Genomic DNA, 57,671 nt, shown 5'->3' with positions numbered 1-57,671 from the left:
ATCATGCAAATAAAACATGAACGAAAATACATAAAAAAGCGCGTGGACTAAGAATCCTTAAATCACGACAATTCTTCTTTTTGTGTCATTGTAATCGGCATAAAACACGAATCAAATGAAGACAATTACGAGGAGGTATCATGATGCTGGCATTAGATCATATCGTTATTGGTGCAAAGAATCCCGAACAAGCAGCAAAGGATTTTTCTAGCAAATATCATGTAGAAATCGTTCCAGGAGGAGAGCATAAAAATTGGGGGACACATAATTACTTAGCTTATTTTGCCAATGATTGCTACATAGAATGGCTTGGCGTTTTTGATAAAAAATTAGCTGAAAAAGCGAATAACCCGTTAATCGTACAACTTGTCCATGAGCTAGAACAAGATAAAGAAGGAGTGGTCCAAATCGCATTCAGAACGAATGACATGGAAGATTTCCACGCCTATTTTCAACAAGCATCTATTCCTGCAATTGGGCCTATACCAGGAAAGCGAGAGAAACCGGATGGCACACCTTTAGCTTGGAAAATGTTATTCCCTCAAGCAGATGATCCAATGCCCTTTCTTATTGAATGGGAAAAAGGATATGAGAAATCACATCCTACTTCTTTTATAAACGAACAAACTATTGAACAGGTAAACATAAATTTAACGAATCAGCTTCTTTCTATGTACTATAAACTTCCCGCCAAATCGAAATTATCATTAGCCAATACAACATTATATATAGAAGAATCGCACAGCACGTGGTCTTTTACGTTACATTAACTCGTATTGCACGGGCTTGAGAGGGTATCATAAAACGGTTTGTATGAAAAAGCTTCTCTGCAACTACTTTCCCCTGCTAAGGTCGGATTCTTTCACGTAGAAAAGAGGCTTATCGCCTGTAGCAATAGCCTCTTTTTCTATTGTATGGGAAATTATATAATTAGAATAGCCACGTCTAGCTTCAGCGCACAGAACTAGGACACCTCACCTCATTGCCCTAAGCGAAGTCATCTTCGGTTCATGACTAAGGGAAGGCTGTCTAAGAACGGGCTTGCTTCTCATCGTCGGCATATCCATGTATCGTAGCAGGGCTCCTTACCTTTCGTTGCTACTTTCCATTCGCTACGTTGCTAAATCGGTGCCTACGCCTTTGGTATTAGCCTAATTGTTGCTCAAGAAATTCTCTAACTGATTCCGGCGTTTTCGTATAGGCGCTATGCTGATGAGCCTTTTTCTCGCCATTTTGAAAAATAAGGATGCTTGGAATGCCCATCACATCGTATTTTTGTGCAATACCTTCCACTTCATCACTGTTTATTTCATACCATGCATATTGATTAAATTCGTCCATAATATCACCAATAAACATGTCCAATCGTTTACAGTCTGGACACCAATCGGCATAAAATTTAATAATGACCGGCTTGTCACTTTTAATTGTTTCTTGAAAAGCTGCTTCCGTTGTTAAACGTTCCATTCTTTTATCCCCCTTCCGTAACTAATGTTCATTGTAGCGACTCTTCGGTTATTTGTCTTATAATCTGCTTATCTGCTTACACATACTCGACTCTTCCTAATACATAAGCGGCAGTAAGACCTGCTGCAAAAGCAACAATACTAAGCAAACCTAAATTTATTGATGCAGGCCAACCTGGAAATACGACAAAAATGGAACCAATTACCATACCAATGATAATAGCATATGTAGCGATCGTATATCTTTTGAAAAAGTAATTGACCATTTTACTCATAAAAACTAGTCCTATTAAAATCCCAATACCAGTAACAGCCAACACGTCGAGTTTAATTTCCACAATCGCATTATTAATAGTCGGATACACACCAATAATCAACAGTATAAACGAGCCACTAATACCGGGCAAAATCATAGCAGCGCTAGCAATAAATCCAGATCCAAAAAGCAATAAATAAGTGGACATATTCATGTTGGTAATCTCTTCTAGCTCCCCTTCATTTAAAAACATCATCGAACCTACGAGCACTAAACCAATTATTAGCAACAAGATATGGTTTCCTTTAAATGTTTCTTTAGCATTTGCTTTATAAAACAAGTAAGGCAGTATACCAATAATTAGCCCTAAAAAGAAGAACTGTGTCGGTCCGGCGTAATGTTTAAACAACCAATTAATCGCATGGCTTAATGTCAATATTGAAATGGCAACACCCATTCCTAGTGGAACTAAAAACCCTAATTGTTGTTTCCAATTCTTACTTAAAAATCCATTAATTGCTGCAATGAGTCGATCATAAATACCTAATAAAACAGCAATGGTCCCCCCACTTACGCCTGGGATGACATCACTGGCTCCCATTATCATACCTCGGTAAATATTCTTCCATTCCATACTGTTAATCACCTTTCCATAGTTCAACAATTTTTTCTACTAAACTCGCAAGTGCAAGCAAAAAGTATATATAAACCTTTTCGTATTACAATCTACTTCCCATTTATCCAGTAAAAATTTATTCGTTTTGCCTATTGCATTACTAGTTTATTTTTTTAATTACTTATTCATGCAAACACGGATAAAATAATCATATCAAATAACGGTTGTATTTTATAGATAAAGTTTGTAAAATATTTGTATAAGCTACTTTGTATAACAAGGTAGCTTATCTATAAAACAGCTAGCATGTTATACAAGGTAGGTTGAGATTTATGTCTTTGCGTAGTCAAATGTTAAAAGGAATATTAGAAGGTTGTATTTTATCAATTATTCACCAACAGCCTACATATGGGTATGAAATTTCCGTTATATTACAAGAATATGGTCTGGAAAACATTAGTGAAGGTTCTATTTATCCTATTCTGTTGCGATTACAAAAGGAAAAATTAATTATCGGAGAAATGAGGAAATCAGAATCTGGGCCAAAAAGAAAATATTACCAATTAACTGAAGACGGAAACGAAGCGCTAAAGGAATTTTATTTACAATGGGAGGCAATCAAAAATCCCGTTGACAACATTGTCCACCAAGGAGGTTAAGACGTATGAATGCAAAAGAACTAATTGAATTAAATAACGAAAAACGTACGCATTTAAATGAAGCAAATTTGGCTTATTATGAAAACATGCTCATTTATATCCGTTCAGCTAGTAGCAAAGAGCAAAATGATTCCGTAAGGGCTCATTGCAAGAACATACGGCTACGATGTAGACCAACAGTCATAGACCTAGAAGGTGTTCCAGATCAGGAAGGCTAGAAAGCATACGACCGTTTAACTAGGAAACGAACAGTTTATACACCTGGTATCCAGCCGTCGAAAAGGCACTTGGAATGAGTAATTCCTAGCTGAAAAGTCCGAACACCAAAGTCATTCGCTTGCCAATCGAAATGGCTCAGTTATCCGTTTGGAGTATTCAGAAATGTCTCAAGCAGATAAAAACCGGTTCACCCAGTTCATCTTTGACCATTTTGGACAGGAAGATGACAAAACATACTTCATCAAGACCGGTACATTCTAGTCAAAATTTCATTTTACAAATGCCAAGTGCAGCGAGCCCCGCGAGATGGGCGAATACTTTCAAGTGATTAATAATTTCGCCATGCTAGTCGGTGGTGCGTAAATACATTGAAGACACAGAAGGAAATCCGACAATTTATAACCGCATGCCATTGCGGGCGAAATTCCGTACGTTTGTGAATAGCGATACAAATGAGCTTATCGGTGTTGTCCCCTACTGACTTCGATTGTGATGAAACGTGCGTGGAAATTCGAACTATGAGATTCGATTCGAACAATTAATATTCGTTATCTTCATTATCTCTTCGATAGACCACGTTTCTTGGTACGAAGCTAACATTATCGCTGCAGACTTTAGATTAAGTTTGATTCGACGTTGTTGACCATTAAATCTACAGTCATTTCAAGTTTTATTGAGTTAATTATTTTTTAGGGTTCTTGAAAGCCAAATAAACCAATTAGACTTAATAAACCAAAGTATATTAACAGTAAGGAATTCAATAAGATTAAAATCTTCCGTGTAGTTCCTTTTAAACTTAAACAAGCGCTTATTACTCCTAACAAGCTCATTAAAAGGGGTGTAAACATATTTATTTCATATAAGCGCTCAAAAAAAGCTAACTTCCAATCTAAAAAAAGATAGATTGTCATAAAGAATGAAAATGCAAAAAGGGTGATTGATAGACCAGTGAACATCTTTTTCAATTTGTCAACACCACTATTTCAGTTGAGTTTTTTTGATTTGATAAAAATCAATATACTAATTACAGTATATGTCACTAGCGTTGCATAAAAATAATTCTCGAAGTTAGGAAGGGAAATATCCCATAGATTCTTTACAATAGACATAACCATTTTTCTTATAATAATTAATAGATTCATCATTTGGCCACACAATAACAAACTCATAGTTATTTTCTTTCGTCCAATTATTTATTGTTTTGAGCATTTTACTTCCAACACCCTTATTTCGATAATCTGGAATTGTAAATACATTCGTCATATAAGCAAACGGATGGGTTACTCGACCTGGACGTGGTACTTTTTGTATTAATTCTACGTAAATATGTGAAATAACTTTTTCATTCTCCTCAGCAACCCAAATAAACCATTGACTACTATTCATTGCATTTTCTAAAAAAATTTGACACTCCTTTTCAAAGCTATAATACGATGCGTTCCTCTTACTTTCATCGTATTCGATTGTAAAATCCCACCTCATTTTTATTAGTTGCTTTATATCTTTTTTTTCAGCAAATCTTATATCCACCCTTCCATCCTCTCCTTCATCCTCTTGTGTTTATAATTCTAATTATTATAACATCAGTTTATCATAAAGATATTTTTGTTTAATAAAAAATAATTTTTTTAACCCTGTTTATCATGCTATAGCACCATTCGATCAAACTTTCGAGTAATTATTTTCATTCACGCGAGGGGTTTTTTCCTAAATCGGAAGGTAATTAAAAAAGAGCTCTCACAACAACTGTGAGAACCCCTGACTTTAAAAGTTTTTCGCAGTGATTCACTTGCTGTAGTATCATTACATCCTGCAAGTAAACTAAACGCAATTAGAAAAATAGATATAAAAATAATGCCTTCTCGTTTCATTTTATATGCTCCTTTGCATGCTCTAGTTGTTTTATTTTTCTACCATTTCATCATTTTTGTATGAGCACATTATCCTACCACATTATAACGCAAATTTCTTTTCTATGTTTGATTTTTTGTAATTAGGGAATGGTTAATCTATGAGTGATAATAGCAAACCAACTATTTTACTCAAAAAATCCATAAGATACATTTATAGAAAGGATTTTTACATGCGAAAAACGCAATATCAACCAACTAAAAATAAGCAGCTAACAGATGCGCAAGAAATTCATTACAGCAAAGACTTCAAACAAGCTGATATCGCTGGTGGGTATCGTCAGACGCGCGTAAAAGAAGCAAAGTACAATAATCCCGAACTAAAAGATTAAGCTTTTTATCACGTTCCCCAGTTTGTTCAAAAATTATTTGAACAAACTGGGGATTTTTTGAAACAAATTTGTCACTTCTATCGTACGTACTATTAACTAAATAAATTGGAGGTTACATAATGTCTTCAGCTGCAATGGAATTAGTCAATTTAAAAAAGACAATTGGCAAAAAAGAAATTATTAAAGGCTTATCCTTTTCCATTCCAAAAGGGGAAGTATTTGGCTTCATCGGGCCAAATGGAGCTGGTAAAACGACCACAATCCGCATGATGGTTGGATTAATGAGTATTACAGAGGGCGACGTCCTCATCCAAGGAAACAGCATAAAATCCAATTTTAAAGATGCCGTACGAGAAGTCGGTGCCATCGTTGAAAATCCGGAAATGTACCCGTTTTTAACTGGTTGGCAAAACTTAAAACACTATGCTCGGATGATGCCAGGCGTAACAAAAGAACGGATACATGAAGTAGTCAAATTCATCGGTCTTGAAAAAGCAATTAATGAAAAGGTCGGTAGATATTCTTTAGGAATGCGCCAACGACTGGGAATAGCGCAAGCGCTTTTACATAATCCGTCCGTACTCATTTTGGATGAGCCAACAAACGGATTAGATCCAGCCGGCATCAGAGAAATACGAGATCATATACGTAAACTTGCCCAAGAAGAGAACGTGGCAATTATTATCTCTAGTCACTTGCTTTCTGAGATTGAACAAATGTGTGATCGTATCGGTGTCATTAAAAACGGAGAAATCATCAAAATTCAAAACGTCGGTGAGGAAACAGACAATGAAGAAGTCATTCATCATATTGAGGTTACACCAATGGATAAGGCGATGAAAATTTTAAATGAAAATTTCCAACTGGAATCCATCGAGCTTGATGGTAATTTATCTTTCCGCTGTAAAAAAGAGCAAGTTCCAGAAGTTGTTAAAAGCTTAGTAGAAAATGATTGTGACATTTATCAAGTCAATGTTGCAAAAGGCACGCTAGAAGATCAATTCTTTGAACTGATTGGAGAGAATACGATTGAGTAGAATGTTAAAACTAATTCAAAATGAACAAGGGAAAATTTTTATTCGTAAATCAACTTGGATCATGTATATTATTTTAGCCGTTCTTATATTAGGTTCAGCTCTATTAACCAATAGTTTAGATGGGCTAAAAAGCGAGTATGACGAAGACAATTGGCGTGAAGAGTTAAAGCAAGAAAATGCACAATTACAGAAAGAAACGGAAGAATATGAAGATTTTGAGGAATACAATAATTCTGTCATTGCTAAAAATAATTATTACTTAGAAAATGATATCCAGCCCGCCCCATATACAGCTTGGACATTTGTTGATGAAAATATATCCTTGCTATCGATTGTCAGTTTATTAACGATTATCATTGCCGCAGGGATTGTTGCTAACGAATTTCGTTGGGGCACGATTAAATTATTATTAATTCGTCCAATTAGCAGAAGTGGTATCCTATTATCCAAATATATTACCGTCTTACTATTCGCCCTTTATACAGCCCTATTCGCACTCGTACTCATGTGGATTTTTGGAGCAATCTTCTTTGGAATTGGCGACTGGAACCCTTCTATTGTGGTGGAAGGAGAAGATGGTTTTAAAACCATATCACTAATAGCTAATATATTTACTAGCTTTGGTTTCAAACTTGTGAACTTGGTTATGATGGCTACGTTTGCGTTTATGATCTCTGCTGTCTTCCGTAATAGTTCATTGGCAATAGGTGTTGCTATCTTCCTTATGATGGGGGCAAGCTCCATTGTCTCTTTCTTTGCTGATAAAGAATGGGCAAAATATATTTTGTTCGCGCACACGGACTTAAGCCAATATATGGATGGAAACTTCCTCATGCTTGAAGATAATACAATGGGCTTCTCTATAGCAGTATTAGTCGTATACTATGCCATTTTCATGTTACTGTCATGGATTGTTTTCACAAAGCGCGACGTTGCTGGTCAATAACTCCTATTAGAATGTATGTAGATGTTTGAATCAAGTGGATGATCCCATATCAACAAGATATGGGGTCATTTTTAGGAAATACTGCTTACTATCTCTGCTTCCATAGTTAAAGCGTTCCTCTTACAGCACCTTATATCTTACTAGGCTTTTCGTTTTGATGACGATGACACGCCGTCGTTTTGCTTATACGATAACCCTAAAAACGATATACTTCCCATAGTACGAAATAAACGCATCCACTTTAAATGGAAATTGGACACGCTTCTGCATGATATATTAGGTTCATTTTTCAATTTCACATGCTACAATGTACATATAAAGTGAATCTTCAATCAGGAATGATTTTCTTTCATCCCCCACTGATTGTTTATAAATTTGATTTAGCGTCAAATGGTTATGGAAAAGCTGCCATCTTACCTATTCCATGAAGATTAGAAATTTATACTTTTCCATAGGATAAGGTAGGTTGAAGTTTGTAATTGAGGTGTTGTTCGTGAAACGTTACTTAACAGTTTTTTTTGTTGGTTTAAGTGCAGTTATCTTAGTAGTTGGATTAAGAATAAATACCCAATGGAGTGGTGTTGTTTCCTGGGGGCTTACTTTTGTCTTCCTTATTTGTGCTGCTTATTTTACTAAATACATTCCTGACGATGATGAAGAAAGTAACGAATAAATTCTATTGCTTACTGACAAACCTTTTTAGATAATCGAAAAGCAGACATTTTTAACCAAGATGTCTGCTTCTTTTACAGGTTTATCGTTTAAAAACCATCAAGCATCGCCCTTCAAGTCACCGTCTTCTATGAAACATACAAAAGTATAAAGTAAGGTGCTTGTGAGACTAACGAAATAACTGAAGACTTACGTCCGGCACCATCCCTTAGCAACTAAGTGTCTTCACTTCATTGCTCTACGATAAGTCATCATCGGTTTATTACCTCCCCATAATTCCTTTATCTCTAAGTTAATTCGTGCATTCGCTATACTACTAAACGGATGCTCTGCGTCTTTCATCTAAAATAAGTAGCACAACTTTTTTGCAGCCTTAAAAAGAATATTTTTCCTTTATTGCTTCTGGTGCCATTTTGACCATCCATTGCAATAAAAATATAGCAATGGACACATCATCAATAATTCCGAATGCTAGGATAAAGTCAGGGATGATATCAAATGGAAAAATAAAATATCCTAAGATCAGCAATACAAAGAAAATTTTTTTAGTCAAACTTACCTCTTTCGACGCAAAAAAATCCTTAAAGAAAGGAATGGACCGGTGAAATGTAAATAAAAAACGAACGCGCTTCCATAATTTTTGCATGTTCTTAATCTCCTCGTCTCCTATTTAAGCATTACAACTTCAGCTGATTCGTCGTTGTTATGGAGAATAAAATAGGTAGCTGAAGTTACAAAAGAATAATGTAAATGCGATAAATATTTCATTACTCATGATAACATACACTTTTTTTAACATACCTTAAAATATCAAATCTCCTACGACCAGCTTTACATGGTTCTATAGTGTAAAAAAAACACCGAAAAATCCTCCTTTTTCGGTGTTTTTGCAGTATTACATATATCTGTTTCACAAAACAGTCGTGTTCAAACATTTATTTATTTTCTTCTTGCTGCTTTTTCACGTTCATTTTTATTAAGAATCTTTTTCCGTAGTCGAATGGATTCAGGCGTTACTTCACAATACTCATCTTCATTTAAATATTGCAAGGCTTCTTCCAATGACATATTACGTGATTTACGAATCGTCGCAGTTTGATCTTTCGTCGCAGAACGGACATTGGTTAAATGCTTTTCTTTTGTAATATTTACAGTTAAATCATTGTCACGATTGTGTTCCCCTACAATCATACCTGCATATACTTCTGTTCCAGGTGTGACGAAAATAACACCCCGATCTTCTAACTGCATAATCCCATAAGTGGAGGCTTTTCCATTTTCTAAAGCAACAAGAACACCTTCTCTTCTTCCACCTACTTGCCCTTTAATAACAGGCTCATAACCTTCAAACGTATGGTTCAAAATACCATAACCACGTGTTTGTGACATAAACTCCGTCGCATAGCCCAACAGTCCACGAGAAGGCACTTTAAATTCCAAGCGCACTTGTCCATTTCCTTGGTTTGCCATATCAAGCATTTCGCCTTTTCTAGAACCAAGTGACTCCATAATTGGACCTGTATATTCTTCAGGCACATCCACTTGTACACGTTCAACCGGTTCACATTGCACGCCATCTACTTCTTTAATAATTACTTTTGGTTTAGATAGCTGCAGTTCAAAACCTTCACGGCGCATATTCTCGATTAAAATAGACAAATGCAGTTCCCCACGTCCCGATACAGTCCATGCATCTGGGGTATCCGTTGGATCAACACGCAGACTTACATCCGTTTCTAATTGTTTTAACAAGCGTTCTTCGATTTTTCTTGCAGTAACGTATTTCCCTTCTTTGCCAGCAAATGGACTATTGTTTACAAGAAACGTCATTTGCAAGGTTGGTTCGTCAATGCGCAACCATGGCAAACTTTCTGGATGATCTTGCGGGCAAACCGTTTCTCCTACATTAATATCTTCTAGCCCAGCAACTGCTACAACGTCTCCGGATAAGGCTTCTTGAATCTCAATCCGTTTTAAGCCGATAAATCCAAACAATTTCGTAATTCGAAACGATTTTTGCGTGCCATCTTTTTTCAGAATTACAACTTGTTGACCAACTTTTATCGTTCCTCGTACAACTCTACCAATTCCTATTCTACCTACATAGTCATTGTAATCAAGCAATGTAATTTGGAATTGTAATGGCTCATCACGATTATCAATTGGTGCGGGAATATGGTCGAGTATCGTTTCAAAAACCGGATCCATTGTTTCTTCCTGCTCATCAGCTTCATACCCTGAGGTACCATTTAACGCGGAAGCATAGACAACCGGGAACTCAAGCTGCTCATCATCTGCTCCTAATTCAATGAATAAATCTAATACTTCGTCTACTACTTCCGTTGGTCTCGCATTTGGACGGTCAATTTTATTTAACACAACCATCGGGGTCAACTTCTGTTCCAGTGCTTTCTTTAGTACAAAGCGTGTTTGTGGCATCGTTCCTTCATAAGCATCAACCACTAATGCTACCCCGTCCACCATTTTCATAATCCGTTCTACTTCACCACCAAAATCAGCGTGACCTGGCGTATCCAAAATATTAATTGCCGTATCTTTATATTTAATGGCTGTATTTTTAGCCAGTATCGTTATTCCTCGTTCTCGTTCAATGTCTCCAGAATCCATCGCTCGTTCATCCACATGCTCATTATCTCGGAAAGTACCAGAATACTTTAATAACTGGTCTACTAACGTCGTTTTACCATGATCCACATGAGCTATGATCGCTATGTTACGAATATCTTCTCTTAATTGCATACGTACGCTCCTCTATTTTGTAGGAATAATTAATGCTTTTGTCATAGTGTAACACTCAAAAAGTAAGAAAAGAAGAATATGAGGATTCATATTGTATTAGAAAAGCTTGGCTATCGCCAAGTCTTTCTAGCGATAAACGCCATCGTTTTGCTTATACTAGAAAGCCGAACATGTTTTGTTTATGCTTTAAGCGGCAATAAGAACAACTTGCATTTGTAATATTTTCCCGAAACTTTTTGAGCTTTCACTTACCATATGACGGCGCCTTTCTTCATGCATATATTCTTGAATCATACTATATTTCGCACATATCAGAAAAACTATTCAATTATATCATAAATTCTTATGTAAAGTAAAATTCGAGGTATGTGTAGAGTTTGAAGAAAAATAATTTTACGCGTGGAATGACTCTATTAATACATTTTAAAATCATACATTTATGAATAACGAAAATGAAAAAGAAAATTGTATAAAAACCTTAAGTGCTTAGCAATTAGGAACAGAAATTCAGAAGCATTGCCTAATTACGGCGCCATGAATTATTATCCCACCCCCTGAACGTAAAATACAAATACACCTAGGATTTTTAAACTACCTAGGTGATTTGCATTTGATCTCTTAAGTTGACAAATCGAAATTCTCAAAAGGAAAGCTGAACATTTCCTCCTTGTATAGATACCGCCTGCGTTGCGGCAATATTTCCCCATATACAAGCGGTTTTAACATCTCTCCCATCCAACAAAGCTGCCAAAAAGGCTCCTGTATGGGCGTCACCTGCGCCAATTGTATCCACCATATTTGTTTTTATACCTGCAACTTTAATAATAGAGGAACCATCGTAATAAGCTGCTCCTTTAGCACCAAGAGTTACGATAATATCATTTTGAGTTTGCTCATATAGCTTTTCTAAAGCATGCATTCTATTAGAAGATCCCATTAAAGCTGACAGTTCATGATTATTACAATGAATAATGGGTCCTAATTTGAAAAGCTCACTTAAATCATAGGATGAAATAGCAGTAATCCTTGGTGATGGATCAAACAAGATAGTAGTTGAATTACCGTGCATCTTTAAAAAATTAATAATCGCTTTTTCTTTATCCTGCTCCAATGAGTAGCCTGACAAGTAAATATAATCATATTGTTTACAAGACGTGTGTGTAAACCATTCTTCCTTCCAATTATCTTCGAGCCCACTAAAAGTAATAAACGTTCGCTCTCCGTTTTCTTCCACTAATGATAAGTTCCAGCCATTATCCATACTGTTATCTGAAATCAATATCTGGTGACCCTTTTGTATAAACTCTTTTTTTATGATATCAGCATTTTTTCCGTTTCCAACTGGGGCAAGTAGATCGTATTTTGCATTTAATTGGCTTAATACATTCGCAACATTATAAGCGCATCCGCCAACGGTACTTTCCATTATTTCTCCAGCAATGTCTTCTCCAGATATTGGTAATGTTTTAATTTTGGCAACTACATCTATAACGGCGCTACCAATAATCAATGCGCGCTTGTTGGAGTTGATTTTCTTCATTTTATAAGCTGCTTCCATTTCCTCCACCTCGTTGAACTGATTTTATTGTAGGATACATAAAAATTATATATATTACTCCACTAACAATAATTGTAATTGGAAGATAGTTACTAGCATCTAAATAATTCATTAATACTAACGCAGTTGTTACACCAAGTATCCAACTTATTACGCCACCTTTATTTATCGGATTTCGTTTTGCATCTTCTAATAGATCTCTACTATAACCAATACGTCTTCGGATTAATGTATAATCAATTAATAGTATAGATATCCAAGCTGCCAATCCAATCCCTAAAAAACTTAAAAAAAGCTGAAAATTCCCCATGAAGTCCCTTGAGATTAATAAAACATATAAAGGAATAATAGTAATTAGGAAGGCATGAATCGTAATTGCAGTTGAATCTTTAACTTGTAAATTAAATGAAGCTAAGATTAATCTAGAAGACTTTAATCCAATGAAGCACATCGGCGTCAAACCACCAAGTGCAGCCACTAAATAAATTAATGTCATCCATTCAGGTAAAACGCTTCCAATTAGCGTAATCGGATTTTCTGCAGCAGCAAGCCCTTCTACTTCTGTTGCTAGTAATATACCTGTACTAATGATTAAAAATAAGGGGATAAAAGCACCTGCTGTTACATGAAATATAATTGAAAGAGAGGAGTTTTCTTTACTTTGATAACGGCTATAATCAGAGGACGCTTTCGTCCAAGTTAAGCCTGTACCAATAATAACAAACATTAAAGCTGGTAAAAAACCAGTTAACCAAGATCCTGATTCCATTGCAAATAATTTGTCCCAATTCGTATTTGGTATAAGAAAAGCTAATACAAAAATTGTTAATCCTCCAAATACGTACGTAAAGAAAGCTTGAGCTTTTACTAATGTTTCCTGTGAGAAAGAAACAGAAAAAAGAACAAGCGTTGCAAATAAAAGCCAACTGATAAATATTAAAAAACGATTAGAAGAAAAGCCTAATTCATTAAAAATAGATAAAAGTACTAATGTACCCGTAGTTACATTAACAGATAACCAACCAATTTGACCAAACCAACCTACCAAGGCTGGAATGAAATTTCCTTTAAAACCAAAAGCTGTTCTTGATAAGACAAATGTTGGTGCACCACTATCTCGCCCAGCTAAACTTGCATATCCAACTAACGCAAATGAAAGAGGTCCAAGTATCGCCACTAACAGAGATTGCAGAAAGCTTAACTGGTAACCAACAATTATCGCTCCATACACAATACCTAATATTCCAATATTGGAAGCAAACCAAATAAAAAATAAATCTTTCGGTTTCGCAGTTTTCTCACTTTGAGATAGGATAATGGATTTTTCTTTTGATTGCTCCATGGGTTTACTCTCCTTTTGCATAGAATTTGTTTGCACGTAATAGTTTTGCATAATAAGTAAGGTTTATATCATTCTCACTGTTAATCATTTCAACCCAATGGCGGTTTATTTTTTCAAACCCTTCTTTGGCTCCACAAATAGCAGTAGCCATCGCCCCAATTGTATCTGTATCGCCACCTATATTTGCACATAGTAAAGCACAATCTTTAACATTTCTTGCATAATAAGCTATTGCTATAGCTGCCGGAACAGATTCACTTGTCGTTGTTCCACAGCCTATTACATCGTATATTCTTTGGCAAAATGCTTCTTGATTACCTTTATGCGAATCGGCAAAATGAACTGCTAATCTTAAACGTTCTGGCATAGAAGCAGTAAATGTTTCAGCTCCTCGCTGTTTCGCTACATGATAAATATCAATAGAACCGTTAATAATCTCATCCCATGGTTTATCAAATATTGCCGCACTCACTGCATAAGCAATCATAGCTGCACCACCTACAGCCACATCACTAGAATGTGTCACCTTACTTACATGATACACATACTCGGCTAAATCTTGTTTTTGTTTGGGGTGAAATAGCGCACCAATAGGAGCTATACGCATAGATGCACCATTGGTTAATGCTTTATCTGTTATTAATTTTTTATTTTCACCTGATTTTATCGCAAATAATGCAGCTTTGGAACTTGGCCCTAAAATATTATTATCAAATGCTTTTGTTCGATTAGCCCACTCAAGCAATTTATTAGCAATAATTTCTTCTTTTGGGACAAATTTTGTTTCTTTTAAGGCATCTAAAATTAGTAATGCTTGAGAAGTATCATCTGTAAATTGCCCTTTCGTAAAATTACAAGCGACATCATTTTCTTTAGGGCCATCCAAAAATTCTGTTATTTCTCCAAAATAATCTTTCACCTTACGCCTGCTCCAGAGTTCTGAAGGCATTCCCAGCGCGTCTCCAATAGCCATACCATATAACATACCTAAAATTTTCAAATTATCTCCTCCATTCTAAAAACAACTCGTACGGTCGTACGTACAAGTTAATGTAATTTCATTTTATAATGCGCTTTCAATATTGTCAAGTTACCTTTCAATAATAGAAAAATTTGGCTGCCGCTAAGTTTTTCTATTACTATATATCTTTATACTTTCCTAGACCAGAACAAAGGCTCGGGGCACCCGGTTAGCAACGTAGCTAGTGAAACAAATCCACGAAAGTTTTAGGAATCATGCTTCTGCAACAGGAGTATGGCGGCGCCCTACGACAAGCCCGTCTTTAGTCGGCCTTCCTATTTAAGACGAACCGATGATGACTTATCGTAGAGCGATTCGTGAAGTTGCCTAGTTCCTAGGCCTGGAGCCGGATCCGGACGTGGCTAAATAACTTAGTGAATTTATCCACATATATAAAATTTTATGATTTCCTAGATTACGAAAAATGACTTGGTATTAAACCAAGTCTTGGTGCTAGAATATAACTCTCTTTATATAAAATAAAACTAAAAGTTATTCTTTACTATACTTCTCCTTATTATATATATTGATTCAACTTAAATTGAAATTTTGGACCATAAATGATATTTATATCTTCTATTTTCGTTCCATTTTCTGTATAAACAGACCCTTTTGACTGAAGTAAAGGATCATAATTATTTAATTGTAATTGCTTATGTGTCCAATGATCACAAGTTATTGGCACTATTTCTATATCGACATGATGAGGATATAACTTGTATTGTTGCCGAAACAACTCATATAATGAGTTTTCTTCAAAGTCGTACTGCTCGAGACCAGGGAATAGAGAGAGAGGAATAATGGAAGTATCAATAGTTAACCAACTAATTGTCCTGTTCGTTTTCACCCCTCGTAAGCGCGTAAGGTGAAGCATTCTATTATTACTTTCTTTTATTACCTTTTGTTCCAACACTTTTGTAATCGGATATTGACTCTTCCCGAAAGCATATTCTGTGAAACTTTGAAAATTCCACACCGTGTGTCGTGTTTGACGCAATCGGACAAAAACACCTTTCCCATGAACTCTTTCTACAAGTCCTTCTTGAACTAATTCATCTATAGCACGCCTAATTGTCGTTCTAGTAATACTATAATTTTTCATAAGTTGACTTTCAGATGGTAATGCATCATTGTCTTTTAATTTACCACTCATAATTTCACCACGTAAAACATCCTTTAATTGAACATAAAGCGGTATAACATCATTTTTGTTTAACATATTAATCCATTCCTTTACTTTAAATAAAATTATAATTTTATTTAAAGTATATCTATAATTTACAAATTTTGTCCAGACGAAGATTAAATATGAAGAAAAAGTGTTTCATAACAACCCCCTCATGACACAAGCTCGCATTTTCCCCAAAAAAGAAAATACAGTGTAATAAGACCTTATTTTACAAAGCATATACTAGAAAAATCACACTTTTTTCCCAATACAAATTATTACAAATTACTAGTATAATAGGAGTTAATATAAGCCATATCTAGGAGGTGACTATCTATTTGTTAGACATAGGTTCTATTATTAAATTGCAGCGAACGAAACGTAATATGACACAAGAAGAATTATCAGCAGGTATTGTTTCTTTATCCTATTTATCAAAAATAGAAAATCAAAAAGCAAAAGCCAACCCAGAAATCATTCAATCGCTCTGTAATCGCCTAGACATTGAACTTGTAGAAACGCCAGATATACAATTAGAAGAAAAATGTAAGCAATGGTATGACATCCTCTATGACCGTTTTGATAAAGAAGAAATGATAGCTAAATTTGAAGAATTGCAAGAAGTAATGAATCGAAGTATTAACGACCAAACTATCATGTTTGAAATTCATCAAATTCGTTATTATGTAGTCTTACGCGACTTAAAACGTGCTTTACATAAGATGAATGAACTGCACGAAATGGCCGACGCATTTAATGCTACGCATAAATATTACTGGAATAAATTTAAAGGAAATTACTACTCCTTTAAAGAAAAATTTCAACAATCTTTACATTGCTATCAACAAGCAGAGAAAGCGATTCAATTAGCTGATATTAACGAAAGTGAAGTTGCTGATTTGCATTATGCGATATCTATTGAATATTGCGAATTATCCAATGGATTAGAAACGATTAATTATGCTAACAAAGCTATGGTCGTGTTTCAACAAGAGTACAATTTTGTACGCTGTGCGCAATGTCATATCTTGCTAGGGATTTCATACCAACGAATTAAAATGAATGAACTTGCATTAACAAATTATAATCAGGCGTTGTATCTAGGTAAGTTAAGCAACAATAAAGAAGTGATCCAGTTAGCCTATCTTAATCTAGGTATGTTTTATTTTAGCATTGGAGATTCAAAACAATCTATTGAAAACTATTTAATCGCCCTAAACACTACAGATACAGATTATAAAATTAAATTAGAAGTGATTACCAGTTTAATAAAAAACTTCTACCAAAATAAGGAATACGAACAAACGAAAAAATATTTGCAACTTGGGAGAGAAGCGCTACATCTAGCTCAAGACGAAGAATACTATAAATTTTATCATTACACCCTTCAAGTATATACACACTTGCTAAATGGAGAGTTGAACAAACTTACCATAGTATTAGAAGATGTATTTTTACCATATTTAAAGCAAAAAAAATTCTATCAATACTTAATATTTTATGCAACATTAGTAGCATCGCATTTTGAAAAAATAGGGAAGTATAAAAAATCTACACAGTATTATAAGTTAGCTAATAGTGTTATGATCAATTATTAAAATTGTAAGGAGGAATATATATGAAAAAATTAATTGTCTCATTTACTTGTGGAGCACTTCTAATTGGTGGAATCTTGTTTACTAGCTATGGTGGAAACGAGAACAAACTAGCAGGGTATGGAAATGTCCCTATAGCTACATCCATCGATAATACAAGTGATTTTTAGACACTACTATAGCCTGTAGTATTTACTATATTGTAAGGAGGAATAATATGAAAAAATTAATTGTCTCATTTACTTGTGGAGCACTTCTAATTGGTGGCATTTTGTTTACTAATAATGTGCAAAAGGACGACAAACTAGCAGGGTTTGGAAATGTCCCTATAGCTACATCCATCGATAATACAAGTGAGATCTAGAAAATTTAGCCTGTAGTCACTTTTATACATGTTGAGCAAAAAGAGCTATCCAACAACATCTGGATAGCTCTTCTTCTATTTTATACATAACCCCAAATCATTGCTAATAGCGTACCTAAAACAGTGAGGATAGCTATAACAATTCCATATATGACACTAATATAAATCGATCTTTTATCAGATGATTCGCCAGCGTGCATAAAGACGACTAACTGCAACGTTGCTTGGGCAAATGCGGTAATGACAAGGATAGTCATACCTACAGCAAATGACATATCCATGAAATAAACAAGTAAGGCGACACCTGTAAGAATGAGCGAGAACACAAAACCCGATACGTGTTTAGCTGGAAATAATTCCTTCATTTTACATCATTCCTTTCAAGTAGATGAAGCTGAAGATGAAAATCCAAACGACATCTAAAAAGTGCCAATAAAGGGAGAAAATGAATGATTTATTCGCTGTTGCTGGTGTTAGCCCACGTTTCATCACTTGCATGACGATCATAGTACCCCAGAACAATCCAAAGGTTACGTGTAGTCCATGTGTTCCTAGTGTCGTTAATAAAATAGACGTAAACGCACTCGTTTGTAAACCTGCTCCAACATGTACGTAATGCACAAATTCATAAATCTCGACACCTAGAAAAGCAAGACCTAATACTAACGTGATGATAAAAAAGGTTAGCATTGCCTTTGTACGACCTAATCGCATTGCATGCACGCCAAGACCGATTGTAAAACTACTTGTCAATAAAAGTAACGTCTCGATTAAAACAGGGGTTAGTTCAAAAATTTCCGATCCTGAAGGACCACTTCCAGTTCGATCCACTAATGTAAAGTAAGAGGCAAACAGGGTAGCAAATAACATCACTTCAGCACCAATAAATATCCAAAATCCTAAAATATTTAAACGTCCTTGCTCTGTGCTATACTCTAGTGGTTTTGTTTTATCTATTTGCATTATTTAGCACCTCGCAATTCCGACTCTGCTTTCTTTAGTTCTTCAGCAGTAATATGATAACCATCATCCTTTTCAAAGGATCGGTATGTCATACAAGCTAAAATAGCAATTAATGAAACGATAACCGTAATCCACATACTAAAGATAAACGCAAAACCGAAGATGAAGAAAAACACACTCATAATAAATGGAATTCCACTATTGTTTGGCATATGAATATCTTTGTAACCAGCTTTAAATAGTTTATGTCCACGTTTTTTCGCATCCCAGAAAGCCTCACTAGAGTTCACTTGCGGTGTAATCGCAAAGTTATATTCAGGTACTGGATTATGTGTTGCCCATTCTAAAGAACGCGCATTCCACGGATCGTCTCCAATGTCTCTAGACGCATATCTCGTACTATAGTAGATATTGTATACAAGCAGCGCAAAACCGATCGCTAAACCGATGGCGCCGACAAAGGAAAGCATATTCCAAATTCCAAAGCCTGTTCCTTCTGAGTAGGTATACATACGACGTGCTTGCCCATCTAAACCAGAGATAAACATTGGGAAGAATGCTAGAACTGTACCTCCAGCAATAAACCAGAAGCCCCATTTACCAATTCGTTCATTTAGCATAAAGCCAAACATTTTCGGCCACCAGTACGTTAAACCAGCGATCATAGCAAATACGACACCTGGAATAATAACTAAGTGGAAGTGGGCTACTAAGAACATCGTATTATGATATTGATAATCCGCAGAAGCCATACCTAGCATAACTCCTGTCACGCCTCCAATCGTAAAGATTGGAATAAACCCTAACGAATACAGCATCGGAACAGTAAACTGGATCTTCCCTTTCCACATCGTAAACAGCCAGTTAAATATTTTTATTCCTGTCGGTACGGCAATCGCCATTGTTGTAATAGAGAAGATACTATTTACAAGCGCACCTTGCCCCATCGTAAAAAAGTGGTGTACCCAAACGACAAAGGACAATAAAGATATAACGACCATGGAAACAACCATCGTTGTGTAGCCATATAAATTCCTGCGAGCGAACGTTGGAATAATTTCACTGTATATACCAAATGCAGGAAGTATTAAGATGTATACTTCTGGATGGCCCCAAACCCAAAACAGGTTGGCCCAAAGCATATCCATACCACCGTCTGTCGTAGTGAAGAAATTAGTTGCAAATAAACGGTCCATCGTACCCATTGCTAAAGCAACCGTTAATACTGGGAACGCAAATACGATAATAACGTTTGTAATTAAACCAGCCCATGTAAACATTGGCATTTTCATTAATGTCATACCTGGAGCACGCATTTTTAAAATCGTTACGATAAAATTAATCCCCGTTATTAGCGTACCTAATCCCGATATTTGCAGTGCAAGCATGTAATAATTCGTTCCTACAGATGGACTGAGTTCATTTCCTGCAAGCGGAAAATACGATGTCCAACCAGAACTTGGTGACCCACCAATAACGAATGATATATTAAGGAGCATTGCCCCCATAAAATAAAGCCAAAAACTAAGTGCATTTAAGCGTGGAAATGCTACATCACGTGCACCAATTTGCAACGGAATGACAAAGTTCATTAATGCAATAATAAACGCCATCGCCATGAAAATAATCATCACGACACCATGTGTTGTAAAAATTTCATTATAGTGCTGTGCATCAAGTAATGTATTCTCAGGTACAGCCGTTTGTGCGCGCATCATTAACGCATCTGCTCCACCCCGAAATAGCATTAATAATGCAGAAATCATATACATAATACCTATTTTTTTATGGTCCACCGTTGTCAACCACTCGCGCCATAAATAACCCCATTTTTTAAAATAGGTTAACCCTACAACGACCGCAATGGTCGTTAGAGCGATAGCAACCATAGATGCATATATGGCAGGACTGGGATGCGGTATGGCAAATCGTTCAAAAAACTCCATTCTCTCTTCTCCCTTCTGGAAAATCCTGTTGTAAACCGACGGAATGCTTACTCGTTGTGACTTGCCGCTTCATCTGATTCATGATTATGCTCATTGTTATTGTTATCATGTTCGGAATGCTCTGAGCTTTCACTTTCATGCGAAGAATGCTCGCTATGGTCCTCTCCACCTGCCCCATGACCCTCATGGTGTCCTTTTGGTGGAGGCATAAAGCCCAAATGAGTTCCCGTAAATGTTAATTGTCCTAAATGACCAGGTTCCAGTAACTCATCAAATTTTTCTTCTGTTAATGGTTTAGCCGTTTGCTTTACTTCTTTTACCCAATCATCAAACTCTTGCTGTGGCATTGCCGTTACATTAAACGTGTTCTCAGCAAACCCTTCCCCACTAAAATTGGAGTTACGTCCCATAAATTCACCTGGAACATCAGCTGCTAAATGTAATGTCGTAATCATATCTGACATCGCATATTTTTGCCCGCCTAGCTGTGGAATCCAAAAACTTGTTATTGGTCCATAAGAATATAACTTAAATTCTAGCGGTCTATCTGTTGGCACATAAAGATAGTTGACTGTTTCAATATCTTGTTCTGGGTAGCTGAAATGCCATTTCCAGTCAGAAGAAGACGCATAAACAACCAATGGTTCTTTATCTCCATATCCTTCTGGCTTAGCCTCTACATCATACGTGCTTTGTACAGAAATAATAGAAAGCACAGCCACAATAATAATTGGTATTCCTACTACAATACTTTCTACTATTTTATTTCCTTCAATATGTGGAGGCTCATAGGAATCGGCTTGTTTCGAACCTCGATATTTGATAAGTATATATACTAGCATTACAAATACAGTAATAACGATAAATGCCATAATCGCAATAGAGATCCAAATCACATCTGCTTGCGTTTGTGCTTGTGGACCTTTTGGATCAAGCACCGTTAACGGTTCACAGCCAGTTAGTACTGCTGTTAATGTGAATAGAGCTCCTAATATGGCCCATTTCAATTTCATAAGGATACCCCTCCCCCTAGATTCATGTTGTTGTAATATATTTTAGAATTAGTATTTTGCTTTTAAACAAATTACCGTTTAATTATCATAATCCCACATATTTTTGAGCACAACCCCATACTTAAACTGTCAATAAATGTTCACGAAATGTGTTACAAATTAACGAAAATTTAATGTACAATTTTCGTATATTAATAGAAATTATCATTAACTGTGTCATTTAAGGAATATAATGGTTTATTTTGATCATAAATTCACAAATGTACATGGATTGTTGAAAGCCAATTTTAAACATAAAACGATTAACTAGTCACAAGATTAGATAATAACTATTAAAAATAAGCCTAGAATGATCTAGACTTAGAAAGTTACATGAATGCTATCCTTCACTACTATTTAATTTTCCTTCGTTTCATGAAACTTAAAATTAACGGGAAAAAAGTGAATGTAATAAGAAGTGGTAACATCCAAGCACCTAAACCTTCCCACCAGTTCATTGCTATAAAAATACTTTCCAATGTAATTATTGAAAAAATAATCAGACAAATGTTCTTTAATTGATTCATCATTTTTCTACTATGCAAATAAAAAGCTTTGGCATTTGTTTCATTAAAGCGCTTTGGATAATTATGTAATTCAGGGTACCTTTCCATCACCCCCATAAATGTCGCAGTAAAAATGCCGGGTATAAGTATGATAAGCAATTCCCATTTTGAACCCCAACGCGTGATTTCACCGGCACTATTAAAATGAGCCGGCACTTCATTTGGTACATATTTCCATACCCGCATAACAAAAATGATTGTTCCTAAAAAAATCGTATAACCAATAGCATTCCAAATTCGCTCTCCCCATGTCTTAGGAATCTTCATTTGTGGTCGCTTGGAAGATTTTTTCATCACTTCTCCCTCCTTTCCGCATTTCTTATAACAGTTTCACTTATATGTTAGAACAACTTACTCGACGCCAATTCTTATGGCAAAAGCCTTTATTTTTCTTCTACTATAAACCTTTATACTCTTAATAAGTACCTAAAAGATAGTAAAGAAAATTTGCATACGCCCCATTAGTACAGGTTGGTTCACCATCAAAAATGACACATAAGGATTTTAAGAATCGTTGCATTATTTAATAACAGTGTGCTATATTAATAGTACAATTCTTAAATTTCAAATCAAAGGAGTGAAGGTTATCTATGTTATTATCTGCTGTGCTTCAAATTGCTTGTGCTTAACGACGGGAGAAGTATGCCCTTTTTTCAAAACAAGCCTTGCAAGGTACAAGCAGCGGATAATTACCTGAACTCATTATATAATATGATGAAAGATACGTATATACTCATTTCATCAGTTTTGAGCAGGGCCGTGCGCTCTGCTTTTTTATATGCTATAAATAGCATAAGCACGTGCTCTAATGGAGCTTCTTATCATCCATTTCGTTCGCGTAGTATCTCCTTGTACTTGCAAGCAATTTATTTGATAACTATTAGCAAAAAGGAGAATTGATGATCATGAGTTTATTAGACGTGCAAAACTTAACCCATAGTTATGGTGATAAAACCGTATTAAAAGATATATCTTTTCGATTACTAAAGGGAGAGCATATTGGGCTTGTTGGACCTAACGGAGCTGGGAAATCAACCCTGTTTCACATTCTTACTACACATATAATCCCAGATGAAGGAACTGTACAATGGCACCCTAAAGCCCATGTTGGAAGCTTAGAACAGCATATTCACCTAAATAGCGGTCAATCAATCAGACAGTTTTTACAAACAGCTTTTCAAGATTTATTTTTAGCCGAAGAAGAAATGCTAGCTATTACAGGGAAGATGGCTTCTGCCAAACCAGAAAACCTAGATGAATTATTGCATCACTATAGCAAACTTCAAGCAAAATTAGATCAACATGACTTCTATCAAATTCCCGCTAAAATAGAAGAAGTAGCGGCAGGACTTGGAATTTCACAACTTGGGCTGGAAACAGACGTAAGTCAATTAAGTGGCGGACAACGAACAAAACTATTGCTGGGCAAGTTACTGCTAGAAGAGCCTGATATTTTATTATTAGATGAGCCGACAAACTACTTAGATACTGCTCATATTGCATGGCTCACATCCTATTTACAAACGTATCCGCATGCTTTTATTCTCATTACACATGACACAGGTTTTATGAACAAAGTCGTGCAATGTATTTACCACCTTGAGCACAAGCAATTGACAAGGTACCCGGGAAATTATGAGCACTTTCTTCAAGCATATGAACTACGAAGAAGACAAATTTACCTTGCATATCAAAAACAACAAGAAGAAATTAGCAAATTAGAAACCTATATTCAAAAAAATAAAGCACGTGCCTCTACCGCCAAACAAGCGAAAAGTAGAGAAAAGAAGCTAAACAAAATGGAACGTGTGGAAAAGCTAAGCCATAACCCAAAACCTGTTTTCAACTTTTCCGTTTCAGCACAACCGGCAAACGTCGTACTAGAATCAAAAGACTTAACTATCGGCTATAAAACAGCCTTGTTTTCTGGTGTAAATGTAAAATTACAACGTGGTGAAAAAATCGCCTTAACAGGACATAACGGAATAGGGAAAACGACCACTTTAAAGACATTACTAGGAAAGCTACCGCCCCTAAATGGAATTGTAAGCATTGGCGATCGCGTGCGACCCGCTTATTTTGAACAAGAGATGCCAGCGGTCGGAAAACATACGGCCTTAGAAGAAGTCTGGAACGCGTATCCTGATTTGACCCAAAAAGAAATAAGAAAAACGTTAGCGCGTTGCGGACTTCGCTCAGAACATATCTTTCAAAAGCTGCACTCTCTTAGCGGTGGAGAACAATCAAAAGTAAGGTTATGCAAGCTAATGCTTGCTAAAAGCAATGTGCTAATTTTAGATGAACCGACCAATCACTTAGATGTTGCGACAAAAGACGCTCTTATGGAAGCTTTACAACAATATACCGGAACATTAATACTTGTTTCCCATGAACGAGCCTTTTATGAAAATTGGATCACTACCATTTGGAACATGGAAGATTGGAAATAATATCTAGAAGGTGTCAAATGGTGTAGCGAACATCCATGGGGTGCTTGCTACACCATACATAAAAACTTAATTAATTACCTCATTTTACACACGCTGTAGTTTTTACGATGGGGATACTTCCAATTTTTACATTTTCATAGTTCAAGTATATAACCGTAGCACTTCAACAAAATAGTATCTAGGTGCTGTAGACGCGTAGTTAGTTGACGAATTCAATTTCCAATACTGGCTTCTCACCAAACCTTAAGGTGAAGCTCCTTTATTTTCCATTCACTATAAACCTTTAAACTTTTATAATATCCTAACAAAGGATCGGGGCGCCTGATTAACAACGTAGCGACTGGAACGAATCAACGAAAGTTTTAGGAATCATGCTCCTGCAACAGGAGTATGCTGACGCCCTCCGGCAAGCCCGTCTTTAGTCGTCCTTCCTATTTAGAACGAATCGATGATAACTTAGCTTAGAGCAATGGAGTGAAGTCGCCTAGTTGCTGAGCGCTAGATCCGGACGGAGCCCATCGGTTATTTGGTTATGCCATAGTATCAAATTTTATACTTTCTTGTCTTTTAAAAAACTTATTATTCTACAAAATATTTCCCGGGAAATACGACATTATTTTTTAGAACAACGAAGAATTTTTGCCTTTTTTATGGAAAAAGCCTTCGTTGTTCATCTACTATAAAACCTAGTGTGAAAAATGAATTTACCCTCTACTCTCCTACTATAGCTTCATTGGTAAAACTTTCATTTTGCTTCGTATAGGTTAATGTCCAACCGGTAAATCCATATAAAATCGTTAATAGTGGAGAAAGTAAACAGAAAAATGCAAATGGTAAGTAAGTCAAAGTAGATACGCCCAACACGGACGTAATAAAAACGCCACACACGCTCCATGGCACGAGAGGGTTAATCACTGTTCCAGCATCTTCAGAAACTCTAGATAAATTTTTGTTTTCCAAGCCTACCTTAGCATAGCGAGGTTGGTATGTCTCACCCGTTAACAAAATAGATAAATACTGTTCACCAACTAAAACATTAATTCCAATTGCCGTAGTAGCAGAAGCCAAGACAACGGAAAACACTCTATTTAAAAGATGATCAATGGATACAAGTAAGCGAGGAATTATTCCGAGTGTAAACAGTAACCCACCCATACTTAGGGCAAGTAACACAAGACTAATAGTAAATAACATGCCATTAATTCCACCGCGCGTTAACAAAGCATCAATAGCATCACTCCCTGTATTGGAATGAAATCCATCCATAAGTGTACCAAAAAGAGCAGCTATAGATAGAGATTGATGAAGATACATAATGCCTATAGCGGTTATGGACCCAGCTGCCAACGTTAAAATAGCTGGCACCTTTTTAATTGAAAAAATAAGTAACACGAGAAGAGGAATAACAGCGTTTTCCCAATGAATTAAACCAGTCTTTAATAACCCTGTTTGGAATGCAGCCATTTTATCGAAGTTGGCATCTGTTAGTTTAGGCGAGATAAAGAAAAAAATAAGTAACGTAATGATAAATGCGGGAATCGTTGTTCCCATCATATTCTTTATATGTTCAAATAAGTCTACCTGCAATGTGGATGATGCCATATTCGTTGTATCTGATAATGGCGACATTTTATCTCCAAAAAATGCCCCAGAAACAATGGCGCCCGCAGTAATAGCTAAAGAAGCATCAACTGCTCCGGAAATACCAATAAAGGCAACACCTACTGTAGCAATCGTTGTTAAAGAGCTACCGACGACAAGCCCAATAAGAGCAGTGACAATAAAGACAATGACAAAGTAAAAATTTGGTGTCACCAACTGGAATCCTGCGTACATCATAGTCGGAATCGTCCCACCTGCCATCCAGACAGCAATTAATATCCCGATAAAGAAAAAAATAAAAACTGCTCCCATTCCAGATTTGGCTCCTTCAGCAATCCCTCGCTCCAAAAGCCTGTATGGAATCCGCTTGAATATCCCATAAACGCAAAGAACTAGTAAAGAAATAATTAGCGGAACATGTGGTGCTGCTTCTACAAAAATGATACTCAAACTAATGATACATATAATAAGCACTGTTACAAATAGAGATTCTTGAAGCGAAGGCGATTGGACAGCTTTTATACGGTACATATCTTTGCCCCCTTCCCTTATAATATTTTAATGAAAGTAAAAATAAGAAGTAACGTATCCAATGTTCCATCAGCGTTTTACCTCGTTAACTTACTCCATGCTTTATGAAATAAATAAAGTAAATCTCAATCAGTGAAGAATTTTGTTGATTTTTAGTAGCCCAAGAGTATGACCTAAAGGCCTTTGAACAAATTGGGATTTAGGTGTTATTTTTACTCCCATTGCTTTTTACATATAAGCTTGTGCGTAACTCCCTTTAAAGTTTGGAGATGTGCGCTAAACAAATTTAGGTGGGAACAACTGCGACTAAGTTAACTTTCCTGTGAAAAATGTAAGTTATTTCCATATAGTATGAAGAGATAAGTGACAACTATCCACGAATTGAAATGTTACTTTATATCCCATTTGGGTCTTCGGCTACGACTATAAAAATTATTTCGGTGCTGCTGCTCATCTAACATTCTCTCGCATTCTCTACGTGCCGCTTCTACCGTGGTAATATTAGCATCTTGGGCATCCTTAAATAATTGAAGTATTGTATCATATATAGAAGCTACCTTTTCTAGTACACGTTCTCTATTCACTCCATACAGCTCATCAGCAATTTGAATAAGACCCCCTGCATTAACAATATAATCTGGCGCATAAAGAATCTCTTTTTCAGTCAAAGACCCTGCATATTTATCACATGCTAACTGATTGTTAGCTGACCCAACCACAGCCTTTACGTTGAGCAATGGAATTGTTTTTTCATTAATAATTCCCCCTATTGCACACGGCATAAAAATATCAGCATGTACTCGATAAATTTCTTCTCCACTAACAACTTGAATACATTGTTGCTTATCTCTCACTTCATTTAAAAAACTTTTGATAACGCTTTCATTCGTATCCGTAACATAGACAAATGCACCCGCTTCTAACAAATGTACAGCAATTTTTCTTCCAACCTTTCCCAAACCTTGTATGGCATACACCCTACCATGAAGAGAATTGTTGTGAAACAAAAACTGGTTCGTCGCTTTTAAAGCATATAGGATGCCTTTGGCAGTTGGTATAGATGAATCACCACTTCCTCCAAATGATTCTGGAATGCCATTAATAAATTTCGTCTCCTTGGCTGCATGAATAAAATCGTTCATCGTTGTTCCCATATCCGTTCCGGTGATAAATCTGCCATTTAATGAATCTACAAACTGACCGAGCGCTCGAAACATAGCAGGGGATTTATCTTTATTCGGATCACCAATGATGACCGCCTTACCTCCTCCGAAATCTACGTCACTTATTGCACATTTCGCTGTCATCCCTTCCGATAAACGAAGGGCATCTTCCAAAGCTTCTTGAACACTTGAATAAGGATACATACGTGTGCCGCCTAGAGCAGGTCCTAGCGTCGTATTATGTATAGCTATAATTGCTTTCAACCCAGACTGACGATCATTACAAAAAACAACTTGCTCGTGATTCGCTATCTTTTGAAACAGGTCTACCTCTTGCAATTGTTCTACTTGCTTCAATTCTAAATCCTCCTCTCACTTCGTTGCGATACGCACTTTTTCTTGAATAACTTCTTTCGGTAAGACTACTTGTTTTACCTTTCCTTTGCCAATCCTTCCATGCTCATTTGTTACGTAAACCTTTGTCAGTAGCTCTCTTTTACTCACCTCTATAACAGTAGCCTCTAAATGAATAGTAGTACCTACACCCGAAGGAGCAATATGCTCAACGCTTACTGCAGCGCCCATTCCTTCTTCATCCTGTTCTAAATAAGGAATGAGTAATTGCCTTGACACCCATTCCATGTGATAAACCATAGAGGCTGTTGAATACACAGGATGAATTACTTCTCCATTAAATTGGGCTACCATTTCCTCTGTTACTTCTACCGTCATCTGCTTCGATTGGCCAACATATAAACCTTCTTTCACTTCACTACACCTCACTTTTCCCAGATATAAAATACTGTTAGACTCCCATTGCAAGATTTGGAAAAAAGAGAGCTGGATAAATCTAAGGCAACAGCATTTTATTTCCAAATCTTTTACAGTCTTTAGGCCTTCTCCTGAGGTACAAACAATTATTAAGGGGAAGAAAGGTACCCCCTACGGATGGCAGAATCACTTTATATACCTCAATCGTAAGCGATAATGTTTCGTTTCCAAATTTTTCAGCATATTGTGTATTTTGATATATTTTAATATAATATAGTATCTTAGTCAACAGAGGACTGTAAACGATAGGTACCTCCACTATATTTTAATGATTCGTAAAGTCATCTAGTTGTTAGGCGCTGGAGCCAAATGCGACTATTTATTTCGCTGTCCATTAGCACCTCATTTTATGATTTCTTATGCTTTGAAGAACAAAGGTGCAAGCGTCCCGTTAGCAACGTAGCGAGTGGAACGAATTAACGAAAGTTTTAGGAATTCTGCTCCTGCAACAGGAGTATGCCGGCGCCCTATGCCGGCGCCCTTCGACAAGCCCGTCTTTCGTCGGCCTTCCTATTTACTACAAATTGATGATGACTTAGCGTAGGGCTTCCACAACACGCTCTTCTTGTCGATACGCTCCTTCTAATATTTCTATTTTCAAAATAGCATACGTTTGTAGATGAATTGATTCTTGTTTGACAATACGCATGTAAGTTCCCCCTTGTTCGTTTATCTAGTTTGTTTTTTCAATAATTTCTGAATATAACTATTGTACTAAAACTACACTATTTTGTTACCTCCATTTTTCTACAAAATGAACAATATGGGCAAAACGAAGGCTTTCACCATAGAGGCTTAGAGACAGACTTCGTTTTCAGCTAAAGCCTATGCTTTTCTATAATATACAAAATCACTTATCTACGAAATTCTCGTAGGTTGTTCATTATTCATGTTAGCTCGTTCCAAACGAGCTATAAGGTTTCTTACTCATGTAATAAACTAAGCTATCCGATCTAACTCTTTCTTCATATATTCGTTAGCATATGATTTCCCATACTTCTTTATTGAATAAGTATACAAAATACATCCTAAAATGGTCCATGCCCCGATAATAAACCACTCATACGGCCATGCTAAAGAAGATGGCATGCCAGGCATATAAAGTATAATCACTCCAATAGACATAAGTACAGCAATCCAGCCAATGAAAGTTCCACCAGGTAGTTTAAAAGGCCGATTCATATGTGGCTCCCTTTTTCTTAGCAAAATAAATGAAATGGACACCATTAGCCATGCAACCACAAGCCCTAACCCACCTGAGTTAACTAACCAGACAAGGGAGGGTCTGCCAAGTAATGGTGCTGCTGTTGAAAGTAGTGCAATTAATATAATGGCTCGATAAGGTGTTTTGTATTTCGGGTGTAATTTCCCCAAAGCCTTTGGTAGCATTCCAGCATTTGCTAACGCATAAATGGCTCGACTCCCGCCAACATAAAAGCCAAGCCAGCTTGTCATAATACCTCCAATGCCACCGAGTACGAGAACATTGCCCATTAAATTACTATCTCCAAACGCTTTTGCCATAGCGTCAGCTGTTACTAAATTTGACGCAGCAAGTTCTGCTGGATTTAAAATACGTGATACTCCAAAAATAATGGCAATATACCAGATAACTGCTAAAATAACCGATACAATGAGAAGTTGACCAATTTTCCGCTGTGGCAAATTAATCTCTTCCGCTGCTTGAGGTATTACATCGAAGCCTACAAACATAAAAGGCGTCATAATAATTACAGTAAATATACCCGTTGTACCTGCTTTAATGAGTGGTTGCATATTGTCCATATTTCCACCAAATGTACTTCCGGTAATTAACATGATTCCTGCCGCAAGAATGAAAGCGGTTAAAATTACAGAAATAACAGTTGTTAACTTAATACCACGATAGTTAATCCAAGCTATTGTTAGAGAACCAATCATGCCGACCCCCGCCCAGGTTACTGTAACATCCCATCCTGCTATGGTATATAAATATCCTTGACTATAATTAGGCACCATGTATTCAAATACAGTTGGCAACGCAACAGCTTCAAAAGCTACCACAGATACATAGCCAAGAATAATTGACCATGTCGCTACAAAGGAAGCCCCTCTCCCCATTGCTTTAAATGTGTATACATGCTCCCCACCAACAAGTGGAAGAGCGGAAGCTAATTCAGCGTATGTTAAACCTACAAACACTACAAGTAAACCACCAATTGCAAATGCCAGAATAGCCCCTAAAGAGCCCGCTTCTGTAATCCATAGTCCCGAGGTAACAACCCATCCCCAGCCAATCATTGCTCCAAAAGCAAGTGCCAGCACATCTTTATTACTAAGTATCTTTAAAAGCTTATCCGAATCATTCAATACACTTCCTCCTTTTTCATTCAAGGTCTATAGCATTAGAAAAAGCTGACTTATCGCATTGAATCTTTTATAACGTAAGCCACCATTTTACTTCTACATACGCTTTAACCTATCGGATTCGAAAAATTACATATGGTTTTTGTACATCGGGATATTTCCGAATATTATCTACGGATTTATGAATACTCTAAAAATTGTCACAAGAAGTTATTTATTGTATGAAACAGATGAACGACATAGAATGACAATAATAAAGGCAAAAAAGGGAATCTCCAATGAAAGGAATCTTTCTTTTATCCCATCTCTGATTGTTTCGTACCCCAAAGGGATGGACTGAAGCTCTCTTATGAAGAAAGGGATTTTTAAGGTGCTGTTATCTCCCATGGTTCAACTCACCTCTTCCACACTTGAAGCAGGAGTCTCACAGCACCTAGGAGGGAGGAACGCATTCCATCCTTGTCTTTAAAAATTTAAAGGAATTTTACTCCGCTTTTATTCCAAGCTGTTGCTGTACTTGCAAAATGGCTTCATAGATAGCTTCCACTAAAGTATCCACCTGCATCTGATTAATAATTAACGGAGGGGCAAAGCAAATAATATTCGTATGATCGTACGTAACACTGCGACAAACAACCCCAAGTTCATGTAGCACTTCTATTACTTTAGGAGCTACCTGTAAATTGGAGGAAAAGGGTTTATTCGTAGCCGGATTTTGCATCAGCTCGACTGCACCTAGCAATCCAACAAATCGGATATCCCCTACAATTTCCAGACGTTTTTTTACCTTTTTTAATCCATGTAAAAGCGCGTCTCCCATCTGTTTTGAATTCTCTACCAAACGTTCTTCTTCTATTATTGCTATATTTTTTAATGCGACCGCGGCAGCAGTTGGGTGTCCACTATAAGTAAAACCATGAAATAGCGTACCGACAGATTTTTTCTTTAACACTTCATGTATGGGATCAGAGACAACAACCCCTCCAAGAGGAAAATAACCACTTGTCACTCCTTTAGCAAAAGTCATGACATCCGGAATAACATCCCAATTCTCGATTCCAAACATCTTCCCTGTTCTTCCAAAACCCGTAATCACTTCATCTGCCACAAATAGAATGCCATAAGCATCACAAACTTCTCTTATTCTAGTGAAGTAGTCCTCAGGCGGTATAATAACTCCTCCTGCTCCTTGAACAGGTTCCGCAAAAAAAGCTGCAATTGTTTCTGGACCTGCTTCCTCAATCGCTTGACAAAGTGACTGAACGGCTTGCTCTGTCGTATTATTATAATGGGTGTCGACATGAAGAAAGTCTGTCATCATATGACCAGCCATTCCCCAAAATTCTGGAATTCCCGTTACGCTTGTAGAAGCAGCAGCCACACCATGATAACTGCGTTTCAGAGAAATAATTTTTCGCTTGTTTGGTTTTCCTTGTATTTTCCAATAATGACGCACAAGCTTCACCGCTGAGTCATTTGATTCAGAGCCTCCTGATGTGAAAAACACCGCATTCAATCCTTCTGGAGTTATAGAAGCAATTTTCTCAGCGAGCCTGATTGCTGGCTCATGACTAAACGTGGAGAAAGCAGAACTAAATGCCATTTTTTTCATTTGTTGAGCAGCAGCTTCTGCCAATTCTACTCTTCCATGTCCGATATTTACATTCCATAGAGAAGAAACAGCATCGATATATGTTTTACCAGTAATATCTGTTAAATAAATACCGTCCCCCTCTTCCATGATTACCTTCGCACCCTTCTGTTGTTGCTCTTGTATCGATGATGTTGGATGGATAAAATGCTTCTTATCCAACTCGGTCAAACTATTCATTGTTCATTCCCCCTCTAAAATATTTTAGTATATTCCATTTATATGGAATGCCCTATTTCTCCATACCTTTTCTAACTAATGCACAGAGAATAAAAATTAGAAAAACTCGGCTATTGCCAAGTCTGTATGGCAGTGGCCGTCGTTTTACTTATCATTTTCACTTCCCTATCGTGCAAAAAAACCAGCCATAAAGACAAATGGTACGAAATTGTACTTTGTCCCTATAACTGGTTTTTACCTAATGATCCGCTTTACTTCAACAGTAAAGTCGATTAGATTTAGCAGCTTATCCCTGTCAAAAGGTCTAGAGTCTTACTTTGCTTCGTCAACTTTTTTGACGTTCATTTTCATCTAGCCTTCTATATAGTATTCAATTTTAATAATTTAATTTTACCGAAAATTCAATCAAGATGCAATGATAATTTTTTATTTCTCGTAAGTCACTTAGCAATTTGTTGATATTTTATAAGCGCGCAAACTAGTAAGCGTGGTCAGTAACTGACCACGCCGCTCACAGAAATCAAACGTATACGTCGCATGTGTACAACCCAAGTGCTGTCAAAAGTTTATGACGTTTAAAACAAACGTTTATATAACACTATAGGCTATTTTGTTAAATAGCTTTCTATACCAATGGCTTCAATTCTCTTCTCGTCCATAACTTTTTTCTTCTTGAAGATTACTGACCTGAAAGCCTACGAAACTTGAAGATCCAACCCCCAATAGGTGGTTTAAAAATTCCATTGTTTCAGAAGCGTTGCTTTCCTTTTGCTCTTGCGAACTAACATTTTGTTGCAATTGATCTTTACTTACTTCATCTGCAATTAAAATCCTCTTACCGTCAGCTAACACCAAATACGTTTTTGTGCGTCCGTTAACTGTTACAACTTCTACCTTTCCATCCCTTTTGTCTTTTTCGTTATTTCCATCTTTTGAATACAATGTCGCTTCTTTATTTTTTATTCCATTATCCCAAAGCATTAATGACCTATTTACAGTATTTATGTTCATGTTACACCTCCATGTTTTTGTAGAATTTGGCACAACTCTACCTATTATACAGTTAATAGAATAAGTAAAAATTAAACACCTATATTATATCCATTTTTCATATAAAGAGAACTCTTTTTCCCCTTCTTTTTCTTTTCCCACAAAGTTGAACCCGTATTGTTGATAGAACGAATTTAACCCCGGATTCTCAGCAACGCAATCCAATCTAAGCACAGTCTCTTTATCTAAATGGGACACTATCCAATCTATAACTTGTTTTCCGATCTGTTTTCCGCGATAATCTTGATGAACAGCCAACCGATGTAAATAACAGGCGGTATCCTTTCTTTCCCCCCATATCTTTATATCAAATTCGGTTTGAGTAGAACCAAGGTAAAATGTAGCAACAATTCTATGATTCATTTCAGCTACATACATTGTCCCTTCCTCTATATTTGTTTTTATTTCTTCATCTTGATTGTCTGTTAACAGGAATTCCCACTGATTAATTCCTTGTCTTTTAATCCAACGTGCAGCTTCCATTAAGATTTGTTTTATATCGTCTATATCTGTTGTATTCGCCTTTCTTACTGATAATCCCAATAGACGTGCTCCTTCCTCAATAAAAAATATTTTTCATAATAATAGCATACATTTAATTTATTGAAAATCTATATAAGTTTCATACGAAATACAATGTAGGCTTCTTAACCAATAGAGCGATATAAGAAATTGATAGGCCCAACTGAAACGTTATTCCAAAAGTGCACCATCATTTTTAAAAATTGTCTAATCCTACTCGTTACTCTTAGAGAAAATGTTTTGCAAATAAAAAATACTAGTTCGGGTTCGAGCGTAATGATGTTTATAAGCTCAGTGAATTCGGCAGGTAGCAACGTACATCATTGTGAACTTCAGCGACTTCATTGTGAACTTCGAGTAACTATCTTGTGAACTTCAACGACTTTTCATGAAACTCAAGCGAAAGAATGCTGAACTTAAGTAACTTTACATTTATTGGCATTTTAAAAGACCAAATCAAGAAGCGATTTGGTCTTTTAAAATGGTCTAGCAAATTATAAAATTTAGCAACTGTGGATAAACTTACTAAGTTATTTAGCCACGTCTGGCTCCAGCGACCAGCAACTAGGCGACTTCACTCCATTGCCCTACGATCAATCATCATCGGTTCGTTCTAAAATAGGAAGGCCGACTAAAGAGGGCGCCGGTATACTCCTGTTGCAGGAGCATAAATCTCGTTCCACTTGCTACGTTGCTAACCGGCGCCCTGAGCCTTTGTTATATTAATCCAATGGAATCCGCAAAATATTGTATGCTTCCCTATAATAAAACGAAAAAACAACAAACTACTTTAAAGCCATTAGCTATTTCAAGCAACCATCAATAATATAAACAATTTACTGTAAGCAATTACGATGATGTCGTTTCTAACTTCTCCATTGCATTGCCTTTATTGCTTAAATGTTCACGATAATATAGTTTTTTAGCAACTAAAGTTTGTATAACAAGAACCGTACCACTAACTGTCCAATACAAAGGCAATGCCGCTGCTGTACTAAAGGAAATAAAGCCAATCATAATCGGGGAAATCAAACCCATGATCGCCATTTGTTTCTTTTGTTTCTCATCCATACCAATTAATGAAAAACGGGATTGCAAGAAATATACAGCTGCTGCGATAAATGGCAAAATAATGTCCACTTCTCCCAAATTAAACCACAAAAAGGAGTGTGTCGCTATTTCTTGCGAGTTTCGAATAGCATGATAAAACGCAATGACGACAGGGAATTGGAGCATTATTGGCAAACATCCCATCGAACTAATTGGGTTAAATTCGTGCTTTTGGTACAACTGCATCATTTCTTTTTGCATAGCTGCTTTTGCGCTAGCATCCTTTTTATTTTTATATTTTTGTGAAAGAGCGTCCATTTCTGGTTTCATTTCTTTCATCTTCGTTTTCATTTTTGCCCCTTTTTTCATTTGACTAAATGCAAGTGGCATGAGCAACAAGCGAATGAGTATAGTTATTAACACAATGGATAAGCCATAATCATCCCCAAGCAAACTCGCAACATATTTTATCATGTGCGGAAATGGATTTTGAAAACCCATCATCCCACCGTCTGCCTGACACCCCGTCAGCAAAAATAGAAAACCTAAACTAATAACGCCGTACCTCTTGAAAAATGTGAATATAAAATGATTGTGCATTCTTTTCCTCCTCGTTGTATTACATTTTGACCTTTAAACGAGAAGAAAGAGTGATCTGCATCATCATCTGGGGCAGTAATTCGGTTTGCTTTTTTAACAACCCATTGGAAAATTTCATCACACATACCAAATAACTCTTGGATTGGTAATAAACGATAGCGTTCATTATGGTATTCTCTTATTTGTAGATAGCGAGACTCCATTATATGTCTAGGCTGAATAGCTGTAAACGAATAGGCTGATGACAACGTAAAAAGAATGCTCAAATAAAAATAAACGGGAGAGGCATCATTCATCAGTTCATTTAGCAAATCAATCATTTTATATTCACCTCCTTATCTGACTGCAACTGCTCTTATTATAACATACGATGCAAGCACCCGTTTAGCAACGTAGCGAGTGAAACAAATCGACTAAAGTTTAGGAATGATACCACTAAAACAAGGGTATGTCGACGACCTAAGGCAAGTCTAAACTAAAGAATTTTATCCTTTCCTATAGGGTAGTGGAAGAAAATTACTCCCTATGGAAACATTTTTCAAGTATGACTTCATCTTTTAACTTTAGAAATCTAACCAGATCAATTCAAACCAGCTAAATCACATTTTCTGACGCCGGTTGTCCATTTTTTCTCTTTAAACTTGTTACTAGTACAAAAAGCAAAGCAACAAGCCCCGCCATATCTGTCCACACTCCTGGATATATTAATAATAAAGCTCCTATCGTAGCAATAATTCGGATATACCAAGCAAACGGGCGCTTCAAATAACCTTCTACGGCTACAGATAGTAAGAATACCCCCGTTAATGAGGTCGCCATTATAACGAGTATATTCCCAATAGTTGCATCCATCATTAACATTTGATTAGAAAAAACAAACATAAACGGTACGATAAAACCCGCTATAGCTAATTTCATTGCTTGAAATCCTGTTCTCATCGGCTCTCCACCACTTATACCTGCACCTGCAAATGCAGCCAATGCCACTGGAGGGGTGATATTTGCAAATATTCCAAAATAAAAAACAAACATGTGGGCAACAAAAACGGCTGATTCACCTGCGCCAGTCAATTCACGGAAATATGGTAATTGTAACAGAATAGGAGCGGCCATAGTACTCGTAATAATATACGTTGGTATACTTGGAAGACCCATTCCTAATATAATAGAAGCTATCATGGTTAAAAATAATGTAATAAGCAGTTGAAAAAATGGGCTTTGGATCAAATCCCCAATGCTAACAATAGAACTTGCAATTTCCAAAGCCACACCTGTTAAAGAGCTTACACCTACAATTATACCAACAGCTCCACAAGCTACGGCTACTGGAATCGTTGTTCTTACACCATTTTCTAATGCATCTACAAAATCTTTCACATGAATTTCTTCCGCTTTTACTTGTGCCTGCTTACGTACGAAATTGATCACCAATGGAATGGTAATAATGCTTCCTAACTCGAACCAATTGTCGCGTAATTCTGGTATACTCGCACCTGCCAAAACTGCGCCAATTTGCGGTTCAAACAAGAGAAAAAGTGAAACAGCGCCGCTAATAAATAACATTTTCCCAGTCCCGGTAATGAGAACTGTAGCTATAATTGACCAAAAAGCTGCATAGAAAGGCGTCTTCCCACTAAATAATAAATACAAAAGAATGATCATTGGAATTAAAAGATGTCCGCGCTTCATTAAAACTGTCTTCACAGTGGGTAACTCATTTTTGTCTAGCCCTTTTAGCTTAAGCTTTGATGCTCTAATATGAACTTGTAATAAAATCCCAAAATAAAATAGCAATGCTGGAATAATTCCCGCGAGAATGACAGTAGTGTACGGAATTCCTAGGTTTTCGGCCATAATAAAAGCTGCAGCCCCCATAATTGGCGGCAAAATTTGTCCACCTACACTAGAAGCAGACTCTACAGCTCCAGCAAAATTTTTATGATAGCCAACTTTTTTCATCAGTGGGATGGTAAAGGCACCTGTTGTTACAACATTTGCAATAGCTGATCCATTAATCGAGCCTAGAAAACCACTAGCTAAAACAGCAACTTTAGCTGGCCCACCTTTGGTATGACCCGCTACAGCCATGGCTATATCATTAAATAATTGCCCCATGCCTGATTTGCTTAAAAAGGCGCCAAACAGAATAAATAATATAATATAGCTAGCGGATACACCTATCGCAGTGCCTAACACTCCTTCAGTAATGTAAACAAGATGAGCTATAATCCCACTTGAAGCATTTATAATAATGTCCCACGTCAATTGAGGGTAGATAGAGAGTTTGACATAGAATCCATAAACGAGAAAACCGAAAGCTAATAATGTTAGCCCCCATCCGGTTACTCTCCTCGTTATTTCAAATAATACAATAATAACGACCATTCCTACATACACGTCTATATGATTAATTTGCCCGCCTGACTCAATAATTCTAGTTGCTGACACTAACATATAGATTCCTAAAACGAGCGATGCACCTGCTAACATATAATCGTAAATTGGTATTTTGTTGCGTTTTTTCTTCTTTGTTATAGGATACAATAAAAATGCTAGCATCATTAAGGTGTATAGATGAATACTACGTTGTTTTATATCAACAAGCGCACCTCCATAGGATGTGTAAAGATGAAAAAGCCCTAAGGCTACAGCTATTCCAACAAATAGCATCCGAACACCTCTAGGCAAATGCGTACGTACATTACTTTCTCTCTCGTAATCCTGTAACTTATCTCCACTGCTCATTATTTCACCTCACTACTCTTTATTGGGAACAGACTACTAAATATTAGAAAAACTTGGCTTGTCGCTAATTCCTATCGCGAAAAACGCCGTCCATTATCTTATATATAAACACCAAAAATACTTTCCTATAGTGCAAAAAAAGGAACACGTTCCGTTTTAATAACATAAGGAGCATCACTAGCTGCCATTGGATAATACTTCCCTTTAAAGATAAACTTATAATGGTTTATTTCTGTAGCGCGAACCACTAGCTCACTCCCAATTTCTCGATGTACATCTACAACTAACCAGCCGTTTTTCTGTTTGATTACTTGTTCTGTTGTTGCAGGCACCCCTGCTCCAAACGTTTTAAACTTTGTAGATTGTAAAAAAATTTGACGATCATTCACTTCGAATTTTTCTATCCATTTTTCTTTTTCAACAGAATGCACCCATTCCAACGCAAACGTACCCTCACTTTCAGGAAATGCATAAATAATAGTGTCATTTTGTAAAACAACAATGGCTCTCGTTGGAAAAAAGAGCATCCCAATAAAACTGACAATCAAGAAACATAAAACAAGCAAAACACGGCGGACATAACGTATCCTCACATTAGTCTACCAACCCCTGCTCTTGATAAAACTTTTTCGCTCCGGGGTGCAATGGTACGATTAAATCCGTTGCTATTTGATCTCTCTCCAAAGATTTCAAAGCGTTAATAGAGATCTCTTCACTCCCTAAATAATCGTAATAGCGTTTTGTTAAATCATATACAATATCTTCATTTAAGTCAGGGGATACCGCAATTAAGTTCTGAATACCAACCGTTGTTACTTCCTCCTCCAGATTGTACATCGTCTCATCATTTGCTGGGATCGTAAACGATTTGTAAAACGGATACTTTTCCATTAAAGTGTTTGCTATATCTGCTTTTATTTCTACAAACACCACATCATTTTGTTGCATTAGATCTGTAATATTACTATTCGGGACACCAGAAGTAAAAAACGCTGCATCTAGATTGCCATTTTTCATTTCCTGTACACTATCAGCGTAACCTGTATGTGTAACTTTAGAAAGATTATCATAGGATAACCCCATTACTTCTAGTACCTTCTGTGCGCTTTGTTCCACACCAGATCCTACTTTACCAACACCAACACGTTTCCCTTTCAAATCTTCCACATTCTCAATCCCGCTATCAGCAGTAGCAACAATTTGGACAACATTTTGATACATACCCGCCAGCGCTTCGACATCTATAGAGCTTCCATCAAATTGACCTGTTCCCTCTATTGCTTCAAATCCAATATCGCTCATGATAATGCTCATTTGATTCAATCCATTCTGCATATTTTGAACGTTAGCAACAGATGCACCTGTAGATTCAACAGTTACATTATTTACAAATTCACTTTCTTCAAAAACTGGCTTCAAAGCACCTCCTATCGGATAATAGGTTCCGGATGTGCCACCTGTTCCAAAAACAATTGCTTGTGCCTCTCCATTGCTAGCCGTTGAATAATTATTTGCTTTATCATCCCCACTACAAGCTGCTAAATAAAACAGACCTATAATGACCATAATAAGGAATATATATTTCTGCATAACTCCTCTCCCCCTCCATTGTTATGGTTCAAATGATAACGTTTCCAATTAAAAATATAAATATTTTGAACATAATGTGCGTTTTGGTCATTTTGTTCAAAATATTTACTTCTAATTACACTGAACAAAGGCTCGGGGCGCCCGGTTAGCAACGTAGCGAGTGGAGCGAAACAACGAAAGTTTTAGGAAGCCTGGCACTAAAACAGGGATATGCCGACGCCCTCGGCCAGCCCGTTTTTAGTCGCCTTCCTATTTAGCACGAACCGCTGGTGACTTAGCTTAGGGCAATGGAGTGAAGTCGCCTAGTTGCTGGGTGCTGAAGCCGGGCGTCGCTATTCTGCTAAATCGGTATCCAACAAAAGCAACAAATTTTATGCTTTCTTATTTTGAGAAAAACTTGGATTGTTGCCAAGTCTTAGGGCGAATGGCATCGTTTTTCTTATTCTGTAACCCTTTAAACTTTTATCCTCCCTTTAGTGTAAAAAAAGAGGGGGAAACATATAATGGATTAAGAGCTGTTTTTATTCACTTTACGCATAAGCTGATAACGATTTACAGGTCTGCCTACAGTTCCATACTGTAAGACAATTTCAACTGCACCCCCTTTTTCTAAATAATCTAAATACCTTCTTGCGGTAACTCGGGAAATTCCTATGCAGGAAGCTGCTTCATCAGCTGAAATAGAACTATTTTTGCGTTCTAATAAGTTGGTAATTTGCTGTAATGTTTGCTTATTCAATCCTTTTGGAAGCGCATTCGCTTTATAGTTTGCTTCTGACCGCTTATTGATCCACATGTCAATCATTTCTTGGTCAACGCTATCGTTGCCATAGAAATGAAGATGATAATCTCGATACTTGTTTAATGCCTCTACTAAACGACTATACTTAAATGGCTTTATAAGATAATCAAACGCCCCATGCTGCATCATATTGCGAACCATTTCCCTATCTTCTGCAGCAGAGATGACAATTACTTCCACATTTATATTGTGATGTCGAAGCGCCTTTATCGTCTGAATTCCATCTTGTTCAGGCATATAAATATCGAGTAATACGAGATTGGGCTGATAGATTTGACAATGCTCGACACCTGTTTTTCCATCTCTTGCAGTAGCGACAACAATGAAACCGTTTACTTTTTCTACCATCTTTTTGTTTACTTCTTGCACCATGGGATCATCTTCAATGATAACAACTTTTACCTCTGTATTTTTACACATTCGTATCTCCCTCTCTTCGGACTTGATCCCGTATTCGGCCCCTTGTGATAAAATTGTAAAATGAAGCTTTCCTAGTGAAAAAAACTTATGATAATGATGCCCGTTCAGCTATCATCCTACCAATCTCTAGCGAAGCTGTTGCAGCGGGCGAAGGTGCATTGCAAACGTGGAGCACATTTTTTCCGGGTATAATAAAAAAGTCATCAAGGAGTGTTCCATCTCGAAGCATAGCTTGTGCGCGTACACCAGATGGAGCTTTTATCATATCTTCTGTTTGGATTTCTGGAATAAAACGCTGCAAACTTTTTACAAATAATGCTTTATACAAAGAACGCGACATTTCCATTGCGCCCACCTTTATATTTGCCTTTGCTAATCGCCAAAATCCTGGAAATAACAACGTAGCTAGTACTTCTTTCCTATCTATGTCCCACTTATTGTATCCTTCTTTTTTAAGACTCCATACTGCATTAGGGCCTGCATGCACTTCACCATGAATTCCTCTCGTCAAATGTACGCCTAAAAATGGATACTTTGGGTCTGGTACTGGATAGACCAAATTTTTTACTACATAATGTTTCGTTGCTTTTAATGTAAAATACTCCCCACGAAAAGGGATAATCTTTACATCCGTTAAAATACCCGACTGTTTAACCAATTGGTCGCTATGCAAGCCCGCACAATTGATAACCTTTCTAGCGATCAAAGATTGATGATTCGTATCTATCGTTACTTCAAATCCTTTCTCATTTATTTGATGCGCTTGTGTATTTAAAAACAAATCAACTCCTTGGTTTGCGAGTAACTCTACTAATTTATAAGCCACCTGTTGATAATCCACAATACCTGTTGTCGGTATATACAAGCCTCCTTCTGCTTGAACATATGGCTCATGATCAATAACTTCCTCTCTTTGTAATTTTGTTATTTGTAAACCATTTTTACAACCTCGGTGATACAGTTGATCCATAAACGGTAGTTCTCGCTTTCTTGTAGCTACAATGATTTTGCCACAAACTTCATGTTTCACCTCATATTTTTGACAAAATGCAATCATAGAATTTCTACCCTTCACCGCTAATTGGGCCTTTAAGCTACCAGGTTTATAATAAATGCCACTATGAATGACCCCACTGTTCCTCCCTGTTTGATGAGCTGCCCAGGCTGCTTCTTTCTCCAATACGGCAATGGATGAATGCGGATGCTTTGTTTTCAGCTGCCATGCCGTTGCTAAACCTACAATACCTCCACCAATAATAATGTAATCATACATGCACGAATTCCCCCTTTCCTTACTTCAATTAGGTCTCCAATCTGTATATTCAACATATTATCTTAATTAAATAATTATTTCGAATTAAACCAGTCTTTAAACTAAATGTAACAACTTGAAACATAGCTAAAGCAAAAACAGCTGTGCAATTTCACAATCAACATGGTTTTTCGCATCACCATAACCTATTTAGTATGAAATGGACCACCTTTTGCAACCAAATTTAAACAAAAACAGATAGACTGCTATTTTCGATAAGGAAATGGTATTTACTATGCAAGTTACTTATAAGCTTCAAACAAATTGGTTGTGAACGTTGACGTTCTGTACTATAATTCACTATAACAAACTATAAAACCGCATAACTATTTGCACTAGGGGAGCTATTTTAGATGGCTGAGAGGATAATTTCTGACCCTTATTACCCGATCTGGATAATACTAGCGTGGGGAAGTGCAGTCAAAACCAGAGAGTACAACATACATAGTCTATTTGGTAAAGACTGCCTTCTTCACGAATGCAGTCTTTTTTGTGGTCTAGGAAATTATAAAATTTTGCAGCTGTGGATAAACTAACTAAGTTATTTAGCCACGTCCGGCGCAAGCGCCCAGCAACTAGGCGACTTCACTCCATTGCCTTACGATAGTTCTAATTAGGAAGGCCGACGAAAGACGGGCTTGTCGAAGGGCGCCGGCATACTCCTGTTGCAGGAGCATGATTCCTAAAACTTTCGTTGATTCGTTCCACTCGCTACGTTGCTAACCGGGCACACCGAGCCTTTGTTCTATGTGAAAACTTGTTTATAAAAGTTCAAAACGGGTTCCTTTGCGCTTGTAGCACAATTTCATCGCGGTACATTTATAAAACTATGATTCATAGAAGGAGGAAGAAAATTGAATAATCCATTTCATACTTGCCACAACAGTAGAATAGCTGGCTGTGATTTTGCCATTTATCCGATGACAGATCAATTTGTGGATGTTATTACAACAGCATTAAAAGAAGTAGACACATCTAAAGTTTGGGTGAAAACAACGGACGTCGGTACATGTGTGAGAGGGAAAATCACCCATGTATTTGATGTCACAAAAGCTTTATTTCTTCATGCCGCACAAACAGGTTACCATGTCGTATTTAGTGGTACCTATTCTATCGGTTGTCCAGGAGATTCTGATGGGGATGTATTTTTAGCTGAAGATGATCGACGGTTAAACGAGGCAGAGAGCAAGAAGATCAAACAAGAGGTAGCTGGAAAGTTTTCTCTCTATCCATTAGGTGGCGGCGACTATATGAATCTCATTTACGACCAAATTGAAGCCATGAAAAAGCAAAACATCCGCGTATCCTCCATTCATTACGCCACACGATTAGATGGGGATGGGAAGGATGTATTTAATGGCTTGGAACAAGTCTTTGTCCACATGGAACATAATGGTTCTTCTCACACCGTTATGACGACTACAATATCAGCTAACAGTCCTTCTAAAAAGGATGTGAACAGTGATGACTAACTGGCGTTTAAAAGAAATTATTGTTATGGCTGTTTTATCGGTCGTATTTGGGATTGTCTATTTAGCTTTCCTCCCAGTAGGAAAGCTACTTGTATCATTTATGGGCCCCATTGGTTATGACTTTATTTTTGGAATTTGGTTTATCGTATCCATTATTGCGGCCTATATATTACGTAAACCAGGAGCGGCTTTTCTATCCGAAACAATTGCCGCTACGGTTGAAATGCTCTTAGGCAATGCGATGGGGCCAATCATTATTATTACTGGAATGATCCAAGGACTTGGCGCAGAGGCTGCTTTTGCTGCGACAAGATATAAACGCTATTCCTTATGGGTATTAATGCTAGCAGGAGTTGGGGCAGCGATTTTTAGTTTTGTTTGGGGCTATTTTCGTGGCGGATATGCTGCTTTAAGCACACCTTATGTAATTAGCATGCTCATTGTTAGAATAATTAGTGGCGCAATTATTTCCGGTGTACTCGGAAAAGCAATTAGTGACGCACTAGCTAAGACAGGTGTATTATCTAGTTTTGCCCTTGGAAAGCAAATAAATAAAGCGAGGTCTGTATCATGATTCAAGTACGCGAACTCACGCTTTGGTTTAACGAGCATGAACACCCTACTATCAACAAGCTATCCTTTGATTTGCGTTCTGGCGAAACGATGCTTCTACTGGGACCAAGTGGCAGTGGAAAAAGCACACTAACTTGTTGCTTAAACGGGATTTACCCTCGCGAACTTGATGGGGAAATAGCAGGAGATATCCATATCTTTGGGACTTCGATTCAAGATACAAAACCTGGAGAAATGAGTAAACATGTCGGTGTCGTCTTCCAAGATCCTGAAAGTCAATTTTGTATGTTGACGGTAGAAGATGAGATCGCTTTTGGATTGGAGAACATCGGCACACCGAGAGATAAAATTGCCACAAAGATAGACGGAGTATTGCAGATGGTAGGCTTAACCGCTTATAAAGAAGCAAACATTCATTCTCTATCTGGAGGACAAAAGCAAAAGCTCGCGCTAGCGTGTATCCTAGCACTTGAACCCGACTTTGTAATTTTAGACGAGCCAACTGCTAATTTAGATCCACTAGCAAAACAGGCATTCATTCAAACGATGAAACATATTCAGGAAGATAAAAAAATTGGGCTCATTGTTATTGAACATCAATTGGACGGGTGGGTCTCTTTTATAGAGAGAGCCTTTATTTTATCCAAAGCAGGACATGGTGTATTTGATGGTTCTTTAACAGAAGCGATTACAAAACATGCGGACCTTTTTCAATTAGAAGGCATTGCACTTCCGTCTATTACGGAACTCGCGTTACAAGCTTGTGACAATAATCAAGCAGCTTTTTCAAAAATCCCTTTCACTTACGAAGATTTTACAACGCATATGTCCTATTTGGATCAAACGTTTTTAGAAACAACTGCCAAAAAAAGCTGCGCATTGGAACCTATCATAGAAGTTCACAACGTAAAGCTTTCGAAAAAGAAACAAAAAATTCTACGTGACATTACTTTCTCTTGGGCAGGTCCATCCTTTATTGCGGTTACAGGGGCAAATGGAAGCGGGAAAACATCACTCACTCGTTTGTTAGCAGGGATAGAGTTCCCTTCAGCAGGAAATATATATGTAAACAATCGGTCCATTAATCAATGGAAGCAAAAAGAATTACGGCAACAAATTGGCTACGTATTTCAAAATCCCGAACACCAATTTATCACTGACCGTGTTTTTGATGAAATTGCATATACGTTACGTTTAAGAGCATATCCTGAAGCAACAGTTCAAGAAAAAGTGCATCAAACATTAGCAAGTTGTCAGCTACAAGGGATGGAAAATAGACATCCCTATACACTAAGCCAAGGCCAAAAACGTCGTCTAAGTGTTGCTACCATGATCGTAGATGAGCAAAACATTTTATTTTTAGATGAGCCAACATTTGGACAAGATGCTGCATCTACACGTGAACTGATGCATTTATTAGCAGCCCGCTATAAAAATGGGACGACCATTATCATGGTTACGCATGATATGGACCTTGTCGACAAATATGCCAATCGGGTTGTCGTATTAAAAAACGGGGAAATCGTAGCAGATGAAACGCCTACGCAACTGTGGGAGCGGCCACACTTAAGTAAATGGAATTTAGATTACCCTACACGAATCAAATTAAAACGGCATATGGAGGGTTCTCATGTCTGCATTACTAAATAATTTAAACCCTAGTATAAAAGCAATTGCCGTGGTAATCGCTGTTTGTCTTTTAACCTTTGTATTTGATCCATTCACGCCACTTATTTATGGTATCGTAGTTATTCTGTTCACCTTTTTGTTTGGAAAAGTGAATTGGAAGCTATATATCGGTTATTATCTTATCATTTGCCTTTTATCCATTGGGATGCTTTGGACATCGATCGCCTTTGCAGATGAGCCAACGAACCCTGAGGTGACGACACAGTTTCTCTTTTGGGAATTGCCAAAAGAAAATGTCACCGTCGCCTTATCTTTAACTTTACGTATGCTAACATTTGCCGCCTTATCATTTATGTTCATTTTCACTACAAATATGGTTCATTTTATTCTTAGCTTAATGCAACAATGTAAATTACCACCTAAACTTGCTTACGGCATACTAGCAGGATACCGATTCCTTCCTTTAATGCGTGAAGAGTTGCAGCAAATACGCGCAGCTCATCAAGTAAGAGGTGTCCGTCGAGCATCGGGGATAAAGGAGTCCATACAGCAATACAAACGGTATGCAATACCATTACTTGCCGGAGCCATTCGTAAAGCAGAACGAACCGCTGTTGCAATGGAATCAAAGGGATTCAGCGGAGAAAAGGCGCGTATTTTTTACCGCCAGTTCCGCGTTACTTTTATCGATTGGCTATTTTTAAGTAGTATGATTATGCTACTCATCATTATTGTAGCTATTTCAATAAAATTAGGGTATTTCAGTTGGTACAAAGGGCAATTTTGATATGTAGCAGGTTACTCTTTCACAAGGCTTGCAACCTTTCAAATGTCTTTACTTCTTATTCGTTTACACCAATCAAAAGCATTACACGTAAGAAAGGCTTGGCTTGGCTTTGCCAAGTCTTTTATCAATCCGCCTACAAGTGCTTTTTAAACATAGTGGTTTAAAGCAAATAGTTGAACCATTATTCCCGAAGTATTACACCAAAATCGCATCGTAGAAAGATTTTCTAAGCAAAATATAAATGGTGATGTAAGCTGCAACCTTCATTAAATAGCGAGCCACAGTTTTTGCATTGTTTCATCTGCAAGTATTGCTCTATAGTAAATTCTGTTTTGCAAACGCCACATAAGATAGCTTTCTGATCAAATTGATGTTTGGGCCATACTTTTATTTCATGGTTTTCCGCTTCTAGATGGCATTTATAGCAAGAATAATATTTTTGACAGCACTTAAATTTAATCGCAATAATATCTTTGTTTGAATGATAATGCACACATCGCGTTTCTCCATCCACGAATTGTCCAAAAACAGGTAACATACGATCCTCCACTTTCTCCACCTTATTTTTGCTTAACAGACACGCCAAATAATTGAATGAAAGAGATCGCTTGCTCTGGAGATATAATTGCACCACGTAATTCCTTTTCCGATAGATGAATATTTGTATAAGAGCATTTACTAAGATCCACTCCTTTTAAAGAAGTAAAATTAAAAGACACATCATCCAACACGACATTGTCTAACTGTACATAGTCAAGTTTCGTATCGATAAACTGACTGCCTTTTAAAAGGCAGTCTACTAGTTCACCATCACGTAAAATAGCATTTTCAAACAACGTATAAGGTGCTTCACATGCTATAAATCGTACATCTTGCATATCTGTTTGACTAAAATTCACACCAGCTAATTTGCAATTGCGAAATTCAACACGACGAAAACGAGCCCCTTGAAAATCTATTTGCGACAAATCACATGTATCAAAAAGCACATTCGTCCAAGATGAAAAAGGGAATTTCGATTGAGGCATGTTTACATTTGTAAAAAAAACATCCTCAAATCCCACATGCGATGCAGTAAATGAGCTAGAAGTATGATCATATTTAGCCATTTCAATAAAGCTATTGTCAGTAAGTTCGTTCAAGCTCCTTATTAATAGTTCTTCTGGTAAGTCTGGCTTTTGAATAAGGCGTTGTTTGGGTTTCAACTGCAGTCACCTCCGATATGATGTTTTTCCTTCATTATTTTTTAAACTTTCATATTAATTTATTGACACTCATCCTAGACCATATACCTCTTTACTATAGGTTTATTTTATCATAACTTTACTATGTTCCTAATAGAATTCAACAGACAGCAACTACACTTTGTTCCCACATACTTATCGGTGCTGTTTTTAATTTAAAAAAATAAATTTTTTTAAACGTGAAACTTATACATTTTTTATTCGTACTAGTATAATGAAGATACGCTAAGAAAAGTTGAGGTGAGCACATGAGTATATTTGGGCGTTTATTCGGCAATAAAAAAGAAACAGATAAACCTGTTGAGCAAAGAACAATGTTTAATTTGCAAATAAATGATATTGTTACATTTGATCTGGAAGACTATACAGTTGTAGGAAAAATCAGCTACGACGACCATGGTTTCAAGTGGTATGCCTATCAATTACAAGGTACGGATAAAACATTGTGGTTAAGTGTAGAAATGGATGACGAATTGAATCTTGGTATATACGAAAAAATTAAACTCCCCGTTCAAGAACCAATCCCTAAAGAAATATCCTACGAAGGGACTACGTTTTACTTGGATGAATCAGGAAAAGCTCGCGTAGTAGGAACTGGTCGTAGTGAGAACTTAACTGGATTAACTTGTGAATATTACGATTTCTATGATGACTCCGACGAAAAGTCACTTTCTTTAGAAAAATGGGGCAATGAAATTGAGGCGAGCATTGGGTATGAAATTGAAGAGTATGAGTTAAAAATTATTGCTAGTAGTTAAAAAATATTATTAAATAAATGGAGGAATGAAGTATGTTTAAATTTTTTAAACGTATGAAAACTGTTGTAGAATCTGAATTGAATGCAGCTTTGGATAAAGCCGAAGATCCTGTTAAGATGCTAGATCAATTTATGCGCGATATGGAAGAAGACATTCGCGAGGCTGAATCAGCCGTTGCGAAACAAATTGCGAATGAAAAAATGATGCAGCGAAAATATGAAGATGCGAAGAAAATGGTAGAAAAACGTGAAGACCAAGCGATGAAAGCTGTTGAAGCAGGAAATGACGACCTTGCTAAACGCGCGCTAGAAGATAAAAAACTGCATCAACAAACAGCTGATTCCTTAAAAGAATCATACGAACGTGCGAAACAAGATTCTACTACATTACGCCAGAAGCTAGATGAAATGAAAGCCGAATATCAAGAAATGAAATTGAAAAAAGATTCCTTGAAAGCTCGTGCTGAATCGGCAAAAACAAGAACAAAAATGAATCGTACGTTATCAGGTATTGGTAGTGACGAATCCAAACAAGGCTTTGAGCGTATGGAAGAGAAAGTTCTAAAATTCGAAGCGGAAGCAGAAACAAGCGAAGATATGCAAAGCTCCAGTCGTAGCCTTGACGACGAGTTTGAAGAGTTAGAGAAAAGCGACGTTGATGATGAACTAGCTGCCCTTAAGAAAAAGCTTAACAAAGAATAATTGGTGAAAGAAATAAGGTAACATTTACATTCACACACATTCTATATAACAGGAACGAATAAGATAAGATAGGCGCTCAGGGACAGTGCTTCTTGAGCGCCATTCCTTACTTAGATTCTCAAAAGAAGAAGGTGAGAATATGAAACGATCACTTTTCTTTATCTTGCTATCTTCACTGCTCTTCTTAGCTGCATGTGGCAGCCAAGCTAGTACTTCCGAGGGAACGTTATTTGAGCATGATATTGCAGCATTTATTGATGAAAATTATACCTTTCAAGATGTCATAGCAAGCCAGGAGGACTCCTCTGACATTTCGGAAATATACATAGCTGAAAACAAAGACATTGATAGTGTCGTTGACGAACTACGGGAGCATGAAGAACCTGAAAAGGTAAGTGAAAGAAGCGATAACAAACAAGCACTTATATACGATAACTTGTTTGTCATCGTCACAGAAGACGAAGAAGACCCAGATAATTCTACTGTTGAAATTGCAGAACAACAATTTGTACGAGATAATTACAACCCTAGCTTTTTTAATGGACTTTTTGCCCTTTGGTTATTAGATGAAGTTTTAGACGTTGATGATTGGGGAAAGAAACGCCAAAGCAAATGTAAAAATTCTGGAGACTGTTATGGAGGCTACCATTCCTCTGGCGGCACCTACAAGAAATCAAGTGATTCTAAATCCATCCGCTCTTCATCTGTTCGCGGCGGAGGTCCAGGGGCTGGTAAGTAAACAATGCGCTATATAACAGCATCTAGCCTATCGCACATTAGAAAAGCTTGGCTTGTCGCCAAGTCTTATGGCGAATGGCATCGTTTTTCTTATACTATAACCCTTAAACTTTCCTATAGTACAATGAAAGTACGATGACGGCTTTTTAAAGCCACTCATGTGTTAAACACTATTCATTTTAACGCTCTATTACTTTCCACTTTACTACCATTAGAATAAAGCCTAGAAAGAAACACGTTTTCTTATAAAACTATAAAACTTTATACTCTCAGGAGAGTATAAGTAAAGAAAGGATGAACATCATGGAGCCATTTGTATCTACGTTAATATACTTTTTCGTTTCCATTGCCATTGTTCTTGTTGGCTTAGTTATTTTTGAATTACTTACACAAAAATATAAAGACTGGGATGAGGTTCTAAAAGGAAATCATGCCGTTGCATTATCCATCGGTGGTAAGATTGTCGGGATTTGTATTGTGCTAGCATTCTCCATTTATAACAGCGCCGATATTGTTGAAACATTGATTTGGGGCGGCGTTGGGATCGTTCTACAAATGATTGCGTACTTATTATTTCAGTTATTTACACGTACATTCTCTGTGGAAGAACAGCTACAAAAGGGAAATATTGCGGTAGGAATTATTAGCATGTCTGTTTCCATCGGTCTTGGATTTGTAATTGGCGCATCGATTACATAAGATATGTAGCCCGCTTTATAGAAGGCTGACTTGCTATTGATTTTTTAATATCAAGTTGCGTTTTTTCATTGCAATCGACTTATTGTAGTCGATTGCCTTTTCTTTTAAACTAAGAAAAGACGATTTCATTTGATATGAGTAAAAAGTTGTTATTATGAGGAGACTTACCGTGAATCAGTTAAGCATAAAACAAAGCAAAGCAATCTATTGGGCATCTGGTATCGTATCCATATGCGGCATTATTTTTGAAGTTTTATTCGGGGCGGCAGGTTCCTATCTTTTAGGTGATGGCGTAAAACAATATACGCTAACCATTTCCTTGTTCTTAACTGGAATGGGTATTGGTGCCTCCCTTAGTGAACGTGTCACCAAAAACTTAGTCCTCTCGTTTGTATGGATTGAATATACCATTGGCATTATCGGTGGGTTCTCCACTTTTATCTTATTTGGCGTTACTGCATTCTTAAGCTCAGGAATGGACGCTTTCTTTCTCTACTTTATAACATTAGTCGTTGGTGCATTAACGGGAGTCGAACTTCCTATTTTAATTCGCAAAGCAAACGACATTGGCGTTACACTACAAAAGAGTACGGCACGTGTCCTTTTCTCTGACTATGCTGGTGGTTTAATCGGAGGCTTATTGTTTGTCTACTTATTTAGACCACAATTTGGACTTGTGAAAACAGCCTTTATTGTAGCGCTCATTAATGTCATCGTTGCTTTATGGATTTTAGTCTATTTTAAAGCAGAAATAAAAACATTTAAGCGTCATTTTATTGCGGGAATATGCATTTTCCTCGTTTTAGTTATGGGCGTATTATTTGGCGAAAAAACAGCTTTCTTATTTGAACAAAAGCTATACAATGATCCTATTATATATAACGAGCAAAGTAGCTACCAGCAAGTTATTTTAACGAAAGAACAAGGCGATTTACGATTATTTCTTGATGGACAATTGCAATTCAGCTCAGAAGACGAATATCGTTACCATGAAGTACTTGTGCACCCAACAATGGCAGCAGCTTCATCGATTGACAATGTCCTCGTTTTAGGCGGAGGGGATGGACTCGCTTTGCGCGAAATTCAAAAATACGACGCTGTCAAATCGATGACACTTGTCGACCTCGATCCTAGTGTAACAAAGCTTGGCAAAGAGAACCATGAAATAACCGAACTGAACGATAACGCGTTTGCCGACGATCGTGTGCAAACCGTTAACGCTGATGCTTTTAGATACTTGCAAGAGCATAAGGATTTGTACGATGTCATTCTTGTCGATATGCCTGATCCAAACAATGAATCGCTCAATAAGTTGTACACCCTTGAATTTTATCAGCTGCTTCGCAATCATTTACGGCCAGGTGGAGCGATCATGGTGCAAGCTACTAGCCCAACCTTTGCAACGGAAGTGTATTGGTCGATTGACAAAACGATCCAAGCAGCTGATCTGTACACAGACAATCTCCATGTCGACGTTCCTAGCTTCGGTGATTGGGGGTTTGTCCTAGCAAAAAGAGAAAAATTCACAATTGATGAAGTAGAAATTCCTGTTGATACGAATTTTCTAACTCCTGATGTTCTCGCTGGTTTAACTACATTTGGGAAGGATATTGATGCACAGATCGTTGATGAAAAAGGAAATAACATTTCGTTAGACGTTAATACATTAATCCGCCCTACCCTCATCGAAAAATATGAAAAAGCATGGCAAAATTATTAACAAACGAGCAGTTCTTTGTAAAAACTGCTCGTTTGTTTTGTGATTTTTTCGGTTACAGTTACGGTTTTTTCTACTTATAGACCGTTGCTCGTTTTTCTTTTTTGCACTCTAGGCCAACGTATGCTGGGAACATGCGGAATCATGGATTCAAAAAGAACAAAGGCTCGGGGCGCCCGGTTAGCAATGGAGTGAAGTCGCCTAGTTGCTGAGCGCTGGAGCCGGGCGCGGCCCATTCGGTTGTTTGGTTACGTCATAGCATCAAATTTTATGCTTTCTTATACTATAAACCTTTAAACTTTTATCTTTCCTATAGTGCAAACAGCGTAGCCTTTCAGCAGTATACTTCATTATAACGATCTCTTCTCTACCTGTTGTTTGATCCGAGCTAAAAAGCTATCTAACGGTTCACTTTCGGAAGCTTTACTGCCATACTTTCGAACGTTTACACTCCCTTTTTCTACTTCATCATCGCCTAACACAAGCGTATATGGCACCTTTTGCATTTGCGCTTCTCTTATTTTATATCCTAACTTTTCATCCCGATTATCTATCTCTACTCTAATACCCTGTTGCTTCAATTTGAAGGCTACGGACTTGCAATAGGCTTCATGCACTTTGGAAACAGGAATAATTTGCACTTGAACTGGCGCTAACCAGACTGGAAACGCTCCCGCAAAATGTTCCACTAAAATGCCAAAAAAGCGATCGAGGGAACCATAAATAGCACGATGAATCACGACAGGACGTACTTTTTCATTATGTGCATCAATATAGGATAGATCAAAGTTCTCTGGCATTTGAAAATCGAGTTGGATTGTCGCACATTGGTGACTGCGACCAAGTGCATCTTTAATATGAAAATCAATTTTAGGTCCGTAAAATGCGCCATCTCCTTCATTTAACTGATAAGGAGCCTCTAATTCTTGTAATACATTTTGCAATGCTTGTTCAGAGGACTGCCATAGATGATCCTCCCCCATTGACTTTTCTGGACGGGTAGAAAGCTCGACATCATATGTGAAACCAAATGTTTGATAAACCTGATCAATCAACTGAAACACTTGCGCAATTTCCGCTTCTATTTGGTCTTTTCTAACAAAAATATGCGCATCATCTTGACAGAAAGTACGAACCCGAAGCATCCCATTTAAAGCTCCACTGTATTCATGACGATGTACTTGACCAAATTCGGAAATCCGTATTGGTAAGTCTCGATAAGAATATAGATTATTCTTGTACAGTAACATATGGCCAGGACAATTCATTGGCTTCATCGCAAACTTCGTCTTATCCACTTCCGTAAAATACATATTTTCATGATAATGATCCCAGTGTCCAGACTGTTCCCACAAACGCTGGTTCATCATTAATGGTGTCCGTACCTCATCATAATTCGCTTGTGACTGCACCTCTCGAGAGAAATTTTCTAATTCATTGCGAATGATTTGTCCCTTAGGTAAATAAAATGGCATTCCAGGCGCTTCATCGGAAAACATAAACAACTGTAATTGTTTGCCTAATTTACGATGATCCCGTTTCCTAGCCTCCTCTAAAAAGGCAAGATGTGCTTTTAATTGACTTTGCTTCGTAAATGCATAACCATATATTCGCTGAAGCATCTTTTGATTATTATCGCCACGCCAGTATGCTCCAGAAACATGTGATAGTTGAAATGCCTTTATATATCCTGTACTTGGCAGATGAGGACCACGGCAAAGATCAACAAACTCTCCCTGACGGTAAATGGTGAGCGCTTCATGTTCAGGGATATCTTCTAAAAGCTCCAACTTTAATGGTTCATTTCGCTTTGTAAATAGAACCACTGCCTCCTCATAAGTTATTCTTTCTTTTTCTATTGGTAAATTTTCATGTATAATTGAACGCATTTCCCCTTCAATTCGTAGTAAATCATTTTCGTTCCACGTCTCTTCTAACTTAAAATCATAATAAAAACCGTGCTCAACCACCGGTCCAATGCCGAGCTTTACGTTTGGATACAATCTTTTCACCGCTTGTGCTAGCACATGTGCCGTAGTGTGTCGTAATACCTCAACACCCTCTTTTGTTTCCAACGTATAAAATTCAACGGTAGCATCGTTCATCAATTCATAGCTAACATCTACCATCATTCCATTTACTTTAGCTCCAATTGTCCTTTTACCTAAACTGGAACCAATCGATGTAGCAACCTCCTTCACAGTAATACCTTGTGTACATGCTCTTACTTTCCCATCTTTTAATTGTACTTGAATAGGGGATTTCATCATTATAAACCTCCTTGAATGGATAAACATTTTTAAATTAAACCCTTATGTGGGCATCTATATAAGTGATATATAAGTGCTTTTCACTTATATACCAGCTTAATTAACTTCAAGATTAGCATTGTGATTAGATTTATCTTGCTTTTAGAAAAACTTGGCTTGTCGCCAAGTTTTTCCTTATACTATAACCCTTAAGACTTTTATACTTTCCTATAGTGGGACAAAGATTAACTCTATTTTTTTCACCCCGTTATGGCAATATTTCTTGTGCAGTAAACCACAAAGCGCAAATAAAAAACACACGCATCCTCTACATAAGGACGAATGTGTTATCCGTGGTTCCACCTAATTTCCCAAGCATCGACCGGTAATGCTTGACTCCATCTGCTGTAACGTAGCAATACGGCGTTGGTTACTCGTATTTCCCCAACACAGCTCATGAGGTGGTACACTATTTTCCATGTCTAGGAAGCTCTCACCTACTCTTCCCTCTCTGCTAGCTGTAAAAATAATGCGTATCCTCTTCATTGCTTTTATGATCAGTTAATTTTTAATAATGCTACACCAAAATGTAAAATAATGCAATAGGCGATGTTGGAAAATTACATTAATAAGGCTCGAAAAATAATAAGTTGAAAAGACGTTATAGGTGATTTTCTTGCTCCAGTGGTCGGTTAAGTATGCACTTTTAAATAACGTCTTAACACAAATCGGCAACACTTTTAGGAAGTGTGCCGATTCAACGGTAAGATTTATTTTATCGCCTACTTTAGTTACCCATTACCTGGTGGCGGAAAAGTAAATGATGGTAGAGTGCCTGTTGTTTTACAACGATCCGGATTTAGATCACAAAAATTGCCTTTAGCATCCTTAATCACTGGGCGGGTAACTGTAATAGTAGTGCGTAATATAATTTTCACTAAAATGCCAGCAACGAGTGTCTGACCAGTTGAAGCAACCAATGATATACCTTCTTGAATGAAAATTCCTTCAATTTCTAATGGCGTTTCCTGTACCATATCTTCCGGACAAGCGCCTGGAAAATCGGTATGCGCTTGAAATGGAATGTTTACTACGCCGCCAATAATACCAACTACATCCCCGTCTGTCGTTGTTATACTAATATCTGCAGGTACTATGCCTATATTAACGACTTTATCTTTAATTACTGTAACATTTTGTGTGATTGCATTTAAATTAGGTACAACATTTATAGAAAGAATATTTGTCGTACTTACTCCTTCAAACAAGGTGAGTGGTAGAGATGTTTCCGCTACCTTTTGAACGGTTTTCGTACCGACCAAAGAATTGACTAGAAAACAATCGCTATCTAGCTTTGTTGCTTTTAGTTCTTGCTTTTTAAAATTACAATTACAACTTGCTTGTTTGCAACAATCCTGTTTAAAATCATCTTTATAGCAATCATGCTTTTTATTAAGATTTTGTTTTTTGCATTGGTTACCAGTCATTACAACACTACCGAAACGTTTTTTAGAGGACATTACATCCTTCCTCCTTTCTTAAGGCAAATATTTTATTCTTTACAAGATTATACTATTAACGGGACATACGGAGTGATTGGACATTAGGGTTAATCATCTAGTAGACATTGGGTTATAAATAAGCTTTCGACGAACATTTTGCAAATCTTTTTCAAGAATACGATGTAAGCATGTATAGACTAAGCCTGTGAAGTTGAGACTTTCTGTACGGGGATTAGCGATTTTCGGACGCGAGTGAGCGCTTTTCTTCGTTCATGAGCGATTACCGGACGCGAGCGAGCGCTTTTCTTC

The 57,671-nt window shown here is 37.1% G+C and carries 53 protein-coding genes, 1 riboswitch and 1 other annotated feature; of the genes, 21 read left to right on the top strand and 32 right to left on the bottom strand.

Features of this window, described 5'->3' with window-relative positions:
• Window positions 1-143 precede the first annotated feature (143 nt).
• A complete protein-coding gene (locus BUB45_RS08210; RefSeq protein WP_073007155.1) occupies window positions 144-770 on the top strand; it encodes a VOC family protein in 627 nt (208 codons plus the stop codon).
• A gap of 376 nt (window positions 771-1,146) precedes the next feature.
• Here the strand turns inward: BUB45_RS08210 and BUB45_RS08205 are convergent, their stop codons facing one another.
• Window positions 1,147-1,467 carry a thioredoxin family protein gene (locus BUB45_RS08205; RefSeq protein ID WP_073007153.1) on the bottom strand — a complete coding sequence of 107 codons (321 nt, stop codon included), beginning with the start codon at window positions 1,465-1,467 and terminating at the stop codon, window positions 1,147-1,149.
• A gap of 76 nt (window positions 1,468-1,543) precedes the next feature.
• The gene (locus BUB45_RS08200; protein ID WP_073007151.1) at window positions 1,544-2,356 is read right to left on the bottom strand and encodes a DUF368 domain-containing protein; all 813 of its coding nucleotides are present in this window, start codon (window positions 2,354-2,356) and stop codon (window positions 1,544-1,546) included.
• A gap of 314 nt (window positions 2,357-2,670) precedes the next feature.
• Between BUB45_RS08200 and BUB45_RS08195 the strand changes: the two genes are divergently transcribed.
• Together BUB45_RS08195 and BUB45_RS08190 are read left to right on the top strand one after the other, a co-directional pair.
• Window positions 2,671-2,997: a PadR family transcriptional regulator gene (locus BUB45_RS08195; protein WP_073007150.1), complete on the top strand. Its 327-nt coding sequence runs from the start codon at window positions 2,671-2,673 to the stop codon at window positions 2,995-2,997.
• 5 nt (window positions 2,998-3,002) lie between these two features.
• Window positions 3,003-3,215, top strand: coding sequence for a hypothetical protein (locus BUB45_RS08190; RefSeq protein ID WP_073007148.1), 213 nt, complete (start codon window positions 3,003-3,005; stop codon window positions 3,213-3,215).
• Between the two features lie 1,069 nt (window positions 3,216-4,284).
• Here the strand turns inward: BUB45_RS08190 and BUB45_RS08185 are convergent.
• The gene (locus BUB45_RS08185; RefSeq protein WP_073007146.1) at window positions 4,285-4,746 is read right to left on the bottom strand and encodes a GNAT family N-acetyltransferase; all 462 of its coding nucleotides are present in this window, start codon (window positions 4,744-4,746) and stop codon (window positions 4,285-4,287) included.
• Between the two features lie 553 nt (window positions 4,747-5,299).
• Here BUB45_RS08185 and BUB45_RS08175 point away from each other — a divergent pair.
• The 5 genes from BUB45_RS08175 (at window position 5,300) to BUB45_RS08160 (ending at window position 8,114) form a co-directional block, all read left to right on the top strand.
• Window positions 5,300-5,458 (top strand): YfhE family protein, encoded by a 159-nt coding sequence (locus tag BUB45_RS08175; protein ID WP_073007232.1) that lies wholly within the window; start codon window positions 5,300-5,302, stop codon window positions 5,456-5,458.
• Between the two features lie 119 nt (window positions 5,459-5,577).
• The gene (locus BUB45_RS08170) at window positions 5,578-6,495 is read left to right on the top strand and encodes an ABC transporter ATP-binding protein (protein WP_073007142.1); all 918 of its coding nucleotides are present in this window, start codon (window positions 5,578-5,580) and stop codon (window positions 6,493-6,495) included.
• Window position 6,496: 1 nt separating this feature from the next.
• Window positions 6,497-7,441, top strand: a complete 945-nt coding sequence (locus BUB45_RS08165) for an ABC transporter permease (protein ID WP_342068347.1) — start codon at window positions 6,497-6,499, stop codon at window positions 7,439-7,441.
• 299 nt (window positions 7,442-7,740) lie between these two features.
• Complete coding sequence (locus tag BUB45_RS20605) at window positions 7,741-7,869, top strand: hypothetical protein (RefSeq protein ID WP_280157376.1); 129 nt, start codon at window positions 7,741-7,743, stop codon at window positions 7,867-7,869.
• A gap of 38 nt (window positions 7,870-7,907) precedes the next feature.
• The gene (locus BUB45_RS08160) at window positions 7,908-8,114 is read left to right on the top strand and encodes a hypothetical protein (RefSeq protein ID WP_237342691.1); all 207 of its coding nucleotides are present in this window, start codon (window positions 7,908-7,910) and stop codon (window positions 8,112-8,114) included.
• Window positions 8,115-8,486: 372 nt separating this feature from the next.
• On the opposite strand, the gene BUB45_RS08155 is transcribed toward BUB45_RS08160, so the two are convergent.
• The 6 genes from BUB45_RS08155 to BUB45_RS08130 form a co-directional block, all read right to left on the bottom strand.
• On the bottom strand, window positions 8,487-8,759 hold the full coding sequence (locus BUB45_RS08155; RefSeq protein ID WP_073007139.1) for a YkvA family protein: 273 nt from the start codon (window positions 8,757-8,759) through the stop codon (window positions 8,487-8,489).
• Between the two features lie 293 nt (window positions 8,760-9,052).
• Window positions 9,053-10,873 (bottom strand): translational GTPase TypA, encoded by a 1,821-nt coding sequence (gene typA / locus BUB45_RS08150; protein ID WP_073007137.1) that lies wholly within the window; start codon window positions 10,871-10,873, stop codon window positions 9,053-9,055.
• A 640-nt stretch (window positions 10,874-11,513) separates the two neighbouring features.
• Window positions 11,514-12,431, bottom strand: coding sequence for a PfkB family carbohydrate kinase (locus BUB45_RS08145; RefSeq protein ID WP_073007135.1), 918 nt, complete (start codon window positions 12,429-12,431; stop codon window positions 11,514-11,516).
• A complete protein-coding gene (locus tag BUB45_RS08140) occupies window positions 12,415-13,773 on the bottom strand; it encodes a purine-cytosine permease family protein (RefSeq protein WP_073007134.1) in 1,359 nt (452 codons plus the stop codon). The genes BUB45_RS08145 and BUB45_RS08140 overlap by 17 nt, the downstream gene beginning before the upstream one ends.
• A gap of 4 nt (window positions 13,774-13,777) precedes the next feature.
• Window positions 13,778-14,773: an ADP-ribosylglycohydrolase family protein gene (locus BUB45_RS08135; protein WP_240458706.1), complete on the bottom strand. Its 996-nt coding sequence runs from the start codon at window positions 14,771-14,773 to the stop codon at window positions 13,778-13,780.
• Between the two features lie 538 nt (window positions 14,774-15,311).
• Window positions 15,312-16,013, bottom strand: coding sequence for a GntR family transcriptional regulator (locus BUB45_RS08130; RefSeq protein ID WP_073007132.1), 702 nt, complete (start codon window positions 16,011-16,013; stop codon window positions 15,312-15,314).
• A gap of 287 nt (window positions 16,014-16,300) precedes the next feature.
• Between BUB45_RS08130 and BUB45_RS08125 the strand changes: the two genes are divergently transcribed.
• Genes BUB45_RS08125 through BUB45_RS19825 form a run of 3 tightly spaced genes read left to right on the top strand, consistent with a single transcriptional unit; the run spans window position 16,301 to window position 17,921 of the window.
• Window positions 16,301-17,560, top strand: coding sequence for a helix-turn-helix domain-containing protein (locus BUB45_RS08125; protein WP_073007131.1), 1,260 nt, complete (start codon window positions 16,301-16,303; stop codon window positions 17,558-17,560).
• Between the two features lie 20 nt (window positions 17,561-17,580).
• Window positions 17,581-17,727, top strand: a complete 147-nt coding sequence (locus tag BUB45_RS19830; RefSeq protein ID WP_170861731.1) for a hypothetical protein — start codon at window positions 17,581-17,583, stop codon at window positions 17,725-17,727.
• 47 nt (window positions 17,728-17,774) lie between these two features.
• The gene (locus BUB45_RS19825) at window positions 17,775-17,921 is read left to right on the top strand and encodes a hypothetical protein (protein WP_170861730.1); all 147 of its coding nucleotides are present in this window, start codon (window positions 17,775-17,777) and stop codon (window positions 17,919-17,921) included.
• Between the two features lie 80 nt (window positions 17,922-18,001).
• Here BUB45_RS19825 and qoxD read toward each other — a convergent pair whose 3' ends face one another.
• The 5 genes from qoxD to BUB45_RS08100 all read right to left on the bottom strand — a co-directional run bounded on the left by qoxD (window position 18,002) and on the right by BUB45_RS08100 (window position 22,742).
• Window positions 18,002-18,286, bottom strand: a complete 285-nt coding sequence (gene qoxD / locus BUB45_RS08120; RefSeq protein ID WP_073007129.1) for a cytochrome aa3 quinol oxidase subunit IV — start codon at window positions 18,284-18,286, stop codon at window positions 18,002-18,004.
• Window position 18,287: 1 nt separating this feature from the next.
• Window positions 18,288-18,884, bottom strand: a complete 597-nt coding sequence (gene qoxC / locus BUB45_RS08115; RefSeq protein WP_073007127.1) for a cytochrome aa3 quinol oxidase subunit III — start codon at window positions 18,882-18,884, stop codon at window positions 18,288-18,290.
• Entirely contained in the window at window positions 18,884-20,830 is a 1,947-nt protein-coding gene (gene qoxB, locus BUB45_RS08110) for a cytochrome aa3 quinol oxidase subunit I (RefSeq protein ID WP_073007126.1), read from the bottom strand. Before qoxB ends, qoxC begins: the two co-directional genes overlap by 1 nt.
• 47 nt (window positions 20,831-20,877) lie before the next feature.
• Window positions 20,878-21,843 (bottom strand): cytochrome aa3 quinol oxidase subunit II, encoded by a 966-nt coding sequence (gene qoxA, locus BUB45_RS08105; RefSeq protein ID WP_073007124.1) that lies wholly within the window; start codon window positions 21,841-21,843, stop codon window positions 20,878-20,880.
• Window positions 21,844-22,235: 392 nt separating this feature from the next.
• Window positions 22,236-22,742, bottom strand: coding sequence for an SdpI family protein (locus BUB45_RS08100; RefSeq protein ID WP_073007122.1), 507 nt, complete (start codon window positions 22,740-22,742; stop codon window positions 22,236-22,238).
• 611 nt (window positions 22,743-23,353) lie between these two features.
• Here BUB45_RS08100 and BUB45_RS08095 point away from each other — a divergent pair.
• A complete protein-coding gene (locus BUB45_RS08095; protein ID WP_073007120.1) occupies window positions 23,354-24,898 on the top strand; it encodes an ABC-F family ATP-binding cassette domain-containing protein in 1,545 nt (514 codons plus the stop codon).
• Window positions 24,899-25,609: 711 nt separating this feature from the next.
• On the opposite strand, the gene nhaC is transcribed toward BUB45_RS08095, so the two are convergent.
• From nhaC to lhgO, 14 genes are all read right to left on the bottom strand, one after another.
• Complete coding sequence (nhaC, locus tag BUB45_RS08090; protein ID WP_073007119.1) at window positions 25,610-27,031, bottom strand: Na+/H+ antiporter NhaC; 1,422 nt, start codon at window positions 27,029-27,031, stop codon at window positions 25,610-25,612.
• A gap of 389 nt (window positions 27,032-27,420) precedes the next feature.
• Window positions 27,421-28,551 carry a Leu/Phe/Val dehydrogenase gene (locus BUB45_RS08085; RefSeq protein ID WP_073007117.1) on the bottom strand — a complete coding sequence of 377 codons (1,131 nt, stop codon included), beginning with the start codon at window positions 28,549-28,551 and terminating at the stop codon, window positions 27,421-27,423.
• A gap of 15 nt (window positions 28,552-28,566) precedes the next feature.
• Window positions 28,567-28,962 carry a thioesterase family protein gene (locus BUB45_RS08080; protein ID WP_073007115.1) on the bottom strand — a complete coding sequence of 132 codons (396 nt, stop codon included), beginning with the start codon at window positions 28,960-28,962 and terminating at the stop codon, window positions 28,567-28,569.
• A gap of 1,002 nt (window positions 28,963-29,964) precedes the next feature.
• Entirely contained in the window at window positions 29,965-31,374 is a 1,410-nt protein-coding gene (locus BUB45_RS08075) for an APC family permease (RefSeq protein WP_073007113.1), read from the bottom strand.
• A 481-nt stretch (window positions 31,375-31,855) separates the two neighbouring features.
• Window positions 31,856-33,202 (bottom strand): aminotransferase family protein, encoded by a 1,347-nt coding sequence (locus BUB45_RS08070; RefSeq protein ID WP_073007112.1) that lies wholly within the window; start codon window positions 33,200-33,202, stop codon window positions 31,856-31,858.
• Between the two features lie 639 nt (window positions 33,203-33,841).
• A complete protein-coding gene (locus BUB45_RS08065) occupies window positions 33,842-34,213 on the bottom strand; it encodes a hypothetical protein (protein ID WP_073007110.1) in 372 nt (123 codons plus the stop codon).
• Window positions 34,214-34,297: 84 nt separating this feature from the next.
• Complete coding sequence (locus tag BUB45_RS08060) at window positions 34,298-34,795, bottom strand: GNAT family N-acetyltransferase (protein WP_073007108.1); 498 nt, start codon at window positions 34,793-34,795, stop codon at window positions 34,298-34,300.
• Window positions 34,796-35,623: 828 nt separating this feature from the next.
• A complete protein-coding gene (gene yidC, locus BUB45_RS08055; RefSeq protein WP_073007106.1) occupies window positions 35,624-36,424 on the bottom strand; it encodes a membrane protein insertase YidC in 801 nt (266 codons plus the stop codon).
• Window positions 36,370-36,744: a hypothetical protein gene (locus BUB45_RS08050; protein ID WP_073007105.1), complete on the bottom strand. Its 375-nt coding sequence runs from the start codon at window positions 36,742-36,744 to the stop codon at window positions 36,370-36,372. The genes yidC and BUB45_RS08050 overlap by 55 nt, the downstream gene beginning before the upstream one ends.
• A gap of 274 nt (window positions 36,745-37,018) precedes the next feature.
• Window positions 37,019-39,169 carry a TRAP transporter permease gene (locus tag BUB45_RS08045; RefSeq protein ID WP_073007103.1) on the bottom strand — a complete coding sequence of 717 codons (2,151 nt, stop codon included), beginning with the start codon at window positions 39,167-39,169 and terminating at the stop codon, window positions 37,019-37,021.
• Window positions 39,170-39,294: 125 nt separating this feature from the next.
• Window positions 39,295-39,762, bottom strand: coding sequence for a DUF1850 domain-containing protein (locus BUB45_RS08040; protein WP_073007101.1), 468 nt, complete (start codon window positions 39,760-39,762; stop codon window positions 39,295-39,297).
• Between the two features lies 1 nt (window position 39,763).
• Window positions 39,764-40,759, bottom strand: a complete 996-nt coding sequence (locus BUB45_RS08035; protein WP_073007100.1) for a TAXI family TRAP transporter solute-binding subunit — start codon at window positions 40,757-40,759, stop codon at window positions 39,764-39,766.
• A 508-nt stretch (window positions 40,760-41,267) separates the two neighbouring features.
• Window positions 41,268-41,981, bottom strand: coding sequence for a response regulator (locus tag BUB45_RS08030; protein ID WP_073007098.1), 714 nt, complete (start codon window positions 41,979-41,981; stop codon window positions 41,268-41,270).
• 85 nt (window positions 41,982-42,066) lie between these two features.
• Window positions 42,067-43,254, bottom strand: a complete 1,188-nt coding sequence (gene lhgO / locus BUB45_RS08025; protein WP_073007096.1) for an L-2-hydroxyglutarate oxidase — start codon at window positions 43,252-43,254, stop codon at window positions 42,067-42,069.
• Window positions 43,255-43,620: 366 nt separating this feature from the next.
• Window positions 43,621-43,723: riboswitch (TPP riboswitch) on the top strand.
• A 424-nt stretch (window positions 43,724-44,147) separates the two neighbouring features.
• On the opposite strand from lhgO, the gene BUB45_RS08020 reads away from it, so the two are divergent.
• From BUB45_RS08020 to BUB45_RS08005, 4 genes are read left to right on the top strand one after another with little or no spacing between them, the layout of a single operon-like run.
• On the top strand, window positions 44,148-44,765 hold the full coding sequence (locus tag BUB45_RS08020) for a YkoF family thiamine/hydroxymethylpyrimidine-binding protein (RefSeq protein ID WP_073007094.1): 618 nt from the start codon (window positions 44,148-44,150) through the stop codon (window positions 44,763-44,765).
• Window positions 44,758-45,339, top strand: a complete 582-nt coding sequence (locus BUB45_RS08015) for an ECF transporter S component (protein ID WP_073007092.1) — start codon at window positions 44,758-44,760, stop codon at window positions 45,337-45,339. Before BUB45_RS08020 ends, BUB45_RS08015 begins: the two co-directional genes overlap by 8 nt.
• Window positions 45,336-46,988 carry an ABC transporter ATP-binding protein gene (locus tag BUB45_RS08010; RefSeq protein ID WP_073007090.1) on the top strand — a complete coding sequence of 551 codons (1,653 nt, stop codon included), beginning with the start codon at window positions 45,336-45,338 and terminating at the stop codon, window positions 46,986-46,988. Before BUB45_RS08015 ends, BUB45_RS08010 begins: the two co-directional genes overlap by 4 nt.
• On the top strand, window positions 46,969-47,754 hold the full coding sequence (locus BUB45_RS08005; RefSeq protein WP_073007088.1) for an energy-coupling factor transporter transmembrane component T family protein: 786 nt from the start codon (window positions 46,969-46,971) through the stop codon (window positions 47,752-47,754). The genes BUB45_RS08010 and BUB45_RS08005 overlap by 20 nt, the downstream gene beginning before the upstream one ends.
• Window positions 47,755-47,980: 226 nt before the next feature.
• Here the strand turns inward: BUB45_RS08005 and BUB45_RS08000 are convergent, their stop codons facing one another.
• Both BUB45_RS08000 and BUB45_RS07995 read right to left on the bottom strand, forming a co-directional pair.
• Window positions 47,981-48,292, bottom strand: a complete 312-nt coding sequence (locus tag BUB45_RS08000; RefSeq protein WP_073007210.1) for a CHY zinc finger protein — start codon at window positions 48,290-48,292, stop codon at window positions 47,981-47,983.
• 22 nt (window positions 48,293-48,314) lie between these two features.
• On the bottom strand, window positions 48,315-48,959 hold the full coding sequence (locus tag BUB45_RS07995) for a pentapeptide repeat-containing protein (RefSeq protein ID WP_073007086.1): 645 nt from the start codon (window positions 48,957-48,959) through the stop codon (window positions 48,315-48,317).
• 287 nt (window positions 48,960-49,246) lie between these two features.
• On the opposite strand from BUB45_RS07995, the gene BUB45_RS07990 reads away from it, so the two are divergent.
• The 5 genes from BUB45_RS07990 to BUB45_RS07970 all read left to right on the top strand — a co-directional run bounded on the left by BUB45_RS07990 (window position 49,247) and on the right by BUB45_RS07970 (window position 53,614).
• Window positions 49,247-49,756: a DUF4178 domain-containing protein gene (locus BUB45_RS07990; RefSeq protein ID WP_073007084.1), complete on the top strand. Its 510-nt coding sequence runs from the start codon at window positions 49,247-49,249 to the stop codon at window positions 49,754-49,756.
• Window positions 49,757-49,788: 32 nt separating this feature from the next.
• A complete protein-coding gene (locus BUB45_RS07985) occupies window positions 49,789-50,457 on the top strand; it encodes a PspA/IM30 family protein (protein ID WP_073007083.1) in 669 nt (222 codons plus the stop codon).
• Between the two features lie 139 nt (window positions 50,458-50,596).
• On the top strand, window positions 50,597-51,196 hold the full coding sequence (locus BUB45_RS07980; RefSeq protein ID WP_084723576.1) for a DUF4247 domain-containing protein: 600 nt from the start codon (window positions 50,597-50,599) through the stop codon (window positions 51,194-51,196).
• 302 nt (window positions 51,197-51,498) lie between these two features.
• Window positions 51,499-51,894, top strand: a complete 396-nt coding sequence (locus BUB45_RS07975; RefSeq protein ID WP_073007081.1) for a DUF350 domain-containing protein — start codon at window positions 51,499-51,501, stop codon at window positions 51,892-51,894.
• Window positions 51,895-52,063: 169 nt separating this feature from the next.
• Window positions 52,064-53,614, top strand: coding sequence for a polyamine aminopropyltransferase (locus BUB45_RS07970; protein WP_244527688.1), 1,551 nt, complete (start codon window positions 52,064-52,066; stop codon window positions 53,612-53,614).
• A 347-nt stretch (window positions 53,615-53,961) separates the two neighbouring features.
• Here BUB45_RS07970 and thrS read toward each other — a convergent pair whose 3' ends face one another.
• Both thrS and BUB45_RS07960 read right to left on the bottom strand, forming a co-directional pair.
• Window positions 53,962-55,878: a threonine--tRNA ligase gene (thrS, locus tag BUB45_RS07965; RefSeq protein ID WP_073007204.1), complete on the bottom strand. Its 1,917-nt coding sequence runs from the start codon at window positions 55,876-55,878 to the stop codon at window positions 53,962-53,964.
• 313 nt (window positions 55,879-56,191) lie between these two features.
• Window positions 56,192-56,415, bottom strand: a binding site (T-box leader).
• A 236-nt stretch (window positions 56,416-56,651) separates the two neighbouring features.
• A complete protein-coding gene (locus tag BUB45_RS07960; RefSeq protein WP_073007078.1) occupies window positions 56,652-57,380 on the bottom strand; it encodes a hypothetical protein in 729 nt (242 codons plus the stop codon).
• Window positions 57,381-57,671: the final 291 nt, after the last annotated feature.

Origin of the sequence: Virgibacillus chiguensis, from assembly GCF_900129865.1 — a bacterium.
Lineage (GTDB): Bacteria > Bacillota > Bacilli > Bacillales > Amphibacillaceae > Virgibacillus > Virgibacillus chiguensis.
This window is presented reverse-complemented; position numbering and strand designations above follow the sequence as displayed.

Excerpts from the sequence above, each read along its gene's own strand:
- BUB45_RS08140 (WP_073007134.1), bottom strand. The coding sequence starts at position 13,773 with ATGGAGCAATCAAAAGAAAAATCCATTATCCTATCTCAAAGTGAGAAA.
- qoxA (WP_073007124.1), bottom strand. The coding sequence starts at position 21,843 with ATGAAATTGAAATGGGCCATATTAGGAGCTCTATTCACATTAACAGCA.
- BUB45_RS08210 (WP_073007155.1), top strand. The coding sequence starts at position 144 with ATGCTGGCATTAGATCATATCGTTATTGGTGCAAAGAATCCCGAACAA.
- BUB45_RS08190 (WP_073007148.1), top strand. The coding sequence starts at position 3,003 with ATGAATGCAAAAGAACTAATTGAATTAAATAACGAAAAACGTACGCAT.
- BUB45_RS08095 (WP_073007120.1), top strand. The coding sequence starts at position 23,354 with ATGAGTTTATTAGACGTGCAAAACTTAACCCATAGTTATGGTGATAAA.
- BUB45_RS08175 (WP_073007232.1), top strand. The coding sequence starts at position 5,300 with ATGCGAAAAACGCAATATCAACCAACTAAAAATAAGCAGCTAACAGAT.
- BUB45_RS08045 (WP_073007103.1), bottom strand. The coding sequence starts at position 39,169 with ATGAGCAGTGGAGATAAGTTACAGGATTACGAGAGAGAAAGTAATGTA.
- BUB45_RS19825 (WP_170861730.1), top strand. The coding sequence starts at position 17,775 with ATGAAAAAATTAATTGTCTCATTTACTTGTGGAGCACTTCTAATTGGT.
- BUB45_RS08030 (WP_073007098.1), bottom strand. The coding sequence starts at position 41,981 with ATGTGTAAAAATACAGAGGTAAAAGTTGTTATCATTGAAGATGATCCC.
- BUB45_RS08130 (WP_073007132.1), bottom strand. The coding sequence starts at position 16,013 with ATGTTAAACAAAAATGATGTTATACCGCTTTATGTTCAATTAAAGGAT.
- BUB45_RS08015 (WP_073007092.1), top strand. The coding sequence starts at position 44,758 with ATGACTAACTGGCGTTTAAAAGAAATTATTGTTATGGCTGTTTTATCG.
- BUB45_RS07980 (WP_084723576.1), top strand. The coding sequence starts at position 50,597 with ATGAAACGATCACTTTTCTTTATCTTGCTATCTTCACTGCTCTTCTTA.
- nhaC (WP_073007119.1), bottom strand. The coding sequence starts at position 27,031 with ATGTACCGTATAAAAGCTGTCCAATCGCCTTCGCTTCAAGAATCTCTA.
- BUB45_RS08200 (WP_073007151.1), bottom strand. The coding sequence starts at position 2,356 with ATGGAATGGAAGAATATTTACCGAGGTATGATAATGGGAGCCAGTGAT.
- BUB45_RS19830 (WP_170861731.1), top strand. The coding sequence starts at position 17,581 with ATGAAAAAATTAATTGTCTCATTTACTTGTGGAGCACTTCTAATTGGT.
- qoxB (WP_073007126.1), bottom strand. The coding sequence starts at position 20,830 with ATGGAGTTTTTTGAACGATTTGCCATACCGCATCCCAGTCCTGCCATA.
- typA (WP_073007137.1), bottom strand. The coding sequence starts at position 10,873 with ATGCAATTAAGAGAAGATATTCGTAACATAGCGATCATAGCTCATGTG.
- BUB45_RS08010 (WP_073007090.1), top strand. The coding sequence starts at position 45,336 with ATGATTCAAGTACGCGAACTCACGCTTTGGTTTAACGAGCATGAACAC.
- BUB45_RS07960 (WP_073007078.1), bottom strand. The coding sequence starts at position 57,380 with ATGTCCTCTAAAAAACGTTTCGGTAGTGTTGTAATGACTGGTAACCAA.
- BUB45_RS07985 (WP_073007083.1), top strand. The coding sequence starts at position 49,789 with ATGTTTAAATTTTTTAAACGTATGAAAACTGTTGTAGAATCTGAATTG.
- BUB45_RS08050 (WP_073007105.1), bottom strand. The coding sequence starts at position 36,744 with ATGATTGATTTGCTAAATGAACTGATGAATGATGCCTCTCCCGTTTAT.
- BUB45_RS08155 (WP_073007139.1), bottom strand. The coding sequence starts at position 8,759 with ATGCAAAAATTATGGAAGCGCGTTCGTTTTTTATTTACATTTCACCGG.
- BUB45_RS08035 (WP_073007100.1), bottom strand. The coding sequence starts at position 40,759 with ATGCAGAAATATATATTCCTTATTATGGTCATTATAGGTCTGTTTTAT.
- BUB45_RS20605 (WP_280157376.1), top strand. The coding sequence starts at position 7,741 with ATGCTACAATGTACATATAAAGTGAATCTTCAATCAGGAATGATTTTC.
- BUB45_RS08205 (WP_073007153.1), bottom strand. The coding sequence starts at position 1,467 with ATGGAACGTTTAACAACGGAAGCAGCTTTTCAAGAAACAATTAAAAGT.
- qoxC (WP_073007127.1), bottom strand. The coding sequence starts at position 18,884 with ATGCAAATAGATAAAACAAAACCACTAGAGTATAGCACAGAGCAAGGA.
- BUB45_RS07990 (WP_073007084.1), top strand. The coding sequence starts at position 49,247 with ATGAGTATATTTGGGCGTTTATTCGGCAATAAAAAAGAAACAGATAAA.
- BUB45_RS08195 (WP_073007150.1), top strand. The coding sequence starts at position 2,671 with ATGTCTTTGCGTAGTCAAATGTTAAAAGGAATATTAGAAGGTTGTATT.
- qoxD (WP_073007129.1), bottom strand. The coding sequence starts at position 18,286 with ATGAAGGAATTATTTCCAGCTAAACACGTATCGGGTTTTGTGTTCTCG.
- BUB45_RS08145 (WP_073007135.1), bottom strand. The coding sequence starts at position 12,431 with ATGGAAGCAGCTTATAAAATGAAGAAAATCAACTCCAACAAGCGCGCA.
- thrS (WP_073007204.1), bottom strand. The coding sequence starts at position 55,878 with ATGAAATCCCCTATTCAAGTACAATTAAAAGATGGGAAAGTAAGAGCA.
- yidC (WP_073007106.1), bottom strand. The coding sequence starts at position 36,424 with ATGCACAATCATTTTATATTCACATTTTTCAAGAGGTACGGCGTTATT.
- BUB45_RS08005 (WP_073007088.1), top strand. The coding sequence starts at position 46,969 with ATGTCTGCATTACTAAATAATTTAAACCCTAGTATAAAAGCAATTGCC.
- BUB45_RS08000 (WP_073007210.1), bottom strand. The coding sequence starts at position 48,292 with ATGTTACCTGTTTTTGGACAATTCGTGGATGGAGAAACGCGATGTGTG.
- BUB45_RS08170 (WP_073007142.1), top strand. The coding sequence starts at position 5,578 with ATGTCTTCAGCTGCAATGGAATTAGTCAATTTAAAAAAGACAATTGGC.
- BUB45_RS08065 (WP_073007110.1), bottom strand. The coding sequence starts at position 34,213 with ATGAACATAAATACTGTAAATAGGTCATTAATGCTTTGGGATAATGGA.
- BUB45_RS08070 (WP_073007112.1), bottom strand. The coding sequence starts at position 33,202 with ATGAATAGTTTGACCGAGTTGGATAAGAAGCATTTTATCCATCCAACA.
- lhgO (WP_073007096.1), bottom strand. The coding sequence starts at position 43,254 with ATGTATGATTACATTATTATTGGTGGAGGTATTGTAGGTTTAGCAACG.
- BUB45_RS08165 (WP_342068347.1), top strand. The coding sequence starts at position 6,497 with ATGTTAAAACTAATTCAAAATGAACAAGGGAAAATTTTTATTCGTAAA.
- BUB45_RS07975 (WP_073007081.1), top strand. The coding sequence starts at position 51,499 with ATGGAGCCATTTGTATCTACGTTAATATACTTTTTCGTTTCCATTGCC.
- BUB45_RS08100 (WP_073007122.1), bottom strand. The coding sequence starts at position 22,742 with ATGAAAAAATCTTCCAAGCGACCACAAATGAAGATTCCTAAGACATGG.